This is a genomic window from Mesorhizobium qingshengii (assembly GCF_027563465.1).
GTDB lineage: Bacteria > Pseudomonadota > Alphaproteobacteria > Rhizobiales > Rhizobiaceae > Mesorhizobium > Mesorhizobium qingshengii_A.
In genome coordinates this window covers 1-56678 of the sequence record NZ_JAPFQA010000015.1, presented here as the reverse complement: position 1 = coordinate 56678, position 56678 = coordinate 1, and the positions used below count along the sequence as shown (strand labels likewise).

Below are 56678 nucleotides of genomic sequence, written 5' to 3'. Positions count from 1 at the left end.
TGCCGCCACCGGGCCGTAATGCTTGTGCAGGCCGCTGATTTCGAGAAAGCTCATCGTCCGGCCATCCGTTTCGACTGGACATAGAGCAGCCAGGTCAGGGGCAGCGACATCGCCACCATGATGAAGGCGTAAGGCGCCGCCGAGGCATAATCAATCTCGCCGCTGTAGGACCAGAACGCCATCGCCAGCGTGCGGGTGCCGTTCGGCGCCAGCATCTGGGTCGCGGTCAGTTCGTTCATGATGCCGAGCGCCACCAGCGCCATGCCGGCCGCGGCACCTGGCGCCGAAAGGCGGATTGTCGTCGACCACAGCGCATTGAGCGGCGGCCGGCCAAGGCTGGACGCCGCGCGTTCGAGTTCGACCGGTGCCTGGGCGATCGACGCCCGCAGGCTGACCAGGGCACGCGGCAGGAACATCAGGGCATAGGCAATCAGGATGGTGAACAGAGTCTGGTAGAGCGGCAGCGCGATGCGCACGGTGATGGTGACCAGCGCCAGCGCGATGACTGCCCCGGGCAGCGAACCGACAATGTAGTTGCAACCCTCCAGCAGGCGCTGCAGCGGTCCCGGCGCGCGGATCGAGATCCAGGCCATCGGCATGGCGGCAACGGTGGCCAGCAACGCGCCGGCAAGCGCCAGCAACAGCGTCTGGCCGAGCGCCAGGCCAATCTCGTCGAAGCGCCAGACATCCGCGCCGCCGGCGACAAGCCAGCGGCCGATGGTGACGAACGGCACGCCAAGCGCCAGCAGCGTGGTGGCGAGGAGCAACAACAGGCCGGGGATGGTGGCGCGACCCAGACGCGCGCGCTGCTGATAGCGCGCGGCGCCGGAGCCGACGCGAGCATAGCGCTCTTCGCCGCGCACGAGCACTTCGATGCCGAGCAGCACGAAGCAGCAGCTCACCAGCACGCCGGCCAGCATGTTGGCCGCCGGTCCGTTGAAGGTCGACTGGAACTGGTCGACGATCGCCGTGGTGAAGGTATCGAAGCGGATGAAGACATAGAGGCCGTACTCGGCCAGCAGATGCAGTGCGACCAGCAGCGAGCCGCCGCAGATGGCGAGGCGCAGTTGCGGCAGCACGACGCGCAGGAAGACACGCCAGGGGCCAAGGCCGAGTGCCGCGGCGGCGTCCTCCAGGCCAGGATCGAGACGGCGCAATGCAGCCGACACCGTCAGATAGAGGAACGGGAAATAGGCGATGACGGAAACAAGCACGCCAGCCCAAAGACCGTGCAGCCGAGGCACCATGGTGATCCACGCATAGCTGTGCACGAAAGCGGGGATGGCCAGCGGCGCCACGCACAGCCAGGCCCAGAGCCGGGCGCCAGGCAGGTCGCTGCGTTCGGTCAGCCAGGCCAACGCAACCGACAGCACGATGGCGATCGGCACGGCCAGCAACACCAGCAGGCCGGTGTTGACCAGAAGCTCGCCGACGCGCGGCCGAAAGACCAGCGCCGAGACGGTTTCCCAGCCGGTCTGCACCGCGATCCAGATAATGAAGGCAAGCGGCAGCAGCGACAGCAGCGAAACCAAGATGGCGGCGAGCACTATCCATGGCGCCGTGCGCCGCAGCGTTCTTTGGCCTGTGTCCGAACCCAGGCCCGAGCGCGCGAGATCGACCGCGGACTGCATCAGTTCAGGCGCCGCGCCGCTGCCGCCTGGTGGCAGCAATTGAAGGACCGCGATGGCGGTCGGGAACACAGCGTGTCGTCATGGACGAATGCCATCTCGAAAAACAAAGCACTCCCGCGGAAAGTGAATTCCCCGCGGGAGCGCGGTCGGTAGTCCTTTTAGGACGAACGGCAACTAAAGCAAGCCGGCTGCGGTCATCAGGTCGGTGACCTTCTTCGAGTTCAATGTCGTTGCATCGACCTTCGGCGCCTGCAGATCGGCCAGCGGCACCAGCTTCGGATTGGACTCAGCCCCCTTGCTGACCGCGTATTCGAAGGAATTGCCGGTCTTCAGGATCTCCTGGCCACCCTTGCCCGTAACCCATTTCAGGAAGGCCTGGGCTTCCTTCGGATGCTTGCTCGAGGCCAGCACACCGCCGCCGGAAATCGAGACAAAGGCACCCGGGTCCTGGTTCTTGAAGTAGTGCAGCCCGACATTCTTGCTGTTCTCGCCGGTCTTGGCCTGATCGCCGAAGTAGTAATAATGGTAGATCACGCCGCCTTCGATCTCGCCGGCATTGACCGCCTTCATCACCGTGCTGTTGCCCTTGTAGGGGGTGAAATTCGTTTTCATCGCCTTCAGCCAGTCCGCCGTGGCGGCCTCGCCCTTGAGCTGAAGAAGAGCGCTGACGATGGCCTGGAAATCGGCACCCGATGGCGAGGCGGCCCAGCGGCCTTTCCAGCTTGGGTCGGCGAGATCGAGCAGCGACTTGGGCAACTTATCGGCGTTGAGCTTGGTCTTGTTGTAGGCGAAGACGGTGCTGCGCGCCGCGATGCCGACCCATTTGCCGCTAGCCGGCTGATAGTCCTGCGGAACCTGCGCCAGCGTGTCCGTGTCGACGGGTGCGAACAGGCCGGCACTCTCGACCAGTGCCATGGCAGGCGAGTTTTCCGTCAGGAACACATCGGCCGGCGAGGATGAGCCTTCGGCGACGATCTGGTTGGAGAAATCACTGTCGCCGCCATTGCGCACGGTGACCTTGATACCGGTTTCCTTGGTGAAGCCTTCGGCCCACGCCTTGGTCAGGTTTTCGTGCTGGGCGTTGTAGACAATGATGCCGGCGTCCTCCGCCATCGCCGGGCCGGCGATCAGGCTGATTGCAAGCGCTGCCGCGCCGGCAAGAGTGAAAAGAGCGTATCTCATGGCGTCGTCCTCGGTCTCGTTGGTCTTGATCTCGCAGGCTGCACCTATCGATACCTGACAGCGATAGTCAAGATTGATGATCTGCTTCAATCGGTCGCTGAGGCACAAAGGCCGATGCGAGATGGACAATTCCGCGTGATGCCCAACCGGCGGATTGCCGCGTGGCGTGTTCGCGAGGCTGTTGACGATGAAGGCGAAGCGGTTTGCGGTCGCGGCTACAGACCCCGCAAACTTTCGTGATTTGTCCGCAGTTTGCCTTGGACATTATTTCGCCGGGCACGTAACAAATCAGCGCCGAGGCGCGAAAATCGGGGGAGTAACTCTTGTGAGCGGCAAGGACGAGGCCGAGCTTTCCCGGCTGATGCGAGCCGCGATCGCGGGAGACGAAAGGGCCTATGCCGACTTTCTGCGCCGGATCGCCGCGCTGGTCCGCGGTTTTGTCAGGCGCAAGATCGTACAGGGCGGGGTCGATCCCGAGGATGTCGTGCAGGAAACCTTGCTGGCCATTCATGTGAAACGGCATACCTGGCGCCAGGATGCACCGGTGTTGCCGTGGATCTATGCGATCGCCCGCTTCAAGCTGATCGATGCCTTCCGGCGGCGCGGACGACGTATCGAGATCGATGTCGACGATATCGCCGAGACTTTCGCCGAGCCAGAAACGGAGACTGTCAGCGAGCGCGACATAAACCGGGCCCTGGACGGGCTGTCGCCGGCACAGCGTTCGGTGGTTTCGGCCGTATCGGTGGAAGGGCGGTCAATCGGCGAGACGGCGGCGAAATTCGGCATCAGCGAAACGGCGGTGCGGGTGTCGCTGCACCGGGGACTTGCCGCGATAGCCAAGCGATTTGGACAGGGGCGGTTCGGGCGGGAATGACATGAGGACGGACGATCTCATCAAGGCGCTGGACGCCGATGCCCGCAGCAAGGCGATGCCGCTGAGTTCGGCCTGGTGGCTGGCTGCCGGCGCGGCCGCCGTCGTCGCGGCAGTCGTTTTCCTGCTGACGATCGGCCCGCGCCCGGACTTCATGGCGGCGATGCACACGATGCGCTTCCTCTCGAAGTTCGTTTTCACCATCGTGCTTGCCGTCAGCGCCTTCGCGCTGATCCGTGCCTTGTCGACGCCCGGCGCGGCCACCGGCCGGGCGATGGCCTGGATGATGGCCGCTCCGCTGCTGGTCGCGGCGGCGGTGGTTCTGGAGCTTTTCGCTGTGCCGGAAGCCGACTGGGGAACGCGCCTTGTCGGCTCCAACATGATGATCTGCATGGTCTTCATTCCGCTAATCGGCATTGGCCCGCTTGCCATCTTCCTGTGGATGCTGCGCTACGGCGCGCCGACACGGCCGGTGCTTGCCGGGGCAGTCGCTGGCCTGCTCGCCGGCGGACTGGCGGCGACCTTCTACGCCGCGCACTGCTTTGACGATTCGCCGCTTTTCGTCGCCACCTGGTACACTATCGCCATCGCGGTGCTGGCACTGCTTGGCGCGCTCGGCGGACGGTTTTTCGTGCGCTGGTAGTGCCGCCGCGATCACGCTCCGTGCACACCGATCCTTAATCATGCCGGCAATGTTCGCCGCTAGCGATGGCGCCGGCATGCTGTACGCAACCTTTCCTTAAAACCAGTCCATCAGGGTCAGCGTGAAAACATCCGTTTGCGCACGGGGGTGGCACGTATCGCGATGTGGCGAGGATTGACCGGCCGACGATCTTTTGGGCACGCAGGGTCGGCGCTGCTCGTGGCCGGCCTCTGTGCCGCGGTTGCCCCGATGGTGTTGTCGCGACTGGATCCCGGTGCTGACGCGCTGAAACTCTGCCTGTGGATATCGGCAGCGGTGGCGGCGGGCGCCCTCTTGCTCGCCGCCCTGTTCGCCCACCGGATCACGAAGGACCGACGGCAGATCGCGCAGAGCGAAGAGCGCTTCCGCCGCGCCATGAAGGATTCGGCGATCGGTATCGCCGTTATCGGCCTCGACGGGCGCATTCTCGAGGCCAATCCGGCCTTCGCCGCCATGCTTGGCTACAGCCGCGAGGAGATCGAGGCGCTGACCTTTTTCCAGATCACGCATCCCGACGATCTGCAGATCGGGCGGGAAACGATGGACGGTCTGAAGGCGGGCACCGTCGACGCCTTCCAATTCGAGAAGCGTTACCTGCGGAAGGACGGCACGCCCGTCTGGGCCCATCTAGCCGGCTCCGTCATTCGCGACGAGAAAAGCGGCCGTCCGCTCTATCTCGTCTCGCAGATCGAGAACATCGACGCACGCAAGCAGGCCGAGGCGCGCATCGCCGAAGCGGAAACGCGCTGGAATTTCGCTCTCGCCGGCGCCGGCCAAGGCGTGTGGGACCTCGACATGCGCATGGGCGGCACGACCTATTCCTCGACCTGGGTCAGGATGCTCGGTTATGCGGATGGCGAGCTCGATGGCGATCCCGCCCATTGGCTGACGATGGTCCATCCCGACGATCGCGAGATCGTCGCCGAGGCCGATCATGCCCATCTCGACGGCAAGACGCCATTCTTCGAAGCCGAATTCAGGATGCGCCACAAGGACGGGCGCTGGATGTGGATCCTCGACCGTGGCAAGGTCATCGAGCGTGACGCCGAGGGGAAGCTGATCAGGGCCATTGGCAGCCTGACCGACATCACCCGGCGCAAGGAGGCTGAAGAGCGCCTTGCTGTGTCGGCGACAATGCTCGCCGACGAGAAGGAGCGACTGAGAGTTACGCTCCAGTCGATCGGTGATGCCGTTATCTGTACCGACGCCGCGAACCGCGTCACCTTCATGAATCCGGTCGCCGAAAAGCTGACCGGAGTTTCCGGCAGCGAGGCCCTCGGCAAGATGCTCGGCCACGTCTACTGGGCGGTGGACGAGGAGACGGGTCACAGGATCGGCGTAACCCGGCCGGCGATCGGCAGCCAGGCCTCTTCCGACCAGAACAGCCGCGCCGTCCTCATCCGGCGCGACGACACGCGATGCAGCATCCGTCAGGTCGTGTCGCCGATCATGAACGAGCGGAACGAGTTCTGCGGACTGGTCATTGTCTTCCAGGATTTCACCGATGCGCGCGCGCTGCAGCGACAGCTTGCCTATGCCGCCGCGCATGACGCGTTGACCGGCCTTGCCAATCGCTCGAGCTTCATCCGCACGATGGAGGAACTGGTCGATCAGGTGCGCAAGGACGGCACGACAGTGCCGGCCGGAGGCAGCGCACATCAGTTCATGTTCATCGACCTCGATCACTTCAAACTGGTCAACGACACCGGCGGCCACGTGGCGGGGGATGCCTTGCTCAAGCGGGTTGCCGAGGCTATCCGTGGCGTCCTTGGCCCCGAAGACATCGTCGCGCGTCTGGGCGGCGATGAATTCGCGGTCATCCTGAAATCGGGTTCGGCTGCCCGCGCCAAGATTGTGGCGCGATCCATCATCGATGCGATAGCCGGTCTGGATTTCACCTGGGATGGCCATCCCCACCTGATCGGCGCCAGCATCGGATTGGCTGCGATCGGCGCCAATTGTGGCGAGGTCGACGAGATCATAGCGAGCGCCGACGCCGCCTGCTATGCGGCCAAGGCGGCCGGCCGTGGCTGTGTTTCCGTGGCGCCGGACGGGGTCGACAACAAGACAGAACCGTCCGAGCCGCTGGCTGCCGCGTCCTGATCAGGGTCAATCGGCTGCCTGTTCGCCGACGCGGACCTGACTAGCGTGTCGGAACGGGATGTTCGCCGCGATAGTCGTAGAAACCACGCCCGGTCTTGCGGCCGAGCCAGCCGGCCTCGACATATTTGACCAGCAGCGGGCAGGGGCGGTATTTCGAATCCGACAGGCCGTCATGCAGCACCTGCATGATCGACAGGCAGGTGTCGAGGCCGATGAAATCGGCAAGCTGCAGTGGCCCCATCGGATGGTTGGCGCCGAGCCGCATGGCAGTGTCGATGGCATCGACGGAGCCGACGCCCTCGTAGAGCGTGTAGATCGCCTCGTTGATCATCGGCAGCAGGATGCGGTTGACGATGAAGGCCGGAAAATCCTCCGAAACCGTGATCGTCTTGTCGAGCTGCTTCACATAGGTCTTTGCCGCCTCGAAGGTCTGGTCCTCGGTGGCAATGCCGCGCACCAGTTCCACCAGCTTCATCAGCGGCACCGGATTCATGAAATGGATGCCGATGAAACGCTCCGGTCGGTCGGTCTGCGCGGCGAGCCGCGTGATCGAGATCGACGAGGTGTTCGTCGCCAGGATGGCTTCGGGATTGAGCAAGGGACAGAGCTGCGCGTAAATCTTGCGCTTGACCGTCTCGTCTTCGGTCGCCGCCTCGATCACGAGATCGGCGCCGGCAAGATCGGCCATGGCCGGTGCCGCCGAAATGCGCGCCATCGCGTCGTTGCGCACCTTCTCGTCGAGTTTGCCGGACCCCACCTGACGGGCCATGTTGCCGCTGATGGTGGCGATGCCCTTCTCGATGCGGTCGGGCGATATATCGTAGATCAGCACCTTGTAGCCCGAAAGCGCGGAGACATGGGCGATGCCGCCGCCCATCTGGCCTGCGCCGATGATGCCGATCGTCTCGATCTTGCTCATTACACCGATCCCGTCAAAAGGCCTTTGCAGCCTGCTTTTTGTGCGGTGCAAACTAAAAGGGCGGGGCGACTTCGTCTACCCCACCCCTCACAATTTAATACGCTTTGGCAGAAAGCGTCAAAGCGCCTTTTGCAGTTCCGGCAGGATGACGAAGAGGTCGCCGACAAGGCCGTAGTCGGCAACCTGGAAGATCGGTGCCTCCTCGTCCTTGTTGATGGCGACGATGACCTTGGAATCCTTCATGCCGGCAAGGTGCTGGATGGCGCCCGAGATGCCGACCGCGATGTAGAGATCGGGGGCGACGACCTTGCCGGTCTGGCCGACCTGCCAGTCGTTCGGCGCGTAGCCGGCATCGACCGCGGCGCGCGATGCGCCAACGGCGGCACCGAGCTTGTCGGCGACCGGCAGGATGACCTCCTGGAACTTCTCCGAGGAGCCGAGCGCGCGGCCGCCGGAGATGATGATCTTGGCCGAGGTCAGTTCCGGACGGTCGGTGTCAGACAGCTTGTTCTCGACGAAGGTCGACAGGCCGGGATTGGCCGCCGCCTTGATCGTCTCGACCGCCGCCGAGCCACCCTCGGGGGCCGCCTGGAAGGAGGCCGTGCGGACGGTGATGACCTTCTTGGCGTCGGTCGACTGCACCGTCTGGATGGCATTGCCGGCATAGATCGGCCGCTTGAACGTGTCGGGAGACACGACTTCGATGATCTCGGATACCTGCGCGACGTCGAGGAGCGCGGCCACGCGTGGCGCGACATTCTTGCCCGACGAGGTCGCCGGCGCGATGATGGTGTCGTAGGCGCCGGCCAACGACACCACGAGCGCGGCCATCGGTTCGGCCAGACGCTCGGTGAGTTCGTCGGCGTCCGCGAGCAGCACCTTGCTTACGCCCTTGAGCTTGGCGGCAGCGTCCGCTGCCGGCTTGGCGCCCTTGCCGGCAACCAGCACATGCACGTCCGAGCCGATCTGCAGGGCCGCTGAAAGCGCCTTTGCAGTCTGATCGGACAGGGTGGCGTTGTCGTGTTCCGCGATGAGGAGAATTGTCATTTGTCTGTTCCTTCCGATCTCAGAGCACGCCGGCTTCGTTCTTGAGCTTGTCGACCAGTTCGGCGACGCTCTTGACCTTGACGCCCGCCTTGCGGCCACCCGGCTCCTCGGTCTTGATGACCTTCAGCCGCGGCTTGACGTCGGCGCCGTAGTCGGCCGGGGTCTTTTCGTCGAGCTGCTTCTTCTTGGCCTTCATGATGTTGGGCAGCGAGGCATAGCGCGGCTGGTTGAGGCGAAGGTCGGCGGTGACGATCGCCGGCATCCTCAGTTCCACCGTCTGCAGGCCGCCGTCGACTTCGCGCGTCACCTTGGCCTTGTCGCCTTCGAGCACGATCTTGGAGGCGAAGGTGCCCTGCGCCCAGCCGAGCAGCGCGGCCAGCATCTGGCCGGTCTGGTTGGAATCATCGTCGATCGCCTGCTTGCCGAGGATGACGAGGCCGGGCTGTTCAGCGTCGACGACGCCTTTCAGCACCTTGGCGACGCCGAGCGGCTCGGTCTGCTCGTCGGTCTTGACCAGGATGGCGCGGTCCGCGCCCATGGCGAGCGCGGTACGCAGGGTCTCCTGCGCCTGCTGCGGACCAATCGAAACGACGATGATCTCTTCAGCCTTGCCGGCTTCCTTCAGCCGGATCGCTTCTTCGACCGCGATCTCGTCGAACGGGTTCATCGCCATCTTGACGTTGGCGAGTTCCACCGCCGAACCGTCAGCCTTCACGCGAACCTTCACATTCGCATCCACAACCCGCTTCACGGGCACAAGGATCTTCATTTGCCTGTCACCTCTCTAGAGATATTTGGGCGCGCTATAACAGCCTGCGCCCTGTCTGAGTTGTCGAAAGCCGACATTCCGGATGGAAATTCTGGTCTTTGACCGCCTTGGGCTCGGACGGAGACGTTTCCGTAGTTGCGGCAACCCTGCACGTCAATACGCTGCAAGCCGCTCAAATCGGTTCAGTCGGGACCGGAAGTGTTTCCTCGCCCCCAGCGCGGCGTCGTGGCGGGCGGCTCGGGCGTCACCGGGGCGGAAACCGGAGGCTGTTCGGGACGGGTAACGGCGACATCCTCGTCAGCGGGCGCAAACAGCGGCACGCCGCGGCTGCGCAGCACAAGCACCAGTATGGCTCCGGCGATGATGCCGCCGATATGGCAGGCCCAGGAAATCTGGTCCTCGCCGCCGGCGACGAACATCACCACCTGGAAAAGCACCCACAGGACGAGCGGGATGAAGGCTGGAATGCGCAGCGGGATGCGGGCAAAGGCCAACACCCACACCTTCACGCGCGGATAAAGGATCAGATAGGCGACGACCACGCCGGCAATGGCACCCGACGCACCGATCAGCGGCACCTGCGAGTCCCATCCGACGAGCCCCTGGAAGGCTGCTCCGGCGATGGCGCACAAGAGGTAGAAGATGAGGTAGCGGACATGGCCGAGCGCGTCCTCGACATTGTCGCCGAACACCCACAGGAACAGCATGTTGCCGCCCAGGTGGAAAATGTCGGCATGCAGGAAGGAATAGGTGAGATAGCTCAGGCTTTCGGGGATGATGACAAAGCGAGGGTCGAGCTCGGCGGTGTCATGAACGACCGAAGGGATGAAGCCGAGGCCGAGCACCGCGGCATTGGTGAAGTTCTCGCCGCCGAGCGACGTGATGAGATAGACCACGGCGTTGACCACGATCAGGCCGATCGTCACATATTGCAGCCGGATATGCCGCAGCCTGTTGGTGTCGTAAAGCGGGATGAACATCGATCCCCGGCTCCCTCCCGCTTTTCGGACAGCTCAGCGGTTCTTGCCGGGAACCCATAGCACGTCGGCATTTCCGTTGTCATTGACCGCCCGGGCGGCGACAAACAGGAAATCCGAGACACGGTTGATGTATCTCAGCGCGTCGCGGTTGACGTGCTCGCGCGGGTCCTGAGCCAGGGCCACCATCAGCCGTTCGGCCCGCCGCGCCACGGTGCGGGCCAGATGCAGGGCGGCGGCCGCCGGCGTGCCGCCGTTCAGCACGAAGGATCTGAGTGGCTGAAGGTCCTTGTTGAGCAGGTCGATGTCCTTTTCGATCCGGCCGGTCTGCGCGGCGATGATGCGCAGCGGTTCATAGCCGAGCGGCTTGCCATCGTCGGGCACGGCGAGATCGGCGCCGAGATCGAAGAGATCGTTCTGGATACGGGAAAGCATGGCGTCGATCGCCTGATAGGTCTGCGCGGTGTGGACGCGGGCCATGCCGATGCAGGCATTGGCCTCGTCGACCGTGCCATAGGCGTCCACCCGCAGATCGGATTTCAGCCGACGTTCGCCGGTTCCGAGACCCGTGGTGCCATCGTCGCCGGTGCGGGTGTAAATCTTGTTGAGCTTGACCACGTCGCCTCCCGAACGGCCGATATCCTCACTTGCGGGTGAAATACACCGCCAGCAGAATCAGCGCCAGCGCCACGGCCTGCAGGAGAACGCGCGCCTGCATCAGCTTGTTCGAGGTGACGCCGGAACCGCCACGCATCATGTTGATGAGACCGCGAACGAGCACGATCACCACGGCGACCATGACCAGAATGGCGAGGATATTGAAGGTGGTGGCCATTGTTGCGTTCCCAGTTCCCTTGCGCTCAGGCGCGTTTGGCGAGCAGGCGATAGAGCATCGACGCTGGCAGGATGCGCTTGAGCATGACGCCGATTCTGGCTGGCACCGTTACCACATAGTGCGGACGCGGGCGCCGCGACAGAAGTGCATGGCGCAGGGCCTTGTGAACCACTTCCGGCCCAGGTTTCAGCCGCGACTGGCTGCCGCCCGCCCTCAGCCGTTCCAGTTGCGCCTGGTAGTCCGCGCGATGCACGGAATTCTCGTGGTCGATGTTCTTCAAGAACCACACCAGGCCGTTGCTGGCGATCTTCGACGTCACCGGCCCCGGCTCGATCAGCGAGACATGGACGCCGCTGCCGGCCAGTTCCTGGCGCTGGCAAAGCATCAAGGCCTCCAGCGCGTGTTTTGACGCCGAATAGGCGCCGCGAAAGCGCACCGGCGTCAGGCCGAGGATCGACGAACAATGGACGATACGGCCATGACCCTGTCGGCGCATCACCGGCACCAGGCGGCGGGTCAGGTCATGCCAGCCGAAGAAATTCGCCTCGAATTGCTCCTTGAGCGCCGCAACGGCCAAGTCCTCGACGGCGCCGGGCTGAGCGTAGGCGCCATTGTTGAACAGGGCGTCGAGCTTGCCGCCCGTGCGGTCAAGCACCGCCGTCACCAGCGCCTCAATGGATGCGGCTTCGCCATAGTCGAGATAGAAGGCCTCGATGCCGTCAGCCTCGAGCGCGGCGATATCCTCATGCTTGCGCGCCGTCGCGAACACCCGCCAGCCTTCGGTCTTCAACGCACGCGCGCAGTGGGCGCCTATTCCCGAGGATGCGCCGGTGACGATGATCGAGCGCAATTCCTGCACCGGATTGCTGGTGGTTTCGCCAAGGGTTGCCATTTGCCGCAATCCCTTCCCATATTCCCGGCGTGGAGACAATTGGAGGGATGCGGTTCTCAATGCGGAAGATCGTAGCCCTCAAGCGCGTTCTCTATGACGCGCTCGGCCATTTCAACACCGATGACGGCTGGGCGATGGCCAGCCATCTGGCGATCACCTCGCTGATGGCGCTGTTCCCGTTCCTGATCTTTGCCACGACCCTCGCCAGCTTCCTTGGCGCGCAGGCGTTCTCCGACACGGCGGTGCACCTGGTCTTCGACACCTGGCCCGAACAGATCGCCAAGCCGATCGCGCGTGAAGTGCTCAATGTGCTGACAGTCAGGCGCACCGACCTCTTGACCTATGGCGTGCTGCTGGCCGCTTACTTTGCCTCGAATGGCATCGAGGCGTTGCGCACCTCGCTCAACCGCGCCTATCGCGTTTCGGAAACCCGTGGCATCATCTACCGCCGGGTGCAGAGCATCATCTTCGTGCTGATCGCGACGGCCGGTTTCCTGGCGATCAGCGTGCTTCTGGTGTTCGCGCCGCTGCTGGCGCGGCTCGCCGAAGCCCATATAGAAGGGATCAAGCCCTATATGGGCACGATCACGCTCTGGCGTTACGTCATCGCCTCGGTGGTCATTGTCGGCGGGCTGTTTGCCGTGCATTTCTGGCTCCCGGCGGGCAAGCGCCGCCTCGTGTCGATCGTACCGGGCATCATCTTCACGTTGTCGGCATGGCTTGTCGGCTCGACCGTTTTCGCTACCTACCTCGATCATTTCTCGTCCTATGTGACGACCTATGCCGGGCTTGCCTCGATCATGATCGCGGTGGTTTTCCTCTATATGATCTCGGCGATCTTCATCCTTGGCGGCGAGCTCAATGCTGCGATCAGCCGCTATCTGGAGGCGCGCGCCCGAGTCGGCTGACTCTGTGCCTTGGTCTGTCGAGCCGTTGCCAGGCCAACGCCGAAGGTCGTGATCGCCATGCCGACAATCTGCAGCGCATTGAGCTGCTCGTCGAACAGCGCCCAGGCGATGATGGCCGTCACCGCCGGCACCAGGTAGAACAGCGAGGCGACTTTCGACATCTCGCCGTCGCGGATCATCACCATCAGCAGGAAGATGGCGCCGAGCGACAGCACCAGCACCAGCCAGGCCATGGCGAAGATCAATTCGCCGTTGATGACCACGGTGCGTGTCTCAAAAGCGAGCGAGGCCAGTATCATCAGCGAGGCACCGCCGACATACTGCCACATGGTCGCGGCGACGAGGTCGCCGCCGGAGGCGAACCGCTTCTGCCAGATGGTTCCGGCGCTCATGCCGAGCACGGAGACCAGCGAGGCGGTCAGCGTGGCTGCCGTCACGCCGCCACCGAGTGCCCCGAGCTTTGGCCACAGCACGATGACGATGCCGATGAGGCCGATGCCAAGGCCGGCCCAGTGGCGCGGCAAGATCGCCTCGCCAAGGAACTTGCCGGCAAGAACGGCCGTGATCAGCGGCTGCAGGCCGACGATCAGGGCCGAGAACCCGGCCGGCATGCCCCTGTGGATGGCCCAGAAGACGGCGCCGAGATAGACGCCATGCATGAGGATGCCGGCGCCGGCGGCATGCAGCGCTTCCTCGCGCGTGGCTCGCTTCGAGCCCAGCAAGGGCATCAGGACAGCCAGCAGGATGGCAGCTATGACGAAACGCGCGGCGAGGAAGGTGAACGGCTCCGCCCATGGCATGGCGTAGCGCGCGCCGATGAAGCCGGTTGCCCACAGGACAACGAAGGTGGCGGGGATGAACCGCTTGATGCTGTGCATTTTCCGGAAACCGCCGCGCTGGTGAGAATTGACCGTGGCGATGCTCTAATGCGGTTCAACCCGGCGCGCAAAACGAAACGATTGATCCATGGATCACCGGAATTCAACGGGCGGCGAATTCGAGGCGTGGTTTGTTCGAACCGAGCAGGAGCTAAAGTCCGACCATCCGCCTGACATCCTCCGGGGTCGCGCCGGCATCGCGCAAGGCGGCAAGGCCCGTGTCCTTCAGGCTCTTTGACAGCTTTCGTCCGTCCGGCCCGAGGATGAGACGATGATGGAAATAGGCCGGCCGCGGCAGTTCCAGGATTTCCTGAAGCAGGCGCTGCACGCCGGTGGCGGAAAACAGATCCTGTCCGCGCACGACATGGCTGACGCCTTGCAGCGCATCGTCCATGACGACCGCGAGGTGGTAGCTGGTCGGGATATCGCGGCGCGCCACGATCACGTCGCCCCAGTCCTGCGGACAGGCTTCGACGAAGCGCGTGGCGGAAAGCGTCTCATCGACGAATTCGGCCCATGCGAGGTCCTTGCCGGCACGCGCCATGGCTGTGCCGACATCCAGCCGCCAGGCGAAGGGCGCGTTCTCGGCGATCCGTCGCTTGCGTTCCTTCACCGGCAGCGCCTTGTCGGCCGGGGGATAGAGCGGCACGCCGTCGGGATCGCGCGGCCAGTCGCGCCCGCGGTGTTCGCTATCGGTGATGAAGGCGCGGATCTCGCCACGGCTCATGAAGGCGGGGTAGACGAGTTCCTCGCGGATCAGCCGGTCAAGCATCGTCCCGTACTCGGCGAAATGCTCGGACTGGCGGCGCACCGGCTCCTCCCAGCCAAGCCCCAGCCATTTCAGATCGGCAAGCATGCCCGCCTCGAATTGCGGCGTGCAGCGCGTCGTGTCGATGTCCTCGATGCGCAGCAGCAGCCGGCCGCTGGCGGCGCGCGCCAAATTCTGGTTGAGCAGCGCCGAATAGGCGTGGCCGAGATGGAGTTCGCCGTTCGGGCTGGGCGCGAAGCGGAATGTCAGCAGTGTCATCTGTCCGGCGGCATTCATGTTTTGCGGCGCTTCGCCAATTGCTACCTTGTAGAGGATCAAGGAACAAGAAAGCATGCAGCGCATCGCCACGCTCGACGACATTGCACGGGGCCTCGACGCGCTTTGCGTGATCGATCCACGGCTGGAAAAGGTGCGCGGCATGGCAGGTGAAGTGCCGCTGCGGCTCTCCGAGCCAGGGTTCAGGAGCCTCGCCTCGATCGTCGTCTCGCAGCAAGTGTCCCGGGCGAGCGCCGATGCCATCTTCGGCCGGCTGACCAGGCTCGTCGATCCCTTGACGCCGCAGGCGATCCTTGCCGCCGGCGAGGACATGTTTCGCGAGGCCGGCCTGTCGCGGCCGAAGCAGCGTGGTCTGGTCGCCATTGCCCAGGCCGTGGTCGGCGGCCTCGACCTCCACCACCTCTGTTCGCTCGACGCCCAGGAGGCGATCACGACGATGACGGCGGTGCCCGGCATCGGCCCGTGGACAGCGGAAGTGTATCTTCTGTTCGCCGCCGGCCACCCCGACATCTTCCCCGCGCGCGACGTCGCCTTGCAGAGCGCGGTCGGTCACGCGCTCGGCATCGACCCGCGTCCGCCGGAGAAAACGCTGATCGCGTTGGCCGAATCATGGAGCCCGTGGCGAGGTGTCGCATCGCGGCTTTTCTGGTCTTATTATCGCGAAACCAGGGGGAGGGATGCCGCGCCCCCGGCCTGAATCCGCGAAAAAGCATAAAAATCATGCGGTTTTGGCGCTTCGGCGACACGACAATCCGCTTCACATCCCTGTCATGTCGGGCTTACAGTATCCGCGCCGTTCGGTACTAGAACGAAGGAGGTCAACACGTGACGGTTGCCGTATCTCCGGATGGGCTTCCAGCGCTGGTGCTGAATGCGGATTACCGTCCGCTCAGCTACTACCCCTTGTCGCTCTGGTCGTGGCAGGACGCCATCAAGGCGGTGTTCCTCGACAGGGTGAATATCGTCGCCGAATACGAGCACGCCGTATCCTCGCCGACCTTCTCGATGAAGCTGCCGAGCGTCGTCAGCCTGAAGGCCTATGTGAAGCCGTCCAGGCATCCGGCCTTCACCCGCTTCAATGTCTTCCTGCGCGACCGGTTCCAGTGCCAATATTGCGGCACGCCGGAGGATCTGACCTTCGATCACGTCATCCCCCGCCATCGTGGCGGCGCGACGACATGGGAAAATGTCGTCGCCGCCTGTTCGCCCTGCAATCTCAGGAAGGGCGGCATGATGCCGGCGCACGCCAAGATGTGGCCGCTGCAGAAGCCTTATCAGCCGACGGTGCACGACCTGCACAACAACGGCCGCCTGTTCCCGCCGAACCATCTGCATGAGAGCTGGATGGATTATCTCTACTGGGATGTCGAACTCGAACCCTGAGATCGTCCGAGAATTCGGGAGGCTGGCCGTCTGGAGCGATTGTCTGCGCTTCCGATGCTCACGGACCAAATGTCCGCTCCGCTTCGGTTCTCGACAATCACTCCATACGACTCAGCCTGCCGAATTCTTGAACGATCTCGGGTCGGCTCAGTTCTGGTGAGTTAGTCGCGGGTGAGGGCGCCGCGGAAGGCGATCGCGGCGAGGACAAGGCTGGCGATGGCGTTCCAGCCGGCCAGCGACAGGCCCAGGATGCGCAGCGCCGCCTTGTCGCAGGAGGGCGGAACGAATTTGTCGAGCGCGTCGAGCACGCCCTTGCCGCCGGTGTCCACCGGGCCGGCGCCCGCGGTGCAATCGGTCGGGCCCGCCCACCACGCCCATTCGACGCCGGAGTGGTAGACGCCGAGATAGAGGCCGTAGAGCATCAGCAGGCCGCCGATGGCCAGCAAGCCGCGCGTCACCCATGCGGGTGCATGCAGCATTGACGCAAGCACCGCCAGCACCATCAAGGGCACGCCGACGTAGTAGGGCGTGCGCTGTTGGAGGCAGAGGTGGCAGGGGATGTAGCCGCCGAGATACTGGAAGCCCAGCGCCGAGCCGACCGTGGCGGCCATGGCGACTGCGAGAAACAAGGCGGTCCGCGTCCGCTGGCGTCCGGTGTCGGCATTCATGGTCGCTGTCATGGGTCTTTCGTCCGTTGCGTTCGCCGCCCGCTCAGTCTCGTTTTATCCATGTCGCCCAAAACCGCCGGGCACTCTCGGGCGACATGGTCTAGAGGGCGTATTTGACCAGGATATAAAGCAAAATCAGGGCACCCGCCGCGGCCCCCGCGATCAGGCCAAGGCGCCTTTCGATGAACTCGCGGATCGGCTCGCCGTAACGGCGCAACAGCCAGGCCAGCAGCAGGAACCGGGCGCCGCGCGCCACGATCGCCAGCACGATAAACAGCGCCAGATTGACGCCGATGACGCCGGACAGGATGGTCACCACCTTGATCGGCGGCAAATGGGCAGCGCCCGACGTGATCAGCATCAGGATGATGAAGCCGACGCCGATGCCCGATGAGGTGCGCAACTGCTCGAACTCGTCATACTTGCCGTAGAATTCGAGAATCGGCCTCGCCACCGCGTCATAGGCGTAATGGCCGATGAACCAGCCGGCGATGCCACCCAGAACCGACGCGACGGTGGCGATTAGCGCGTAGCGGTAGGCGCGATCCGGCCGCGACAGCGCCATCGGCACATAGAGCACGTCGGCCGGCACCAGAAACACCGAGCTTTCGACGAAAGCGATGAGGGCCAGCCACCATTCGGCGGATTTCCTGGCCGCCAGCGACAAGGTCCACTCGTAAAGTCCGCGAAGCATCGGCACTCCTAATGCGTGTCGCCCAAAAGTGCGCAGCGGTTTCGGGACAAGACAAGGAACCCAAAGCACGCCATCCGTCCTTTCAGACACGCCGCGCCTTGATGCGCCGCCTGTCTAGAAAGATTTTCCGCGTCGCACAATGGCAGCACCATCACGAAATCGAAAGGCGCAGTTTGGTCGCATCCGGGGCACCTGAGAATTGGCCAGTTGACGAACAGGCCTCCGACCGTATAGTCCGCGCCCATCCAGGCCGCCCGGCCTGAGCCCCTATGGCGGAATTGGTAGACGCGCTCGACTCAAAATCGAGTTCCGCAAGGAGTGCTGGTTCGATCCCGGCTAGGGGCACCATTTCATTTTATCGAGCAGTCGGCGCTCACCGCATGTTCCCCGTATGCCCCTGCGAGTATCGGCCGGGCTGCGGCCAGACCGTCAGGCCGTGAGGCTCGACGCCAACCCGGATTTTCGTCACGGCGCCCGAGGCCGTGTCGATCATGTAGACCTCGCTGTCAAAGCGGCCGGACAGCCACAATTGCTTGCCGTCGGCGCTGACATTTCCCATGTCGGGGCTGCCACCGCCAGGTATGGGCCATTGCGCGACGACCGAGCGGGTGGCGAAGTCGATGACGGTCACACTGCCCGGTCCCTTCGCACGGCCTTGCTCCATCTTGTGCGAGCCGCGGTTCGAAACGTAGAGCCTTGTCCCGTCACGGCTCACGACGAAGCCGTGCGTTCCGATACCGGTGGCGATGAAGCCGATCTCTGAAAAGCTGTCTCCGTCGATCAGGAACACGCCGTCGTTCATCATGTCGGCGACATAGAAGACCTTGCCGTCGCGGGAAAGCCGGATGTCTTGCGGCATGCCCATCTTCGACAGAGCGAGGTGGCCGAGCACCTTCTGGTTTTTCAGGTCCACCTTCAAGAGGCCGCCAGCGCCATATTCGCATGTGAAGATGGCATAGGCATTGTCGGCGGAAAAATCGGCGTGATTGATGCCAGGACAGGTCGGCGTGGGGATCACCGATTTCAGCGCCATTGTTTGCGGATCGCGCAGATCGAGCCGCTCATAGGCTTCATCCACAATGATGGCCGAACTTCCGTCCGGCATGAAATACATGTTGTAGGGGTCGTCGACTGGAATTTCGTGACCCGGTTTGCCGGTTCTGGGGTCGATGGGCGTCACGCTGCCCTTGCTGGTTCCGCTGGCGTTGTTGGCGACCCACAGGGTTCGCAAATCCCAGGAGGGAACGACGTGCTGCGGCTTGAGCCCAACAGTGAACCTGTCCACTTCCTTCAGGGTTGCGGTATCGATGACCGATACGCTGTTGGACGACCGGTTTGGAACATAAACGCGTGGCAACGCGCCCATGGTCGCCGGGCTCAAATGGTCGGCCGTTGTCTGGTTGTAGATATTGACGGGACTGCGCGACGTCGGCGGATCGCTGCAATCCTCCGGGCACGAGCCAGCTGGCGCTGATGTCGACGACAGCGCGAGCGACAACACGAGCGGTGCGAAGAAGCTCGTGAACCACCAATATGCCTTGATCATCTGGGTTGCTGCTTTGCGGTGAATTCGCGGATCGCTTCGGTCGTTCCATTGACGATCAGGTCCACGCCGAGCTGGCCAAACTCGGCCGACGATCGTGCCGGATCGCCGCCATAGACGCCGTCGCCGGCATTGAGCTTCGGGGCGGCCGCAAGGCGATCCTTGCGCACCATGGAAGGATCGATGGCGAGCATGAGCGATGTGTCGGCCAATCCGGCGTGCGTTCCAATCTCGGGCTGCGTCGCACCGGCCGACAAGAGCTTGTCGACATAGGCGCCCTGGCTGATCTGGTAGTATTGGAGCGCCGCGAAAACCCGCACCGGGGTCTTGCGCCATTCGGCATTCAGGCGATCGGCCACAAGGCGCTCGTCGGCCTGATAACTGCCGTGGTCGCCGATCAGCACGATGGTCTTGAAGCCGTGCAGCTTGAAGCTGCGGGCCGCGGATTCGAGCAACTGCTCGAACGTCTTGTCGCTGATGGTGATCGTTCCGGGAAACCGCATATGGGCGGCCGGCGGATCGATGGTCCCTTCCGGAACATAGGAGATCACGGGAGCGACCAAGGCGTTGCCCAGTTGGCCGGCTATCTTTTCCGCCAGGAACCTGACCCGCACATTGTGCTTGCCCAACGCCATGGCGGGACCATTCTGTTCGGTGCCGCCTATCGGGACAATGATCGTCGTCGTGCCGGCGCCGATCAGATCGCGCAGTTCGGTCCAGGTCTGGTCTTCAAGGAAGACAGACGCATTGGCGGCGCTCGCCGCCGACAGAAGACCTGACAGAGCCCAAACGGCGACGACAGTGCCCGCGAGAATGAAACCGTGCCGCCCGATCATTCCAGCCTCGAGATCATGCGTCGCATAGGATCGCACATGCCCATCCGCCGATTTGCGGAATTGTGTGAATAGCGGGTCTCGGCAAGGGTCCTGCCCGTCCAGCCGCGGAAGTTCGAGATCATGGTCTACCGCCGCCTCAACAGGCTTTTCATCCGGTTGCGCAGCAGGCGGGCCATGTTGCGGGTCTCGCGGTAGAGATGCAGTTGCGAGGCGGCCTGGCGGGTGAGCCGGTCGGCATCGGGTGTCAGTCCGATCACCAGCGTGCCCATTGGCTTGCGCTCGGTCCACAGCCGGCTCATCACCGGATGGTCGGGTACGGCGCAGGAATCGGTCATCATGATGTTGGGGTCGTCGAGATGCTGCTTCGTCACCTCGATCATCAGCAGCGTTCCCGGCGAATAGGCCGACAGCGTCTCGTCATAGGCGGTCTTCCAGGTGTAGGCGACGCCGGCTTCGACGAAGACGATCAGGCAAGCGATGGTGCGGCCGTCGAGCGTCAGCGAATGGATGCGGCACATGTCCTGCTCGGCCAGCCGGTGCACGGCTTCGCGGGCAAAGGCGGCGCGGTAGCGGTCGATCGCCATGGCGGTGCGTTCGCGGCCTTTCCAGCCGGCCGCTTCCAGGGTCAGGAAGCTTTCGATCGCATGGCGGATTTCTTCGGGCCCGCGCGCCACGATATGGTCCAGCCTGCCGAGGTCGCCAAGGCGCCGCTTGAGGCGGCGGAACTCGCGATAATGGTGCGAGCGCAGCGAGGCCTTCAGATAGTCGTCTCCGTCGAGCTCGCTCTCCAACACGGGGCGCTCGGTCTGGCCGGTGGTGACCAGCATCAGGCCGCGCGTCTCGGCCACGGTGGCAAGCAGGCTCGCCACCTGGCCATCGAGCCGGATGTCGGGCAGGACAAACACTTTCGGCAGCTTGAGGTGCGGGCGCGACAGCATCGCGAAGAAATCCTCGACGACGCCGACCGGGTCGTCGCGGTCGACCAATGGCGTGCCGAGCGGACCGAACGGGCTCGACCATGTGCGCATGACCGGGACACCGAGCGGCACCACCGGCCGCTCAACCGAGAACGGCACCAGCAGGCGCAGCCGGTTGCGGTATTCGTCGCCGTCGCGGATGACCGCCAGCCGCACCTCGCGATCCTCCAGCCGGGGCATGGCGGGCGCCAGGAAGCGCGGATTGAAGAAAACGTTCGGCTCGATCGTGCGGGCGCACAGATAGTCCAGTTCCTCGACCAGGTCGAAGCCGGCCGATGCCGGGTAGATGGCCAGTTTGCGCTCGGGCCGGTTGTTGGCGAGGATTTCGATATGGGCGGGATCGGCGTCGCGGGTCAGCCCGGCAAGGCCGGACACCATCGCGCCGGCCGTGCCGCCGCTGGTTTCCTCAAGCAACGGGACGGCGGCCATCACGCGGCTCCTTTCGCGGGCACGAAGATGAGCATGACGATGCCGAGCTGGCGCCAGACCGTGAAGGATAGCGCGCTGGCCTCGAAGATCATGGCAAAGGCGGTGGCCATCGCCGCGCCCCACAGGCCGAAAAGCGGGATCAGCACCACGTTGAGAGCGATGTTGAAGGCCAGCGTCATGGCATAGACGGCGGCGCAGATGTTCTGGTTGCCGCTCATCGTCAGCAGGCTTTCACAAGGGCCGACGGCGGCCCGCGCGACGACGCCGAAGACGAGCAGGAACAGCAGCGGATAGCCGCTGGTGAATTCGGGGCCGAATAGCACCAGCATCGGCTCGCCCAGCGCCAGCACAAGCGTCGCCATCAGGAGCGACGGCCAGAACGTCCACGACACCGTCTCGCGGGCGAAGGCGGCAAGTTTCTCCGGCTCGCCATGGGTGAACTGCGCATAGCGCTGGGCAACGCCGGCCTTGACGGCGAAATAGACGAAATGCACCAGCGCCAGCGTCTTGACCGTGGCGAAATAGATGGCGACGTCGTTGGGATCCATATAGGCGCCGACCATCAGCACGTCGGCATTGGTGAGCAGGAAGAAGAAGCTCTCGACCAGGAAGATCGGCAGCGAGACGACGAACCATTCGGCGAAATGCACCTTCATCGGCCCAGCCGGAATCCGCTTTTCCAGGCGATTGGTGACGCCGATGAGTTGACCGAGCGTGGTGATGTAGGTGGCGGCGATCGAGGCGAATATCGCCGTCCTGGCATCGGGGGCGTAACCCGCCAGCAGCATCAGCGCCATGAACAGCAGGATCAGCACCGGCCGCACCAGATAGGTCGGCGACAGGGCGAACAACGCCCAACTGTTCGCCCTGGCCTGGCCCTGCAACAGATCCGAGAGCGCGATCATCGGCAGGCAAATGACGCCGAGGATGAACGGCACCACGTAGTAGTTTTCGATCCACGGCGAAGCCAGCCAGACGCCGAGCGCGCCGAGCCCGGCGATGAACGTGGAGGCGATCAGCACGAACAGGCGGCTGGCCAGCACGATGCCGCGCAGTTCGTCCATCAAGCCGCGTTCGCGGTATTCGGGGATGAAACGGATGACCGAGGTATGGAAGCCGAGGCAGGCGAGGTTGCCGACGATGACCATCGTCACCCAGACGAGGACGAAGATGCCGTACTCGAACGAGCCTATCCAGCGCGCCATCAACACCTGGCTGACGAAGGCGATGACGGCGCTGATGATGCGGATGGAGAAGGCGATGACCGACATGCGGCCGGCCTCGCCGCGCTCGTCGGCGGTGAACAGCACGGCGTCGATGCGGTCAAGCAACGGCCCGATGCGCAGCGCCAAACGCTGCGGCAGGAACCGCCCGGCTGTCGTGGCCGCGGAAAAGCGCACCCCGATTACTCTCCGTTTTCCGCCTCTTTTTCAGGCCTTGGTGTAGCGGAGACACCTTAAGAAAACGTGGGCGGGAGCTCGCTTCTCCCCGTCACTATACGAGGAGAAGGTGCCGGCAGGCGGATAACGGGCGGCACGGATTTGCGCTGTGCCGGTCCAGCCGCGCCTGTGCACGGCTTTGGGGGCGCGATGGTGGGGACGGGCCGACAAGGCGCTGTTGTCACAACCGGGATATTGCCGGCGGAGGCTGTGCGCGACGGGGCTCCGGCCATCGACTTGTCGACGGTGATGGAAGGCGGCGCGCATGAAGATGTTCGAGTGACCGTCGACGAGGCGGCATTCGTGGGGTTTTAGCGACGCCGATTTCGAAACTCAGCGCTGCCCCTTATCCGGCCCTGCGGGCCACCTTCTCCCCGTATAGTGACGGGGAGAAGGGAAGAAGCGCCCTACGCGAACGCCCCGTGGCAATGCTTGTATTTCTTGCCGGAGCCGCACGGGCAGGCTTCGTTGCGGCCGATCTTGCCCCAGGTCGCAGGATTGTTCGGGTCGCGGTCCTCGGGAGCAACGATGGCGGTCGCCTCCGGACGGACCAGAAGGGCGGTCTCGCCGCCTTCGAAATCATTCTCGCCGGTGGTGCCGTCGATATGGGTGCCGAACATGTCGGGCGCCTCCGGTGGCGGCGCCTCGGCGGCCTGGCGGACCAGCTCGACGCGCATCAGCTGCGCGGTGACGGCCTGCCGCAGATTGCCCAGCATCGCCTGGAACAGCTCGAACGCCTCGCCCTTGTATTCCTGCAGCGGATCACGCTGGGCGTAGCCGCGGAAGCCGACGACCGAACGCAGATGGTCGAGATTGACGATGTGCTCGCGCCACAGATGATCGAGTGTCTGCAGCACCACCGAACGCTCGACATAGGTCATCACCTCGGGGCCGAAACGATCGGCGCGCTCCTTGGCGGCGGCGTCGGCGGCCTGGGTGATGCGCTCGCGGATGTCGTCCTCGGCGATGCCCTCTTCCTTGGCCCATTCGTCGACGGGCAGGTCGAGGTTGAGGAATTCGGCGACCTCGGCCTTCAGGCCCGCGACATCCCATTGCTCGGCATAGGCGTTTTCGGGAATGGCCTTGGCGACGATCTCGTCGATGACCCCTTCGCGCATCTCGGCGATGATCTCGGGCAGGCCCTCGCCGTCCATCAGCTCGATGCGCTGCTCGAACACCACCTTGCGCTGGTCGTTGGAGACGTCGTCATACTTCAACAGGTTCTTGCGGATGTCGAAGTTGCGCGCCTCGACCTTCTTCTGCGCCTTTTCCAGCGCCTTGTTGATCCAAGGATGGATGATCGCCTCGTCTTCCTTGAGGCCGAGCTTCTGCAGCATGCCGTCCATGCGCTCGGAGCCGAAGATGCGCATCAAATCATCCTGGAGCGACAGGAAGAACTTCGAGCGGCCGGGGTCGCCCTGGCGGCCGGAACGGCCGCGCAGCTGGTTGTCGATGCGGCGCGATTCGTGGCGCTCGGTGGCGAGCACATAGAGGCCACCGGCGGCCAGCGCCTTTTCCTTCAGCCTGGCGATATCGTCCCGGATCGCCTTTTCCATGGCTTCGCGCTCGGGCCCCTCGGGCATGTCGCCCAGCTCGTCGGCGATGCGCATCTCGGCATTGCCGCCGAGCTGGATGTCGGTGCCGCGGCCGGCCATGTTGGTGGCGATGGTGATGGCGCCCGGCTTGCCGGCCTGGGCGACGATTGCCGCCTCGCGCTCGTGGTGGCGGGCGTTCAGCACCTCGAAATCCTTGAAGCCTTCCTTGCGCAGGCGCTCGGCCAGCTGCTCGGACTTCTCGATCGAGGTGGTGCCGACCAGCGTCGGCTGGCCCTTGGCGCTGGCTTCGCGGATCTCCTTGACGATCGCCTTGTATTTTTCCTCGACCGTCCGGTAGACCTCGTCGTCCTCGTCCTTGCGGATGACCGGCAGGTTGGTCGGGATCTCGGTGACGTCGAGATTGTAGATGTTGCCGAATTCCTCGGCCTCGGTCAGCGCCGTGCCGGTCATGCCGGCGAGCTTCTTGTAGAGGCGGAAATAGTTCTGGAAGGTGACGGAGGCCAGCGTCTGGTTCTCCGGCTGGATCGTCACGTGCTCCTTGGCCTCGAGCGCCTGGTGCAGGCCTTCCGAATAGCGGCGGCCGGGCATCATGCGGCCGGTGAACTCGTCGATGATGACGATCTCGTCGTTGCGGACGATGTAGTCCTTGTCCTTCTGGAACAGCCGGTGCGCCTTCAGCGCATTGTTGACATGGTGGACGATGGCGACGTTCTCGACGTCATACAGCGACTCGCCCTTCAGCAGGCCGGCGGCGCGCAGCAGGTTCTCCAGCTTCTCAGTGCCTTCCTCGGTGAAGATCGAGGTCTTCTGCTTTTCGTCGATCTCGTAGTCCTGCGGCTGCAGCTGGATGATGAAGGTGTCGATGGTGTTGTACATTTCCGAGCGGTCCTCGAGCGGACCGGAAATGATCAGCGGCGTGCGCGCCTCGTCCACCAGGATGGAATCGACCTCGTCGACGATCGCGTAATTGTGGCCGCGCTGCACCATCTGGGCGCGCTCGTACTTCATGTTGTCGCGCAGATAGTCGAAGCCGAGTTCGTTGTTGGTGGCGTAGGTGACGTCGGCGGCGTAGGCGACGCGACGTTCCTCGTCCGACAGGCCATGGACGATGACGCCGACCGAGAGGCCGAGGAACTTGTAGACGCGGCCCATCCATTCGGAGTCGCGGGTGGCGAGATAGTCGTTGACGGTGACGACGTGGACGCCGTTGCCGGCGAGCGCGTTGAGATAGACCGGCAGCGTCGCGACCAGGGTCTTGCCCTCGCCGGTGCGCATCTCGGCAATGCCGCCATTGTGCAGCACCATGCCGCCGATCAGCTGGACATCGAAGGGACGCATGCCGAGCACGCGGCGGGCCGCCTCGCGGGCGGTGGCAAAGGCAGGCACCAGCAGGTCGTCGAGCGTGGCGCCATTGGCGATGTCCTGGCGGAATTTCGCGGTGCGGCCGACCAACTCCTCGTCGGAGAGCGCCCGCATCTCGTTTTCCATGGCATTGATCGCCTCGACGCGGGGCCGGGTCGATTTGACCCGACGGTCATTGGAGGAACCGAAAACCTTACGGGCGAGACCGCCGAGACTGACCATCCAATGGTCCTTTCGATAGAATTCTCAATCTTGAGACGGGCGCCGGCCGGCCCCATCAATTCCACGTGACGCACCGCCTGAATACGGGCAAACACAAAAAGCGCCCGGAAAACGGTTCTGGACGCAAAGTCGTTGGACAGATAAGAGGGGGCTCAACTGATGTCAACGCCGCGCTGGCCCTGCCGGTCGCGCCAAATTCCGCCACAATCTGGCTGATCTGGAAGCCACCCCGCTTTTTACAATCCCTTACCGGAGTCATCTACATGTCCTTGTTGTTCCGCCGCGCGTCGCTCGCCAGCCTTGGCTTGGCATTCGGCCTGTCGGCTCTTTCGCTGTCGCCGCTGATGGCGCAGGAAACCGCTCCCGCCCCGGCTGGTGCGGCAGCACCTGCCGCGGCACCCGTCGATCCGAACGCCGTCGTCGCTACGATCAACGGCCAGCCCTTGACCGAGGCCGACCTCGTGCTCGCCGAAGGCGAGCTTTCGCAGCAGTTCGCGCAGCTGCCGGCCGAGCAGCGCCGCGCCGCCGCGCTTTCGGCGGCCATCGAAATCCGCGTCATGGCCGCCCAGGCAGTCACCACCGGCCTCGACAAGGATCCCGACTTCCAGCGCCGCATGGCGTTCCTGCAGCAGCGCGCGCTGCATGGCGAGATGGTCGAGAAGGGCGTCGTCGACAAGGTCACCGACGCCGAGGTTCGCGCCCGCTACGACCAGGAAATCGCCAACACGCCGCCGGTCAACGAAGTGCACGCCCGTCACATCCTCGTGAAGACGAAGGAAGAGGCCGAGGCCATCATCAAGCAGCTCGACGGTGGCGCCGACTTCCAGAAGCTCGCCAACGAACACACCAGCGACCCGAGCGGAAAGACCAGCGGCGGCGATCTCGGCTGGTTCGGACCTGGCCAGATGGTGCCGGAGTTCGACAAGGCTGCCTTCGCGCTCGAGGTCGGCAAGTACACCGAGCAGCCGGTGCAGTCGCAGTTCGGCTGGCATGTCATCAAGCTGGAGGACAAGCGCGCCAAGCAGCCGCCGGCCTTCGACGAGGTCAAGGACCAGGCCAAGCAGGCGGTCATCCGCGACAAGTATTTCGCGCTGGTCAAGTCGCTGCGCGGCGCCGCCAAGGTCGAGATTCCGGACGCGAACCTCAAGAAGGCGGTCGATACGCTGGAAAGCGCCAAGTAAGCCTGGAAGAATTTTGAAAGAGGGGCGCGGCAGCCAAGGGTTGCCGCGCCCTTTTTTGTCGACCCTGTGCGGCTGGTTCTTACCTGCAGGGTGCTGCTATGCCTCGCATCACATAAGCCACCGCCTTGCGGATGGTGGCTTCGTCCTCGTCGAGCCGATTGGTCAGGAGATGCTTCCAGGCGTAGGAGGCGATCAGATCGGCGACCAGCGCCGAATCGACATCGGGCGGGATTTCGCCCCTTGCCTTGGCACGCTCAACTATCTGGCCGGTATGTGACCGTCGGCCCAGCGCATAGTCGGCAAGGGCCAAGGCTGCGGCATCATCCGACTGCGCCTCGGCGACCAGCGATCTGAACACGCTGCCCGACGATGTCTCGCGCCAGTGCTGGAACAGGTTTTTCAGGAAGCCGACGAGATCCTCCTCAAGCCCTCCGGTATCGGGGACGTCGACACGCTTGCCCCGCTGGTAGACTTCGAGCAGCAATGCCGCCTTGCTCGGCCACCAGCGATAGATCGTGGGTTTTCCCGCGCGCGCCCGCCGCGCCACCGCCTCGATCGAGAACCCGGCGTAGCCGGCCTCGACCAGCACCGCTTCGGCTGCTTCGAGTATGGCGCCGGCGCTGTCGGGATTGCGCCGTGCGCCGATTGATTTGCGCGCCGGGTCAGCGTCTTCGGCCATGCCTGTCGTCCTCGCCAACAATTTCGCCGGCAATCATAGGTGAGCTGGCGATGAAACGAAACGGCCCGTTTTCAGGGGATGGTTCCGGAAGCAGGTGATCAGCAATGTGGACCAGCAGGCATATGTCGCCGACGGTGGCGCGCCGCCATCGGCGTTTAATTCATGGCTTCCGATGTCTCCGACACGATGCGCCAGCCGTCGTCCGCCTTGACCAGCCCAAGCGTGACGCGCGCCTTGCCGGTCAGCCGGGCCGCCGACTTGTCCTTCGGCACATAGTCGTAGCGCATCGCGAAGACGGCCTCGGTGCGATCCTCGCCATGCGGGGTGACCTCCAGGCTGCCGGGCTCGAGGCCGAACGACCAGGAGGCCCATTGCGCGAACCAGTCGGTCTTGACCTTGGCGATGGCATCGGCGTCGTAGCGCGTGCCGAAAATGGTGGCCGACGGTGCATAGAGCCGCTTGACGGTTTCAGCCATCGCCCTCGTATCGGGCGCCAGGTAGTCCTGGCGCAGGAATTTTTCGATCGATCCCTTGTCGTCGCCGACGGACCGTTCGAGCGCCGCCACCTGCGGGGCCGGCGCCGGTGCGGCCGCCGGCCTGGGTGGCAGCGCCGGCTCGCCGCTCGGCACAAACTCGAAGCGTTCGAGCAGCGAGCCCTGCTCCCACGGGCGCTGGGCCTCGCGCGTTTGCGAGACCACGTCGCGGCGCACCTCGATCATCATGTCGTTGATGCTCTGGCCGGGTTCGGCGATGTGCCGCAGCAGGGCGGCGGCGAAGGGCGAGTTGCGTCCGCTTCCGTCCATGGCGACGGCGCCTGGCGCGGTCGAGAAGGCAATGAAAGAGCCGCGTGTCGAATCGAACTGCGCGAGCCCGGCCAGCGCCGTCGCCGAGCGGGTGGTGGCGTTGCGGCTCAGGCCGCGGGCAAACGGATTGTTGCGGCAGGCATCGAGGAACACCAAGCTGACCTTGGTCTGCTGTTCCATGATGTCGAGGACCTCGTCGATCGGCACGGCCTCGAGCTGCAGCTTCACCGGCATGTCGAGCCTGGCGTCGACCGGCACGATGTAATTGCGCCCTTCGACCTGCAGGCCATGGCCGGCATAGTAGAAAAGCCCGACGCCCGCGCCTTGGAGCGCATCGGAAAACTCACCGATGCTGCGTTCGAGTTCGCGCTTGCCGAGATCGTTGCCTTCGATGACCTCGAAGCCGATGGAGCGCAGCTTGTCGGCGATGTCGAGCGCATCGTTGACCGGATTGGCCAGCGTACCGGCTTCGGCGTAAGTGCCGTTGCCGATGACGAGCGCCACGCGCCGCTGCGGCTCAGCGTCGGCGCTCAGCAGCAAAAGTCCCAGAAACGCCCAAGCGAGGATCGCAAGCCTGCCCATGGGGCAGGATCATAATGCCATGGGCCCCGGCAACGCCAACAGATTTGAAATGCAAGCTTAATCCCGGCGGGCTCTGCCCTGGCGGCAGCGACGAAAACGCCCTTGCGCCCGCGCGGCGTATCGGGCAAACCGGCCTTCCCTTGCGATTTTTGCCGCCCGAGGTCCCATGTCCACGACGATTTCGCCGCTCGCGCCGAAGAAATACCCCAAGATGCCGGCCATCGAGGGGGTGCGCATTGCCACCGCCGAGGCGGGGATAAAGTACAAGAACCGCACCGACCTCTTGACCATGGTCTTCGACGCGGGCACGGCGGTCGCCGGTGTTTTCACGAAATCGAAATGCCCTTCGGCACCGGTCGATTTCTGCCGGCAGAATCTCGGGGCCGGCACAGCGCGGGTGCTGGTCGTCAATTCCGGCAACGCCAATGCCTTCACCGGCAAGAAGGGTCGCGAGTCCACAGCAGTGACGGGCGAGGCGGCGGCGAAGGCAGCGGGCTGCAAGGCCAGTGAGGTTTTCCTGGCATCGACCGGCGTCATCGGCGAGCCGCTCGACACCACCAAGTTCAGCCATCTGCTGGCTGGACTGGTCAGCAACGGCAAGCCTGACCTGTGGACCGAAGCGGCAAAGGCCATCATGACCACGGATACCTATCCGAAAGTGGCGACCGCGACCGTCAAGCTCGGCGACACCGATGTCACCATCAACGGCATCGCCAAGGGCGCCGGCATGATCGCGCCCGACATGGCGACGATGCTGTCCTTCATCGCCACCGACGCACCGATCGCGGCCCCCGTGCTGCAGGATCTCTTGTCGCGCGGCACCGCCAAGACCTTCAACGCGGTCACCGTCGACAGCGACACCTCAACCAGCGACACGCTGCTGATCTTCGCCACCGGCAAGGCCGCCGGTCGCGGCGCGCCCGCGATCTCCGATCCGAAGGATGCGCGCCTCGGCGCGTTCCGCCGGGCGCTCGGCAAGGTGCTGAAATCGCTGGCGCTGCAAGTGGTGCGCGACGGCGAGGGCGCCCGCAAGCAGGTCGAAGTCACCGTCACCGGGGCGAAATCGGCAAGATCGGCCAAGCGCATCGCGCTGTCGATCGCCAATTCGCCGCTGGTCAAGACGGCGGTCGCCGGCGAGGACGCCAATTGGGGCCGCGTCGTCATGGCCGTCGGCAAGGCCGGCGAGCCCGCCGACCGCGACCGGCTGTCGATCTGGTTCGGCGACAACAGGCTGGCGCACGAGGGCGAGCGCGACCCGGGCTATTCCGAGCAAGCGACGTCGGCTTACATGAAGCGCGACGATATCCGCATCCGCGCCGATATCGGCATTGGCCGCGGCAAGGCGACGGTGTGGACCTGCGATCTCACCAAGGAATACGTCGCCATCAATGGCGATTATCGGAGCTGATGGTTTTGGCTTCCAAGCATCCGGCAAGCATGCTCGCGATCGTACGCCGCTATGAGGCGGCCGGCTTTCGCGCCTGGCCGGCAGCCGCCGTCCATTATGACGGCACCTGGGTGGTGCGGCTGACCGCCGGCCATCCGGCCAAGCGGCTGAACTCGGTCAATCCGCTCGATCCGGGCGACATCCAGCACATTGCCGATCGCATCGGCCGCGCCAGCCGCCGTTTCGATGCCTATGGCAGGCCGCTGACGTTCCGCATGTCGCCGCTGTCCGGCCCCGATCTTGCCAGCCATCTCGACAAGGAGGGCTGGAGCCGATTCGACGAATCGCTGGTCATGCGGCTGCCGCTGGCCGATGCCCAGCTCGATGCCGCCATGGACCAGATCCCGCTGAAGGACATCAGCCGCTTCATCGGTGCGTCGCTCGAGGTCAGCGGTTCGGACGTGTCGCTGCGGCCTGGCCTGTCGGAGATCATCGGCGCCATCCAGCCCGAGGCCGGGCTGTTCGCGCTCGAGGATGGGGCCGAACCGCTGGCGACGCTGATCTGCGTGCACGACGGCGATCTCGCCGGCCTGTTCGAGGTCGCCACCGACAAGTCGGCGCGCAACAAGGGCCATGGCCGCAACCTGATCCTGTCGGCGCTGAAATGGGCGCGGCTGCGTGGCGCGCGCGAAGCCTGGCTGCAGGTCGAAGCCGGCAATGCGCCGGCGCTGGCGCTGTACCGCTCGCTCGGCTTCGACGAAGTCTATCGCTATCACTATCGCCGGCCGCCGGGCGCATGAGTGGCGTGACGATCGCCGGCAAGCGCCTGCTCCTGGTCGCCGCTTGCGCGCTGGTCGATGCCGATGGCCGCGTGCTGTTGGCGCAGCGGCCCGAGGGCAAGCAACTCGCCGGCCTGTGGGAATTCCCCGGCGGCAAGGTCGAGCCCGGCGAGACGCCCGAACAATGCATCATCCGCGAACTGCATGAGGAAATCGGCATCGAAACCGACATTCCCTGCCTGGCGCCGCTCACCTTCGCCAGTCATTCCTACGACGATTTCCATCTGCTGATGCCGCTGTTCGTCTGCCGCCGCTTCCGCGGCATCGCCCAGCCAAGGGAAGGGCAGGCGTTGAAATGGGTTCGGCCAAAGCAGATGCGCGACTATCCGATGCCGCCGGCCGACGCGCCGTTGATCCCGTTCCTCATCGATCTTCTTTGAGGGCGCCCTACCGCCCGGCTGCCGGTCGAGGCGTCGTGTCAGCCAGCGTTAATGGAAGATTTATCTCGTCATGAAAAATTGAAGCAAGGCCGTGTCGCGGCCGCGCCACCGATTCGCTGGGGAGCGATAGCATGAGCCTAGACAGGGATTGGGACTCGATCCGGCCCGACCGCGGCTTTCGTGCCGCAGACGCTGGCATGGGCTTATTGCGCATCACGCTGCTGTTCGGTTCGGCCGCGGTGGCGCTGGCGCTGATCGCGACCCCGTTCCTCGAGAGCCAGACGCGCTCGCTGGCTGCCCGCAATGATTTTCCTGGCGGGCTCGACATGACGGCCACCGGTTCGGTCAGCCATCGCGACACCTACACAGTGCGCCGCAGCGTGCTGCAGCCGCAGCCCGATTCGGTCTGCATCATCCGCTCCGATGGCAAGAGCAGCGGCGACTGCTGACGTGGTTAGGCATTTTCGAAACGGCGACGGTTTCACCGCCTGTTAAGCCTTTGCCGTTAACCTTTCTTAACAGATCGAGGGTAGTGTCCTGGCAAGAGGGATCGAGGTCATGAAAACAGTGCTGCAACGTTTTCTGAAGGACGAGAACGGCGCCACGGTCGTCGAATATGCCCTGATCGTCGCGGTGCTGTCGTTGACCATCATCGGCGGCATCGGGCAGGTCTTCAACTCGATCACATGGCTGTTCAGCGACAACACCAGCAGGCTTTCGAACGCCTTCGCCCCCTGACGCGTCCGCGCCTGCGGACGGTTTATTGCCCTTAGCGGCCTTCCAGTATCTGCTTCAGCGAGACCTTGGCCGAACCCGGTTTGAGCGGTTTCTGCTGCGAGGCGTCGGGCGCCCAGCCGGACATCCAGACGATCGAGAAACTTGCCCTCACGCGACCGTCGGGGTCGGAAAACCGTTCGGCGTAGATTTCAGCCGCCCTGGCGAACAGCCTGCGAGCGCCGGGCCGCCGGCTGCGATCGGCGAGCGCGCTGGTTTCGCCCATGGCGCGCAGGTCCGCCATCAGGCTGAACAGGCTGGCATAGCGCACCGTCACCGTCTCGACGTCGGCGACCGGCAGCGCGAGACCGGCGCGCTGCAGGACCGCGCCGGCATCGCGCACGTCGGTGAACGGGGTGACGCGCGGACTGGCGCCTCCATGGAGCTCGGTCTCGGCCGCGAGCAGGCTTTCGCGCAATTCACCGAGCGTGCCGGCACCCGCGAAGGCGCCGAGAAAAAGCCCGTCCGGCCGCAGCGCGCGGCGGATCTGGATCAGCATGCCGGGGATGTCGTTCATCGCTTGCAGAGACAGAAGGGAAACCGCCAGGTCGAGGCTTTCCGGCTCGAACGGCACGGTTTCCAGCGGCGCGATCAAGCCGGCAGCGCCATTCAGGAAGGCGGCGTCCGTCTCGACGCGGACAATGTCCGCTACCTTGCCGCTTTCGCCAAGCACGTTGGCCGCCGCCGCCGTCTGGCAAAACAGCACCGCCGCCTTGCCGAACTTGCGCTCGACGGCCCCCAGCCGATCGGCAAGATCCTCAGCGGCACGGTTCATCAGGAAGTCCGCGCCGTTAACCGGATCGGCGAGCGCGCGCCGCTTGTGCGCCAGCCAGAGAGAGGTGTCCATTATAGGCTGCAATGGGCGGATCCTTGTTTGTCCAGGCTCTGATATAGTTGATATAGTGGCGCCGAGGACCAACCACGTGGCCGATCGGATGCCCAAGATCAAGCCCATCGCGATCAGCAACTTCGCCCGATCGGCGCTCGCATGGCCGGCGCGCATCCTGTTTCCGCCGGTCTGTGCCGGCTGCCGCCGGCATGTCTCGCAGCCCGGCGTGCTGTGCGGCTCCTGCTGGCCGAAGCTGCGGCTCCTGGAACGGCCATGGTGCCCGGTGATGGGCACGCCGTTCACCCACAATATGGGCGAGGGCTTTCTGTCGGCCGAGGCGATTGCCGATCCGCCACCCTTCGAGCGGGCGCGAGCCGCGGTGGCGTATTCCGGCGTCGCCCGCCAGATGGTGCAAGGGCTGAAATATCAGGACCGCACGGATCTCGCGCCATGGATGGCGCGCTGGATGGTGCGCGCAGGCGCGGATCTCATCGCCGAGGCGGATGTGGTGGTGCCGGTGCCGCTGCACTGGCGGCGCTTCTTCCGGCGGCGGTTCAACCAGTCGGCGGAACTGGCAAGGGCGGTCTCCGTGCTCAGCGATCTGCCCTTCGCCCCCTCGGCGGTGCGGCGCGTGAAGCTCACCCGCCAGCAGGTCGGCTTGGAGCGAAAGGAACGCGAGGAGAATGTGCGAGCCGCCTTTCGGGTGCCTGCCGAGGCGGAAATCGAGATTGCCGGCCGCAGGGTGCTTCTGATCGACGATGTCTACACCACGGGCGCCACCGTCCGTGCCGCCACCAAGGCACTTAAAAAGGGTGGCGCCGGCGCTGTCGACGTGCTGACCTTCGCACGTGTGTTGCCGGGGGACTTCCGGGCGGACGAGTCCGCGACTATATAAGTCGGCAACGAACAATGGAAATTCGTCATGGTCGACGTCACGATCTACACCCGCATGATGTGCGGCTATTGCACGGCAGCCAAGCGGCTGCTCGAGCGCAAGGGCGTCGCTTATACCGAGCACGACGCTTCCTTCTCGCCGGAGCTGCGCCAGGAGATGATTTCCCGCGCTCATGGCCGCTCGACCTTTCCGCAGATATTCATCGGCGACACGCATGTCGGCGGCTGCGACGACCTCCACGAGCTGGAGGCCGAGGGCCAGCTGGACAGACTGCTCGCCAACGGCGCCACGATTTGAGGAATATGACGATGGGTGTTTTCAAGGCTGCTGCGATCCAGATGCGTTCAGGCGAGAGCCCCGAGCGCAACGCGATCGATCTCGAACGGCTGGTGCGCGAAGCGGCGGCTCAAGGTGCGGCCTACATCCAGACGCCGGAGATGACCGGGGCGCTGATCCGCGACAGGCAAGCGCGCGCCGCCTCCTTCACCTCCGAGGACAAGGACATCATTGTGTCAACCGCGCGCGGACTGGCGAGCGAGCTCGGCGTCTTCCTGCATATCGGCTCGACCGCCATCCTGCGCGCCGACGGCAAGCTCGCCAACCGGGCGCTGCTGTTTGGCCCGGACGGCGCCACGCTCGCCACCTATGACAAGATCCACATGTTCGACGTCGATCTCGACAATGGCGAGTCGTGGCGCGAATCCGCCGCCTATGAGCCGGGGACGGAGGCCGTGGTGACCGGGATCGCAGGCGCGAAACTGGGTTTCGCGGTCTGCTACGACCTGCGCTTCCCGCAATTGTTCCGCGCCGAGGCGCTGGCCGGCGCCGATTTGCTCTCCGTGCCCGCCGCCTTCACCCGTCAGACGGGCGAGGCGCACTGGCATGTGCTGCTCAGGGCGCGCGCCATCGAAAACGGCGCCTATGTCGTCGCCGCCGCGCAAGGTGGCCTGCATGAGGACGGCCGCGAGACCTATGGCCATTCGCTGATCGTCGATCCGTGGGGCCGCATCATCGCCGAAGCCGCGCATGACGAGCCTGCGGTGATCGTCGCCGAGATCGACCCGGCGCAGTCGCTTGCGGCGCGCAGGAAGATCCCCAACTTGAAAAATGCGCGGGATTTCGCCGTCAATGCCGGTTCGTCCGAGGCTCCACGACTCAGGGGTGCGGCATCTTGATACGCTTCGCCCTGATCTGCGAGCATGAGCACCAGTTCGAAGGCTGGTTTCGCAGCAACGACGATTTCGACACCCAGAAGAAACGTGGCTTCGTCGATTGCCCGACCTGCGGCTCGCACAAGGTGCAGAAAGCGCTGATGGCGCCGGCCGTCTCCACGGCGCGCAAGCAGGAGACGATAGCGCTCGCCATGGGCGAAGCGCAGAAGCAGGCCCTGGCGCAGCTCAAGGCGATGGCCGAGAAGGTGCGCGAGAACGCCGACTATGTCGGCGACAAGTTTGCCGAGGAAGCGCGCAAGATCCATTTCGGTGAAAGCGATGCGCGCGGCATCTATGGCGAGGCGACGCTGGAGGAGGCCAAGAGCCTGGCCGAGGATGGTGTCGAGTTCATGCCGATCCCGGTGTTTCCGGACGACCGCAACTGACCGGTCAGGTCACGCTTCCGATCAATTTCTCCAGCAGACGAGAAAGCGTTTCCCGTTCGGCCTGAGTCAGGCCGGACAGGACCTGATGCTCGTTGGCCACATGGGCGGCAACAGCCTCGTCGATCAGGGCAAGACCCTTTTCGGTCAGCCGCACGACAATGCCGCGCCGATCGTTGGGGTGCGGGCCGCGCAGGATCAATCCGGACGTTTCGAGCCGGTCGAGCCGGTTGGTCATGGCGCCCGACGTCACCATCGTCGCTTCGTAAAGAGCGGTTGGCGTCAGCGCGTAGGGTGATCCGGAGCGACGCAGCGTCGCCAGCACATCGAATTCCCCGGACTGCAATCCATAACGCGCAAACAGCGGCGCGAGGCGTTCGCGGGCGATCAGGGACGCGGCCTCGTTCAGCCGTCCAAGCACGGCCATCGGCGAGACATCCAGATCAGGCCGCTCCCGTTTCCATTGCTCGATCGCTCTTGCTGCCCTGTCCAAACTGTCTCACCATCATATATCTTGACGCTAAGATTCTTTCTATTATCTTACCGCAAGATGCAATGCTGGCCAAGGGCCGTGCACGACGGGGCTCGATCATGAAATTTCTCTGGGATTCGGCGCTCGGCCTGCTGGTCGTCACCGGCGGCCTGCTCGGCCTGACGCTGCCGTTCGGCAAGCTCGCCACGGCTGCCGGCGTTCCGGCCATGGTCTGGGCTTTCGTCATCTCGCTCGGCGCCGGCGGCGTGCTGCTGTGCTCTTTGCTGCTGCGCGGCCAGCGCATCCAGCTCACCGCGCACAAATTGCGCTACTTCTTCGTCACCGCGGCTGTGTCCGATGCCGTCCCCAATCTCATGATGTTCTCGGCCATATCGCATCTTGGCGCCGGCTACACCGGCATCATGTTCACGCTGTCGCCGGTGATCACGCTGGTGTTCTCGATCCTGCTGCGTGTCCGGCGCCCTAACATGCTGGGCATCGTCGGCATCGCCGTCGGCTTTATCGGCGCCGTCATGGTGGCGGTGACTCGCGGCGAGGCCGGTCAGCCGGCCGAGCTGTACTGGGTGGCGATGGGCCTGCTCATTCCGGTCAGCCTTGCCGCCGGCAACATCTACCGCACGGTCGACTGGCCGGAAGGCACCGGCCCGATCGAGCTTGCCGTCGGCAGCCATCTGGCATCGGCAGCGCTGCTGCTGGCCGGTATTCTCGCCTTGCTGGGCGTGGGGGCCTTCGCTCCGTCTGGCGGGGTGCCGCTGGTGGTCGTCGCGCAGGTCGCGTCGGCATCGGCGATGTTCGCCTTCTTCTTCCGGCTGCAAGCGGTCGGCGGCCCGGTCTACCTCAGCCAGATCGGTTATGTGGCCGCAGCCGTCGGCTTGTTTGCCGGCACCATCTTCCTCGGCGAGCATTATCAGTTGCTGACCTGGGCGGGCGCGGTCATCGTCACTGGCGGCGTGTTCATCACCACCATGGCGCAAAGTCAGAAGGCATAGGACATCCGATGCCTGCATGGATACAGGGTCAGACCGATCCCTTTTCCGCCAGCACCATGTAGTTGACGTCCATGTCCTTCGACCGCGTCCACCGGTCGGCAAGCGGGTTGTAGGTGACGCCGGTGCGGTCAATGATGGTCAGGCCGGCCCCGCCGAGCGCCTTTTCGAGCTCTTCCGGGCGCACCAGCTTGCCGAATTGATGTGTGCCGCGCGGCAGCCAGCGCAGCACATATTCGGCGCCAATGATGGCAAGGCCCAGCGCCTTCAGCGTGCGGTTGATGGTGGCCACGAACATGATGCCGCCGGGCTGAACCATCTCGCCGCACTTGGCGACGAACAGATCGATGTCGGCGACATGCTCGACCACTTCCATGTTGAGGATGACGTCGAATTTCTCGCCGGCGTCGGCCAGGTCCTCGGCCGTGGTGGCGCGATAGTCGATGCTCACATTGCCCTCGGCCGCGTGCAGCTTCGCCACTTCGATGTTTGTTTCGGAGGCATCCGCTCCCACCACCTCGGCGCCAAGCCGCGCCATCGGCTCGCACAAAAGGCCGCCGCCGCAGCCGATATCGAGGATGCGCAGGCCCTCGAAGGGCCGTGCCGCGCGTGGATCACGGCCGAAGCGCGTCGCTACCTGGTCGCGGATATAGGAGAGCCGGACCGGGTTGAACTTGTGCAGCGGACGGAACTTGCCGTTCGGGTTCCACCATTCGGCGGCAAGGGCGGAAAAGCGTTCCACTTCTCCGGCATCGATCGTCGATCGTCGGGGCTCTGGCATCGGTTGGTCTCCTCAAGCGCTAGGAAGTCGGGCGTGAGGCCGCGAATGTCAAGGCGGCAATTTTGAATGCTGACAAGTGCCAGACCTTAAGTGCTGGCGTCGAGCACTTCGCGCAGCTTGGCCCCGAGTTGCTCGATGGTGAAGGGCTTGGCCAGGAAGTGCACGTCATGGTCGAGCACGCCATTGTGGACCACGGCGTTCCTGGTGAAGCCGGTGGTGAAGATCACCTTCAGCTGCGGCATGCGCTCGATCGCCGCTTCCGCGAGCTTGCGGCCGTTCATCACCGGCATGACGATGTCGGTGAACAGGAGCGCGACAGCGGGGTTTTCCGCCAGCATCTGCAACGCTTCCTGGCCGCTCGCCGTATGGATGACGGTGTAGCCGAGTTCACGCATGGCATCCGTGGTGGAAGCACGCACCCGGGCGTCGTCCTCGACGACGAGGATCGTTTCGGTGACAGGAGCGGCAAGATTGTCGCCTCGCGCCACGGGCCCGGCGGCTTCCTCCGGGCCGAAGAATCGCGGCAGGTAGATCTTGATCGTCGTGCCTTCGCCGGGCTCGGAATAGATCTTGACGTGGCCACCCGACTGTTTGACGAAGCCGAACACCTGGCTCAATCCCAAGCCGGTGCCCTTGTTGACCGGCTTGGTGGTGAAAAACGGCTCGAAGGCCTTGGCCATGACTTCCTGCGACATGCCTGTGCCGGTGTCGCTGACCGCGATCATTACATACTGGCCGGCTGTGACCTCCGCATTGGTGGCGGCGTAGTCATCGTCGAGGTGGCTGTTGGCGGTCTCGATGGTCAGCTTGCCGTCGTCGCCCATGGCGTCGCGCGCGTTGACCGCGAGGTTGAGAATGGCGTTCTCGATCTGGCTCGGGTCGGCGTGGGTCTTCCACAAGCCTCCCGCCAGCACGGTTTCGATGCGGATGGTTTCGCCGAGCGCCCGCCGAAGCAGATCGGACATTCCGGTTACCAGGCGGTTGGTGTCGACGATCTGCGGCGCCAGAGGCTGCTGGCGCGAGAAGGCAAGCAGCCGGGCTGTCAGGTTGGCGGCCCGGGTTGCCGCGTCGGTTGCGGCTTCGATGAATTTCGCGATGTCGTTCTCACCACGCGCCAGCTTGCGCTGGGCAAGGTTCATGGCGCTGATGATCACCGCCAGCATGTTGTTGAAGTCATGGGCGATGCCGCCTGTCAGTTGGCCGACGGCCTCCATCTTCTGCATCTGGCGAATCTGGGATTCAGCCTTTTCGCGCGTTCGGATTTCATTGCCGAGCGCGATGTTCTTGTGCATCAGCTCCTCCTGGGCAACGGCCACCTCGCGGAAGCGGCACCGGGATTCGCGGATGGTGTAGGCGCCAAGCAGGAAGATCGCCAACAGGGCCGCCAGCGAGCCGATGCGCAGCCAGGCCTCGACCTGGTCGGTATGCTCGTCGCGGGCGGCGATGGTGGCGGCGCCGATACGCCGGATCGCGTCCATGCTGGCCCGGATCTCGTCCATGGCGGCCTTGCCCTGGCCGGCGCGCACCAGCTCCAGCGCCTTCGTTGCATTGCCCTGGTCGTACAGGGCAATCGTCTCTGCCAGTTCCGCCTGCTTTTGCGAAAGCGCCTCTTTGATATGGCTGACCTGCAGGGTGCGTTCATCGTCGGGAGCAGTCATGCCGTCGATGCGGGCAAGTTGCCCCGGGATAGGCTCGACGGCCTGCCGATACGGCTCGAGATAGGATTTCTCGCCGGTCAGCAGGTAACCGCGCTGACCGATTTCCGCATCCTGCGCCAGCGAAAGCAGTCCGGAAAGCGCGTCCTGGTACTCGATTGCCTGGCGGGCTGCAACGCGATTGGCCCTCTGGCTCTCGACGAGCACGGCCCGGGCGCCGACGATCAGCGCCAGCACCGCGAAGCCGATGACGAGCGGCAGTGATTGCCGTCGCATGGCACGCCGAAGACGAGCAATCATCTGTTATGCCGAACCAAAAGGAACTCCCCACAGGCAGCATTTGGTAAGGGGCGCCGCAGCGGAACGCAATATGCCGCCGTCTTGAAGTCGGCAATCCGCCGCCAGCCTTGCGAAACCTTCATCATTTGGCTAAGGAGGCCGCGCATTCAGCGGCCGGCGTCAGCCGGGCGTTCTCTTCCGCTTTCGGCTTCGAGCCGGCTTCAGTCAAAGGCATTTCGCTTCCATGGCGCGCATCGTGATGAAATTCGGCGGGACCTCCGTCGCCGACATCGCCCGCATCCGCAATGTGGCGCGGCACGTCAAACGCGAGGTCGATGCCGGCCATGAGGTGGCGGTCGTCGTTTCGGCGATGGCCGGCAAGACCAATGAACTGGTTGGCTGGACGCGTGAGGCCTCGCCGATGCATGACGCACGCGAATATGACGCGGTCGTCGCTTCCGGCGAGCAGGTCACGGCCGGCCTCCTGGCGATCACCTTGCAGAATATGGGCGTGCATGCGCGTTCCTGGCAGGGCTGGCAGATCCCGATCAAGACCGACAACGCACACGGCGCGGCGCGCATCCTCGACATTGACGGCGCGTTCCTGATCAAGCGTTTCGGCGAGGGCCAGGTGGCGGTGATCGCCGGATTCCAGGGCATCGGCCCGGACAATCGCATCTCCACGCTTGGCCGCGGCGGCTCCGACACCAGCGCCGTGGCCATCGCCGCGGCGGTCAAGGCCGATCGTTGCGACATCTACACCGACGTCGACGGGGTCTACACCACCGATCCGCGCATCGAGCCCAAGGCGCGGCGGCTGGCCAAGATTTCCTTCGAGGAAATGCTTGAAATGGCTTCGCTCGGCGCCAAGGTTCTGCAGGTGCGTTCGGTCGAGCTTGCCATGGTGCACAGGGTGCGTACCTTCGTGCGGTCGTCCTTCGACGATCCCGATGCGCCCGGAATGGGGGATTTGCTCAATCCGCCCGGAACGCTCATTTGCGACGAGGAAGAGATCGTGGAACAGCAGGTCGTCACCGGAATTGCCTATGCCAAGGACGAAGCGCAGATTTCGCTGCGCCGTGTCGGCGACCGGCCGGGCGTCGCCGCCGGTATCTTCGGGCCGCTGGCCGAGGCAAACATCAATGTCGACATGATCGTCCAGAACATTTCCGAGGACGGCAAGTACACCGACATGACCTTTACCGTTCCTTCGGGGGATGTCGACAAGGCGCTTGCCGTGCTCGAACGCCTGAAGGCCTCCATCGGTTATGACGTCGTGCAATCGGAAGCCGGCATGTCCAAGGTCTCGGTCATCGGCATCGGCATGCGCAGCCATGCCGGCGTCGCCGCGACCGCTTTCAAGGCGCTGGCCGACAAGTCGATCAACATCCGCGCCATCACGACGTCCGAGATCAAGATTTCGATCCTTATCGACGGTCCGTACACTGAACTCGCGGTTCGTACTTTGCATTCGGTCTACGGTCTGGATAAGCAGTAGCAAGACTGAATCAGTTGTTGCGTGAGCGCCGGCCGCAGCCGAAACTGCGGCGGGCAAAATGCCCATTGGAGAAGAAGCCGCGATGCGTGATCAGGCCAGTGGCCCGCGCGTTTTGCTGAAACGGCTCCGCGAGCTCATGCAAGAGCCGCTGGAGCCGCAGGAGCGGCTTGACCGCATTGTGCGCGACATCGCCTCCAACATGGTCGCCGAAGTGTGCTCGCTCTACGTGCTGCGCGCCGACTCGGTGCTCGAACTCTACGCCACCGAGGGTCTGAACCCGAACGCCGTCCACCTGGCGCAGTTGCGGCTGGGGCAAGGTCTGGTCGGCACGATCGCTGCAAGCGCGCGGCCGCTCAACCTCTCCAGCGCGCAGGAACACCCGGCCTTCGCCTACCTGCCGGAGACCGGGGAAGAGATCTACAATTCCTTTCTTGGCGTGCCTGTGCTGCGGGCAGGGCGCACGCTCGGCGTGCTGGTCGTGCAGAACAAGACCATGCGCCACTACCGCGACGACGAGGTCGAGGCGCTGGAAACCACGGCGATGGTCATTGCCGAGATGATCGCCACCGGCGATCTGGCGCGGTTGACCCGGCCCGGGCTCGAACTCGATTTGCGCCGCCCGGTCAGCTTCACCGGCCTGTCGTTTAATGAAGGCGTCGGGCTTGGTCACGTCGTGCTGCATGAGCCGCGCATCGTCGTCACCAATCTGTTCAACGAGGACAGCGAGGAAGAGGTTCGGCGGCTCGAAAGCTCGCTCGGCTCGCTCCGGCTCTCCATCGACGACATGCTGGAACGCCGCGACGTCGCCTTCGAAGGCGAGCATCGCCAGGTGCTCGAAGCCTATCGCATGTTCGCCAACGATCGCGGCTGGGTGCGCCGGCTGGAAGAGGCGATCCGCAACGGCCTGACGGCCGAAGCCGCCGTGGAAAAAGTGCAGAGCGACATGCGCGCCCGCATGCTGCACATGACCGACCCCTACCTGCGCGAGCGGATGAGCGATTTCGACGACCTCGCCAACCGCCTGCTGCGCCAGTTGATGGGGCGCGGGCCGGAGGATGTCGCCGCCTCGCTGCCGAAGGACGCCATCATTGTCGCCCGCTCGATGGGGGCCGCCGAACTGCTCGACTATCCCAGGGAGAAGATGCGCGGACTGGTGCTCGAGGATGGTGCCGCCACCAGCCACGTCGTCATCGTCGCGCGCGCCATGGGCATCCCCGTCGCCGGCCAGATGAAGGGCGCCGTTTCCATGGCGGAAAATGGCGACGCCATCATCGTCGACGGCGAAGAGGGTGTGATTCATCTGCGGCCGCAACCCGATCTGGAGGCCGCCTATGCCGAAAAGGTGCGTTTCCGCGCCCGCCGGCAAGAGGTTTACCGCGAGCTGCGCAAAAAGCCGTCGATGACCAAGGACGGGGTCCAGGTCGACCTTCTGATGAATGCAGGGCTTGCCGTCGACCTGCCGCAGCTTGCCGAGGCCGGCGCGGCCGGCATTGGCCTGTTCCGCACGGAACTGCAGTTCATGGTCGCTTCGACGTTTCCCCGCGCCGAGGCCCAGGAGCGGCTCTATCGCGACGTGCTCGACGCGGCGCGCGGCAAGCCGGTCACCTTCCGCACCATCGATATCGGCGGTGACAAGGTGCTGCCCTATTTCAAGGGAGCGATCCAGGAAGAGAACCCGGCGCTCGGCTGGCGCGCGATTCGTCTCACCCTCGACCGGCCGGGGCTGCTGCGCACCCAGATCCGTGCCTTGCTCAAAGCCAGTGGCGGGCGTGAGCTCAAGCTGATGCTGCCGATGGTGACCGAGCTTGGCGAGATTGCCCAGGCGCGCGAGATCATCGACCGCGAGGTGCGGCACCTGTCGCGTTTTGCCCACCACCTGCCGACCAGCCTCAAGCTGGGCGCCATGCTGGAAGTGCCGTCGCTTCTGTTCCAGCTCGATGAATTGATGAAGGCGGTCGACTTCGTTTCGGTCGGTTCGAACGACCTCTTCCAGTTCGTCATGGCCGTCGACCGGGGCAACACACAATTGGCCAACCGCTTCGATACGCTGTCGGCGCCGTTCCTGCGCGTCCTGAAGCAGATCGCCGATGCCGGCGTCCGAAACCACACGCCGGTGACGCTGTGCGGCGAACTCGCCGGCAAGCCGATCTCGGCGATGGCGCTGATCGGTCTCGGTTTTCGCTCGATCTCGATGTCGCCGGCCTCGATCGGCCCCGTCAAGGCGATGCTGACGGAATTGCCGCTGGAGGAGTTGAAGGCGTTCTTCGACGACAATCTGATGGCGCCGGCGCAAGGGCTGCCGATGCGGGCGCTGCTGCAGGCCTTCGCCGACGACCGCTCGATCCCGTTGTAGCGCCCTGATCATGGTCAACCTGCCCCGCGATCGTATGGATCAAGTCGTCAAGCGTTTCGAGATGCTCGAAGCGCAGATGTCGGCCGGGCCGGCGCCGGATGCCTATGTGCGGATGGCGTCGGAATATGCCGAAATCCAGGACATGGTGGCAAAGGTCAGGGCTCTGCGCGCGGCCGAGCATGAGCAGGCCGACCTTGAAGCAATGCTTGCCGACAAGGGCACCGATGCCGAGATGCGAGCCCTGGCGGAGGCCGACCTGCCGGAGGTCGAGGAACGCATCGAGGCGCTGCAGAAGGACATCCAGATCCTGCTGCTGCCCAAGGATGCCGCCGACGACAAGAACGCCATTCTCGAAATCCGCGCCGGCACCGGCGGCGACGAGGCGGCACTCTTCGCCGGCGACCTGTTTCGCATGTATGAGCGCTACGCCGCCGCGCGCGGCTGGCGGTTCGAGACGGTGTCGGCCAGCGACGGCGATGCCGGCGGCTTCAAGGAAATCATCGCCACGGTGTCGGGCAGGGGCGTCTTTGCCCACCTGAAGTTCGAATCCGGCGTGCATCGCGTGCAGCGTGTGCCGGCGACCGAGGCGAGCGGCCGTATCCATACGTCGGCGGCGACAGTGGCCGTGCTGCCGGAAGCGGAAGAAGTCGACATCGACATAAGGGCCGAAGACATCCGCATCGACACGATGCGCGCCTCGGGCTCCGGCGGCCAGCACGTCAACACCACCGATTCGGCCGTCCGCATCACCCATTTGCCGACCGGCATCATGGTGGTGCAGGCGGAAAAATCGCAGCACCAGAACCGCGCGAAGGCCATGCAGATCCTGCGGGCACGACTCTATGACCTGGAGCGTAGCAAGGTTGACGATGAGCGCTCGGAATCGCGCAAGTCGCAGGTCGGCTCGGGCGACCGCTCGGAGCGCATCCGCACCTATAATTTCCCGCAAGGGCGCGTCACCGACCACCGCATAAACCTGACGCTCTACAAACTCGACCGGGTGATGATGGGTGAACTCGACGAGATCATCGACGCGCTGATCGCCGATCATCAGTCGAAGCTGCTTGCCGACATCGGCATCGATGGCTGACAAACTGCCTGAGGCGCTGGGGCCGCTGCTGCGGGAAGCGCGGGCCCGGCTTGCCGCGGCCGCTGTCGATGATCCGGCGCTCGATGCGCGGCTGATCGTCGAACATTTTTCCGGCACGAGCCGCACGCAGGCGATTGCCGATCCGGAACGCAAGGTCGAGGGGAGCGCCATCGCGGCAATCGAAGCCGCCTTGCGGCGACGCGCCGGCGGCGAGCCGGTGCACCGCATCCTGGGCTATCGTGAATTCTATGGTTTGCGCCTGTCGCTGTCGCCGCAAACGCTGGAACCGCGGCCGGATACGGAAACGCTGGTCGAAGCGGTGCTGCCCTTCGTCGAGGCGATTGCGGCGCGGGAGGGCGAATGCCGCATCCTTGATCTCGGCACCGGCACCGGCGCCATTGCGCTGGCGCTGCTCAGCGCCGCGCCGGCCGCGATCGCCACAGGCGTCGACATTGCCGCTGGCGCGCTGGCGACGGCGACCCGCAATGCCAGGCAACTCGGGCTTGGCGGCCGGTTCACGGCGCTCCAGTCCGACTGGTTCGAAAAAGTTTCCGGCCGTTACCATGTAATTGCCGCAAACCCTCCCTATATACCGTCACAAGACATTGGAAATCTGCAGGACGAAGTCCGCGATTTCGACCCGCGCCTAGCCCTTGATGGTGGCGTGGACGGGTTGGCCCCGTACAGAACAATAGCCGCCGAGGCGGCAAGGTTTCTGGAAGCCGAAGGCAGAATCGCGGTCGAGATCGGCCACACGCAGCGCAACGAGGTCAGCGAGATATTCCACGCAGCCGGCTATGCGGCCGCTGGGGTATTTGGCGATCTCGGCGGAAACGACAGGGTTCTTGTCTTTCAACGGGGAAAGCCTTGACGCAGTGCGAAAAAAGCGCTTGGCAATACCGGGGAATGCGGCTAGGGTCGCCTCAACCGGATGAGACGAAGCAGGCAGTGCTCTTAGCGATTCGGTTTCCTTGGAAATAGCTGCCTTCTTGCGCAAACGACGCCCAAGCTTCGTGCGGGAATCGTCCGGCAAGTGATGTAACCGGAACAGGATGGCACGTGGCGCCAACGCAATCGATGCGGGCGAACGCCGGTGAAGAAACGAAGCGGCTGGCTGCATGAGCGCCTCCGTTCGTGAAGAGTTTTTCGAAAATTTCAAAATGAAGAGAGTCGAATGAGGCCACAACAGCAGAACAGGCGCATGCGCGGTCGCAACAATAGTGGCGGCGGCGGTGGCAACAACAATAACAACAACAACCGCAAGGGGCCAAATCCCCTGACGCGCAACTACGAGAGCAACGGCCCGGACGTGAAGATTCGCGGATCGGCTCAGCAGATCGCCGAAAAATATGCCACCCTTGCCCGTGACGCGCAAAGCTCCGGCGACCGGGTCATGGCGGAAAATTATCTCCAGCACGCCGAACACTACAATCGCATCATCGCGGCCGCGCAGGCGCAGATGCCGATCCAGAACGTCCAGCAGAATCGCGACGACTTCGACGATGACGGCGATGAGGATCGTGACGAGTTCGACAATGCCGGCAATAGCGGGAACGCCAATTCCGAGACACAGGTGCCGGCAGTCAGCCATGGCGCCGGTCCGCAGCCGGTCATCGAAGGCATGCCGGCCGAGGTCGCGCTGAACCGCGAAAGCGGCCGCGACACGCGTGACAACAATGGCGGACGCAACAATGGCGGCCGCGACAACAATGGCGGGCGCCATCGCGATCGTCGCCCCAATGGCGGTTATGGCCAGGGGGGCCAGCGCGACTATGGTTCGTCCGTCGAGCAAGGCGGTCAGCAGCAGCGCAATGAGGCTCCGATCCAGGCAGAGGCCGGCTCGCCAACTGAAGCCATTGTGTCCGAACCCGTTGCGGCCGAGGTGACTCCGCTGTTCGAGCACCTGTCACCGGCAGGTCTTGCCGCCCAGGCCGAGCTCAATGAGGCGGCTGCCGAAAGCGCCGCTGCCCGTCGCCCGAGGCGTCCGCGCCGTCCGCGCGTCAATGCCGACCAGGTTGACGGTGGTGGCGACAATGCCGGCGCCGGCGAGGTGGCTGTGGCCCCCGTCGACGGCGGCAACGCTGAACCGGTGATCGTCGACATCGACAACTGATCGAGCGGCTGTTCAAGACATCGAACGGCGGGGAGAAATCCCCGCCGTTTTTGTTTTGTGCAGCGGCGGAATATTATGCGTTGACCAATATCAAAGCGTCTTGAGACAGCATGGCCTATGCACCATATCTCGGCTGAACAGGATCCGGCTCGAATGGGCGGGTCCGTCACCGCAATCTGATCCGGTGCCGCAAAGCGGGCCGGTGATGGAAGGAGACAGATATGAACCTTGAGAAATATTCCGAGCGCGTGCGCGGTTTCATCCAGTCCGCGCAGACCATGGCGCTCTCGCGCAACCACCAGCAATTCACCCCCGAACACATACTGAAAGTTCTCGTCGATGATGACGAGGGCTTGGCCGCGTCGCTGATCGAGCGCGCCGGCGGCAGCGTCCGCGACGTCAAGCTTGGCGTCGAGGCGGCACTCGAGGCGATGCCCAGGGTCGAAGGGGGCAATGGCCAGCTCTATCTGGCGCAGCCGCTGGCCAAGGTGTTTTCGACGGCGGAGGAACTGGCAAAGAAGGCCGGCGACAGCTTTGTCACGGTCGAGCGGCTGCTGCAGGCGCTCGCCATGGAGAAATCGGCCAAGACAGCCGAGATCCTGTCCAAGGCCGGCGTCACCGCGCAGGCGCTGAACCAGGTCATCAACGACCTCCGCAAGGGCCGCACCGCCGATTCGGCGAGCGCCGAGCAGGGCTATGACGCGTTGAAGAAATATGCGCGTGACCTGACCGCGGATGCCCGTGCCGGCAAGCTCGATCCGGTCATTGGCCGTGACGACGAGATCCGCCGCACCATCCAGGTGCTGTCGCGCCGCACCAAGAACAATCCGGTGCTGATCGGCGAGCCGGGCGTCGGCAAGACGGCGATCGCCGAAGGCCTGGCGCTGCGCATCGTCAACGGCGACGTGCCGGAATCGCTGAAGGACAAGCAGCTGATGGCGCTCGACATGGGCGCGCTGATCGCCGGCGCCAAATATCGCGGCGAGTTCGAGGAGCGGTTGAAGGCCGTGCTTTCGGAAGTCACCTCTGCCGCTGGCGGGATCATCCTGTTCATAGACGAGATGCACACGCTGGTCGGCGCCGGCAAGGCGGATGGCGCCATGGATGCGTCGAACCTCCTGAAGCCGGCGCTGGCGCGCGGTGAGCTGCATTGCGTCGGCGCGACCACGCTGGACGAGTACCGCAAGCATGTCGAGAAGGATCCGGCCCTTGCCCGCCGTTTCCAGCCCGTGTTCGTCGAAGAGCCGACGGTGGAAGACACGGTCTCGATCCTGCGCGGCCTGAAGGAGAAATATGAGCAGCACCACAAGGTGCGTATCTCCGATTCGGCGCTGGTGGCGGCGGCGACGTTGTCCAACCGCTACATTGCCGACCGCTTCCTGCCGGACAAGGCGATCGACCTGGTCGACGAAGCCGCCTCGCGGCTGCGCATGCAGGTCGATTCCAAGCCCGAGGCGCTGGACGAAATCGATCGCCGCATCATGCAGCTCAAGATCGAGCGCGAGGCGCTGAAGGTCGAGACGGATGACGCGTCGAAGGACCGGCTCGCCCGCCTGGAAAAGGAACTCGTCGGCCTCGAGGAAGAATCGACCGAGATCACCGCGAAGTGGCAGGCGGAGAAGCAGAAGCTCGGACTGGCGGCTGATCTCAAGAAGCAGCTCGACGAGGCGCGCAACGACCTCGCCATTGCCCAGCGCAAGGGTGAATTCCAGCGCGCCGGCGAGCTTGCCTATGGCAAGATCCCGGAGCTGGAAAAGAAGCTCAAGGACGCCGAAGCCCAGGACGGCAAGGTCGGCATGGTCGAAGAGGTGGTCACCCCCGACCACGTCGCCCATATCGTCTCGCGCTGGACCGGTATTCCGGTCGACAAGATGTTGCAGGGCGAGCGCGACAAGCTGTTGCGCATGGAAGACGAGATCGGCAAGCGCGTCGTCGGCCAGGGCGAGGCGGTGCAAGCCGTCTCGAAAGCCGTGCGCCGGGCGCGTGCCGGCCTGCAGGATCCGAACCGGCCGATCGGCTCGTTCATGTTCCTCGGACCGACGGGCGTCGGCAAGACCGAGCTGACCAAGGCCTTGGCCAGCTTCCTGTTCGACGACGAGAGCGCCATGGTGCGCATCGACATGTCGGAGTTCATGGAGAAGCACTCGGTCTCGCGGTTGATCGGCGCGCCTCCCGGCTATGTCGGTTACGAGGAAGGCGGCGCGCTGACCGAGGCCGTGCGGCGCCGGCCCTATCAGGTCGTGCTGTTCGACGAGATCGAGAAGGCGCATCCGGACGTGTTCAACGTGCTGCTGCAAGTGCTCGATGACGGTCGCCTGACCGACGGGCAGGGCCGTACCGTCGATTTCCGCAACACGCTGATCATCATGACGTCGAATCTCGGCGCTGAATATCTGGTCAGTCTTGGCGAGGACCAGGATGTCGACCAGGTTCGCGACGAGGTGATGAACGTCGTCAAGGCTTCGTTCCGGCCGGAGTTCCTCAACCGCGTCGACGAGGTGATCCTGTTCCACAGGCTGCGCCGGCAGGATATGGGCCGCATCGTCGAGATCCAGCTCAAGCGGCTGGAAAGCCTGCTTGTCGACCGCAAGATCACGCTCGGCCTCGACCAGGAGGCGATCGACTGGCTGGCGGCCAAGGGTTACGACCCGGCCTACGGCGCGCGGCCATTGAAGCGGGTGATGCAGAAGGAACTGCAGGATCCGCTGGCGGAGAAGATCCTGCTTGGCGACATCCTCGATGGCTCGACCGTCAAGGTGACGGCCGGCTCCGACCGGCTGAACTTCCGCTCCAAGCCGACGATAGTCGCGGCCGAGGCGGCTGCCTGATACAACGCCGCGCGTCCATCCAGGACGCGCGGCGTTTTCATATGAATGACGAGGGCAGGGATGACGCTGGACGACTACAACAGCTTCTGCGCCTCGCTGCCTTCGACGAACCATGTCGTCCAATGGGGCGGCGCCCATGTCTGGAAGGTCGGGGCCAAGGTCTTTGCGATCGGCGGCTGGGATCAAGGACAGCAGCTCTTCGTCACCTTCAAATGCTCCGACATTGCCTATGATGTGCTCAAGGAGCTACCGGAACTGCGGCCGGCGCCCTATCTTGCCTCGCGCGGCATGACATGGATCCAGCGTCGGACAAGCCAGAGCGTGGATGATGCTGCGCTGAAGGACTATCTGCGCGAGAGCCATCGCCTGGTTGTCCTCAAGCTGACGAAGCAGGCGCGCAAGGAACTGGGGCTTGCCGCGCGCTAGCCGACATTCATCGAGGCGCCGGAAAACCGCCATCTTCATGCCCGGTTCATGTTGGAACCATATGCTGGGTAACTGGTTTGTTGGCGAAGGGTTCGCCTCACAGGGACACTGCCGGGCGGCGGCAATTACGGACCGGAGAGTTTGGCCACCATGTTGCGGACGATCTTCACCCTCTCGGCGCTCGCCGCCGGGATACTTTCTTCAAGTGCAATGGCCGCGCCGACCGACGATACCTCGCCACGGGCTGTTCGCACTGCTGCCGCCGGCGGCATCCTTGTCGCCCAGGACGGCAATCTGGACATCTATTACGACGCCAGGGGAAACCGCGTCATTGTCGATGCCGATACCGGCAAGGTGATCGCCATCCAGCCGCCGCAGACCCGGCTCGACCGTCGCGCGCTGCGCCGTGAGACAAGGCTGCGCGAGCTTGGTCGCGTCCCCGCCGAAGACGACCGCTACTATCTCGACGATCCGGAAGATATGGCGCGGTTCCGCCGCAAGCAGTTGCAAGAGGAAGGCCGGGTCATCGCGCCGCCGGCCGACGAATACGATCCCAATAGTGACAATTCCGTGGAAGCCTACCCGCCGGCGCCTCAGGACGACGGCAACTACGACAACAATTATCCCGAGGCACCGCAGCCGGCAGAGCCGCGCACCGTCAAGCGTCAGCCGCTCAACGAGGCATCGATAGAACCTGTCCAGCCGAGAGCGCCCGCCGAACAGGCCGTGCCTGCCGATCAGGCGGCACTGCCACCAAAGGCTGGCGACAAGACCACTGTCGGGCCGTCGCTTTCGCTCGGAGCGCGCCAGGATGTCGCCGCGCTTCAGGTGCTGCTCGACCGGGGCGGCGCTTCGCCTGGCGTCATCGATGGGCGATTCGGTTCGAATGTCGACAAGGCGCTCGCCGCCTACAACGAAATCACTGGCAGCAATCTGCGATCGACCGATGCGGTCGGAATCCAGGGAGCACTTGCACAATCCGGCGGCGATGCCTTCGCCAACTATACCATCACACCGGAAGATGCGGCCGGCCCCTATGTCGCCTCGATCCCGGAAGACTACAGTCAGAAGGCACAGCTCGACCGCATGGGCTACACTTCGGTGACCGAAGCACTCGCCGAGCGCTTCCACATGGACGAGAACTATCTCAAGGCGCTCAACCCGGACGCCAACTTCAATCGTCCTGGCACGATCATCAAGGTCGCCAATTTCGGCAGGCTGGTCTCGACACCGGTCGCGCGCATCGTCGCCGACAAGGGCAAGAAAGAGGTTTTCGCCTATGATGCGGGGGGCAAGCTGGTCGCGGCCTATCCCGCGACCATCGGTTCGTCGGATACGCCGTCACCGTCCGGCACGCACACGGTGTCGCGCGTCGCGCTCGATCCGAACTACACCTACAACCCCAACATCAATTTCAAGCAGGGCCAGAACGACAAGATTCTGACCATTCCGCCGGGTCCCAACGGCCCGGTCGGATCGGTCTGGATCGCGCTCGACAAGCCGACCTACGGCATCCACGGCACACCGGACCCGTCGAAGATCGGCAAGACCGAAAGCCATGGCTGCGTGCGCCTGACCAATTGGGATGCGCGAGAACTCGCCAAGCTCGTCTCGCCGGGTGTCACCGTTGAGTTTATCGGCGGACCCTCAGCCGATGATCTTGCGCAGCAGTGAATTCCGAAGTGCGGCGGCATAGACCAACTGCACGACCAGGATGAAGCCGACGCTGAGCAAGGGACTGATAAGTGAGAGTGCGGCGCCGATTGCCCACAGGAATTGCGCCTTGACGATGCGCAGGTAGACCGTGCGTCGCGTTTCCGCGTCGACACCCTCCGCCAGAAAGCCGTTTTTCTCCGCATAGCGCCAACTGGCGAACAGGGTGACGCCGAGCATCAGCAGGTTGAGCCAATAGACGAGCACCGCGGTTCTGAATTCGAGGAAGTCCGCCAACAAGTCGGTTGAGAACGGCAGCAAGGCGATGAAAGCGAGAAAGCAGAGGTTCAGCGTGGCGAGCCGTCTGTCGGATTTCGCGATCAGCCCATGCTGTGCCTGCTGGCCGAACCAGAAAATGGTCAGCGTCAGGAAGCTCAAGGCATAGGTCAGGAAGCGTGGCGCAAGTGCCGCGATCGCGGCAAGCAGATCGCGTTCCGAATGGATCGTCTCATGCGCCGGCACCCTGAACTCGAGCACGATCAGTGTGAGTGCGATGGCGAACACCCCGTCGGTGATGCCGACGACGCGGCCGCGTCCCTCCGCCGATGCCTCGAGTGGACGCTTCATCGATTGCTCTCCAGCTGCGGCTCCCGGGAAAACTTACCATGACCGCCGCCGTTTGCACCCGGATAGGTGCCAACCCGGCAAGACGGCCGGTCCGAGAGTGAGACTGGTTTCAATGACTGCAAGCCGCTGGCCGGTTGTTGCCGGCGCGCCGGAGGTCTAAGCAAGGTTCCATGCATTCACCAAGTGAAGCCGCCGCGGTCCCGCTGGCCAGCCCGGTCACGAACGGTACGTTCTGTCCGCAATCGCAGCGGCGATTCGTGTTGATCGCGGCGATCCTGGCCTCGGCGCTTGGCTTCATCGACGGTTCGATCCTGGCCATCGCCATGCCGGCGATCCGTGTCGACCTCGGCGCCAGCCTTGCCGAGGCGCAATGGATTTCCAATGCCTATGCGTTGACGCTCTCGGCGCTGATCCTTGCCGGCGGCGCCGCCGGCGATCGATTCGGGTTGCGCCGCGCCTTTGTGGCAGGCATCGCGTTGTTCATTGTTGCCTCGCTTGCCTGTGCCTTGGCGCCGAATGCGGCTGTGCTGATCGCGTTTCGCGCCATCCAGGGCATTGGTGCCGCGATCATGGTGCCGGGCAGCCTCGCCATCATCGCCAAGGCCTACCCGAAGAAAGAACGCGGCCGCGCGATAGGCATCTGGGCGGCGGCTTCGGCGCTGACCACGGCACTTGGCCCGGTGCTCGGCGGCCTTGTGCTCTCGGCTTTCGGCGACGGCATCTGGCGGGCGATCTTCGCCATCAACCTGCCGCTCGGCCTCATCTCGATCTATCTTCTCCTGGCCAAAATCCCGGCCGACGCACCGACGGCGAAACGCAGTCTGGATCTCGGCGGTGGCGGGCTCGCGACATCGGCTTTCGGCGCGCTCGCTTACGGGCTGACCTCGATGAGTGCCAGCGGCGAGGGTCATATGTCGGGGCCGAGCATTGCCGCCGGCGCCGTATTGCTGGCTGTCTTCATCTTCTTCGAGCTTCGGCAGCGCGAGCCGATGATCGATCTGTCTCTGTTTCGCATCGGCGCCTTCGCCGGAGCCAATGTCGCAACGTTCTTCCTCTATTTCGCGCTGTCAGCCAATCTTTTCTATCTGCCGATGCTGCTGATCGCCGGCTGGGGATTGAGCACGGCCGAGGTCGGCTTCATCTTCCTGCCCTTGTCGGCATCGATCGCGCTCCTGTCGGGACCGGTCGGCCAGCTGTCGGATCGGATCGGGCCGCGTTTTCCGATTGCCTGCGGCAGCCTTGTCGTGGCTCTCGCCTTCGCCGGACTTGCGTTGCTCACCCATGCCGGCATCCACAATTTCTGGGCGGGAACATTTCCGCTGATGGCGCTGATGGGGCTCGGCATGGCGTTGGTGGTGTCGCCGCTGTCGACCGCGATCATGACGGCGGTGGAAGACAGGGATACGGGTGCTGCATCCGGTATAAACAATGCCGTTTCGCGCATCGGCGGCCTGATCGCGGTGGCGGCGATGGGGTCGCTTGCCGCCTGGGTCTACGCGAATGCACTGGATGGGAATGCGTTGTCCGGCGTCCCTGGCTTCGGCGAGCCGGCACCGGCCGGACTGGCGCCGGCACTCGATGCGGCAAGGCTCGCCGCCAGCGATGCTGCCTTTTCCGCTGTCTCCTCGGTGACAGCGCTGCTTTGCCTGCTTTCGGCTGTCATCGCGTGGACGACCATTTCCGGCGAGCGGCTGCCATGGTTGCGGCGTGCGGAAGATCCGCAAGGCTGAACTTCAACGAATCAGCCGTCGATCCTGGCGCTCGCGACTTTCAGCGAATCGCTGTCTTCCTGCTTCAGCAGGTCGTCGATGCGCTCGCGCTCGCGCTTGAAGGCGACGAGGTCATCGCCTTTCAGCACCTTGCCGACCGGCAGCCGGACGCGCATCGAATCGACCTTGGTGCCGTTGACGATCAGCTCGTAGTGGAGGTGCGGACCGGTGGAGAGACCGGTCTGGCCGAGATAGCCGATGACCTGGCCCTGGCGGACATGAACGCCGGGTTCGATGCCTTTGGCAAAAGCGCTCTGGTGATTGTAGGATGTCTCGTAGCCGTTGGCATGGCGCAGGATGATCTGCTTGCCATAGCCGCCGGCCCAGCCCGCCTTCTCAACGACGCCGTTGCCGGCGGCGATGATCGGCGATCCGATGGGGGCGGCCCAATCGGTGCCTGTGTGCATGCGGACATAGCCGAGGATTGGATGCTTGCGGGCACCAAATCCGGAGGTAAACCTGCCGTTGGGCAGCGGGTTGCGCAGCAGGAACTGCTCGGCGCTCGAGCCGTCCTCGTCGAAATAGTCGGTGCCGCCGTCCTGCATCTGGAAGCGATAGAAGTTGCGCGTCGTGCCGCCGAATGTCGCCGAGACGTAAAGAAGTTCGGAATTGTCCGAGGTCTGGTCGTCGCCATCGGGCTGCGAGAACAGCACTTCGAGGCGGTCGGAGGGGTTGAGGCGGGACTGAAAGTCGACGTCTGATGCCAGCAGCTTGATCAGCCGCTGTGTCATCTTCTTCGACATGCCGTAGGAATAGGCGGTGCGGTAGATCCCGTCATAGATGTTGGGCAGGTTGCCGCGCACCACCACCGGTGCCGACGAATCATCGAACGCCGTCAGCAATTCGGGGTTCGGATCCGGTTCCTGCGCCGGAACATACTGACCGCGATCGTCGAGCGCGATGGTGACGATGTGCTGGGTCCTGTCGTAGACGCTGGTGCGGACGACCTTGGCGGCATCGCCATGCACCTCGAGACCGACACGAAGTACGGTACCGGCCTTGAGCGCCGTCGCGTTGAGCAGCTTGGCGATCGCCTCCGCCATGCCGGTGGCGTCGTCCCCCGTATAGCCCGAATCAGCAAAGGCTTCGGTGATGTCGAGATCCTTGGTGAAGGGGATGATTTCCTCGGCGAAAGCCGGCGCCTGGTCGTCGGCGGCGGCGCGCGGCGCCACCGAGACGTTTTCCGGCACGATCTTGACGTCGTAGGACCCGGCCATGCTCTCGGCAAAGGCTTCGCCAAATCGCTGCGGATCGACATAATGGAGCGAAGCAACCTGGACGGCGCCGTCGCTGAGGTCGGTGCCGGCTTCACGCACCACCTTTTCCACCTCATCGGCGGACAGGTCGTTTTTTTCGTCGAAGGAAGCCGTCTCGATCGGAAAGTCGACCGTCTTCAGGCTCATCTCGCTTTCGACCTTGGCGCCGTAGATCTGGCCGGACGCGGCGGAGGCTGCCGCCGGCTGCGCCGCACCGTCGTCGCTGTCGTCGCCGAACACCTGCATGGGGTCGAAAGGCGGGTAGGCGCGGTTGGTGGTGTGCCCGGCGGCGAGCGCCATCTTGATCTGCACGAAAGGCATGGTGTGGATGACGTCACGGTCGCCGACCTTGGTGACCATCGACACTTCCATGCGGCGGCGGTCCTTGGCCTTGGCGATCTGACGCGGCGCCACCAGCCTTGTCGTCTTGGCTACCTCGCCGGAATCGCCATTGCTGGCCAGGCCGATCAGTTCGGCAATTTCGGGCGGGGTCGCCAGTTGCTGGCGCCCGTCGAGGGCGGCGAACAGCGCCACGCCCATCAGCACGCTCGAGGTCACGCCGGTGAGAAAGGTTCCCGACAGCCAGCGTGCGGAAACCTCACGCCGATCGGGCGGGCCGCTGCGGCCATCCGCGATAAGCGGCGGCTCGTTGCCGAGTTCGGCTATGACATCTTCCGTGTCTGGCATCCAGAAGGGCTGCTTCTTCCCCGGGCGGAACGGCTTGTCGCTTTTGTTGTGGCCATGACATTTGCCTGTCACGGCAGGTGAAGTCAACGAAGCCCCAGGCCCCGGTGGATTTCCCCTCGCGCACTTCTCTTATAGAGCGCTCCACGAAGAGAGGCGATGCACCCCGTCTGCAGAGCGTATCGCGCACTTCCATATAAGGCTCTTAAAGAAGGCACTGCGCGGTTGGCGCCGCACCCTCTTTTGTTGGCCTTGGTGTCGAACGGCAATGCGGCGGCAATAGGGCTCCTTCATGGCCGCCCACCTGCGTTGTCCGCGTTCCGTTGGGGCAGTCGGCTACCAACAAAGTGAGCCCGAAATTTCTGTCGCAAAAAGTTCAAAAACTTCGAATGA

53 protein-coding genes and 1 tRNA gene (1 of these 54 running past the window's edge) are annotated in these 56678 nt (G+C 64.2%); 27 read left to right on the top strand and 27 right to left on the bottom strand.

Translation table 11 applies throughout. The features are described from left to right. From OOJ09_RS25225 to OOJ09_RS25215, 3 genes are all read right to left on the bottom strand, one after another. Positions 1–54, bottom strand: the 5' end (the start) of a protein-coding gene (locus OOJ09_RS25225) for an ABC transporter ATP-binding protein (RefSeq protein WP_269907790.1). Its footprint begins 1029 nt before the window's first position; only the first 54 of its 1083 coding nucleotides appear in the window; it begins with the start codon at positions 52–54; its stop codon lies beyond the left edge, outside the window. Next, positions 51–1631 (bottom strand): ABC transporter permease, encoded by a 1581-nt coding sequence (locus tag OOJ09_RS25220; protein WP_269907858.1) that lies wholly within the window; start codon positions 1629–1631, stop codon positions 51–53. The genes OOJ09_RS25225 and OOJ09_RS25220 overlap by 4 nt, the downstream gene beginning before the upstream one ends. Before the next feature lie 174 nt (positions 1632–1805). Next, on the bottom strand, positions 1806–2813 hold the full coding sequence (locus tag OOJ09_RS25215; RefSeq protein WP_269907789.1) for an iron ABC transporter substrate-binding protein: 1008 nt from the start codon (positions 2811–2813) through the stop codon (positions 1806–1808). A 325-nt stretch (positions 2814–3138) separates the two neighbouring features. On the opposite strand from OOJ09_RS25215, the gene OOJ09_RS25210 reads away from it, so the two are divergent. The 3 genes from OOJ09_RS25210 (at position 3139) to OOJ09_RS25200 (ending at position 6472) form a co-directional block, all read left to right on the top strand. Continuing rightward, a complete protein-coding gene (locus OOJ09_RS25210) occupies positions 3139–3690 on the top strand; it encodes a sigma-70 family RNA polymerase sigma factor (RefSeq protein ID WP_269907857.1) in 552 nt (183 codons plus the stop codon). 1 nt (position 3691) lies between these two features. Further along, the gene (locus OOJ09_RS25205; protein ID WP_269907788.1) at positions 3692–4330 is read left to right on the top strand and encodes an NrsF family protein; all 639 of its coding nucleotides are present in this window, start codon (positions 3692–3694) and stop codon (positions 4328–4330) included. Between the two features lie 219 nt (positions 4331–4549). After that, positions 4550–6472 carry a PAS domain S-box protein gene (locus tag OOJ09_RS25200; RefSeq protein ID WP_269907787.1) on the top strand — a complete coding sequence of 641 codons (1923 nt, stop codon included), beginning with the start codon at positions 4550–4552 and terminating at the stop codon, positions 6470–6472. Positions 6473–6512: 40 nt separating this feature from the next. Here OOJ09_RS25200 and OOJ09_RS25195 read toward each other — a convergent pair whose 3' ends face one another. The 7 genes from OOJ09_RS25195 to OOJ09_RS25165 all read right to left on the bottom strand — a co-directional run bounded on the left by OOJ09_RS25195 (position 6513) and on the right by OOJ09_RS25165 (position 11911). Further along, positions 6513–7391 carry a 3-hydroxybutyryl-CoA dehydrogenase gene (locus OOJ09_RS25195; protein ID WP_091585341.1) on the bottom strand — a complete coding sequence of 293 codons (879 nt, stop codon included), beginning with the start codon at positions 7389–7391 and terminating at the stop codon, positions 6513–6515. Positions 7392–7508: 117 nt separating this feature from the next. After that, positions 7509–8438: an electron transfer flavoprotein subunit alpha/FixB family protein gene (locus OOJ09_RS25190; RefSeq protein ID WP_269907786.1), complete on the bottom strand. Its 930-nt coding sequence runs from the start codon at positions 8436–8438 to the stop codon at positions 7509–7511. A 19-nt stretch (positions 8439–8457) separates the two neighbouring features. After that, entirely contained in the window at positions 8458–9207 is a 750-nt protein-coding gene (locus OOJ09_RS25185) for an electron transfer flavoprotein subunit beta/FixA family protein (protein ID WP_269907785.1), read from the bottom strand. A 182-nt stretch (positions 9208–9389) separates the two neighbouring features. Then, positions 9390–10187, bottom strand: a complete 798-nt coding sequence (locus OOJ09_RS25180) for a rhomboid family intramembrane serine protease (RefSeq protein WP_269907784.1) — start codon at positions 10185–10187, stop codon at positions 9390–9392. Between the two features lie 33 nt (positions 10188–10220). Continuing rightward, positions 10221–10802: a cob(I)yrinic acid a,c-diamide adenosyltransferase gene (locus tag OOJ09_RS25175; protein WP_269907783.1), complete on the bottom strand. Its 582-nt coding sequence runs from the start codon at positions 10800–10802 to the stop codon at positions 10221–10223. Positions 10803–10827: 25 nt separating this feature from the next. Next, positions 10828–11019, bottom strand: coding sequence for a twin transmembrane helix small protein (locus OOJ09_RS25170; protein WP_269907782.1), 192 nt, complete (start codon positions 11017–11019; stop codon positions 10828–10830). Between the two features lie 25 nt (positions 11020–11044). Next, the gene (locus OOJ09_RS25165) at positions 11045–11911 is read right to left on the bottom strand and encodes an SDR family oxidoreductase (protein WP_269907781.1); all 867 of its coding nucleotides are present in this window, start codon (positions 11909–11911) and stop codon (positions 11045–11047) included. Positions 11912–11970: 59 nt separating this feature from the next. On the opposite strand from OOJ09_RS25165, the gene OOJ09_RS25160 reads away from it, so the two are divergent. Continuing rightward, complete coding sequence (locus OOJ09_RS25160; protein WP_269907780.1) at positions 11971–12819, top strand: YihY/virulence factor BrkB family protein; 849 nt, start codon at positions 11971–11973, stop codon at positions 12817–12819. Here the strand turns inward: OOJ09_RS25160 and OOJ09_RS25155 are convergent. Both OOJ09_RS25155 and gluQRS read right to left on the bottom strand, forming a co-directional pair. After that, positions 12789–13697: a DMT family transporter gene (locus tag OOJ09_RS25155; protein WP_269907779.1), complete on the bottom strand. Its 909-nt coding sequence runs from the start codon at positions 13695–13697 to the stop codon at positions 12789–12791. The two genes, OOJ09_RS25160 and OOJ09_RS25155, sit on opposite strands and share 31 nt — an antisense overlap. Before the next feature lie 151 nt (positions 13698–13848). Further along, complete coding sequence (gluQRS, locus tag OOJ09_RS25150) at positions 13849–14724, bottom strand: tRNA glutamyl-Q(34) synthetase GluQRS (RefSeq protein WP_269907856.1); 876 nt, start codon at positions 14722–14724, stop codon at positions 13849–13851. A gap of 73 nt (positions 14725–14797) precedes the next feature. On the opposite strand from gluQRS, the gene OOJ09_RS25145 reads away from it, so the two are divergent. After that, positions 14798–15439 (top strand): DNA-3-methyladenine glycosylase family protein, encoded by a 642-nt coding sequence (locus tag OOJ09_RS25145; RefSeq protein ID WP_269907778.1) that lies wholly within the window; start codon positions 14798–14800, stop codon positions 15437–15439. A 128-nt stretch (positions 15440–15567) separates the two neighbouring features. Then, the gene (locus OOJ09_RS25140) at positions 15568–16125 is read left to right on the top strand and encodes an HNH endonuclease (RefSeq protein WP_008874122.1); all 558 of its coding nucleotides are present in this window, start codon (positions 15568–15570) and stop codon (positions 16123–16125) included. 161 nt (positions 16126–16286) lie between these two features. Here OOJ09_RS25140 and OOJ09_RS25135 read toward each other — a convergent pair whose 3' ends face one another. Next, positions 16287–16805 (bottom strand): disulfide bond formation protein B, encoded by a 519-nt coding sequence (locus OOJ09_RS25135; RefSeq protein WP_269907777.1) that lies wholly within the window; start codon positions 16803–16805, stop codon positions 16287–16289. An 88-nt stretch (positions 16806–16893) separates the two neighbouring features. Further along, positions 16894–17487 carry a YqaA family protein gene (locus tag OOJ09_RS25130; protein WP_269907776.1) on the bottom strand — a complete coding sequence of 198 codons (594 nt, stop codon included), beginning with the start codon at positions 17485–17487 and terminating at the stop codon, positions 16894–16896. 263 nt (positions 17488–17750) lie between these two features. Between OOJ09_RS25130 and OOJ09_RS25125 the strand changes: the two genes are divergently transcribed. Continuing rightward, positions 17751–17835: transfer RNA gene (locus OOJ09_RS25125), tRNA-Leu, on the top strand. A gap of 25 nt (positions 17836–17860) precedes the next feature. On the opposite strand, the gene OOJ09_RS25120 is transcribed toward OOJ09_RS25125, so the two are convergent. The 5 genes from OOJ09_RS25120 to secA form a co-directional block, all read right to left on the bottom strand. Beyond that, the gene (locus OOJ09_RS25120) at positions 17861–19033 is read right to left on the bottom strand and encodes a YncE family protein (protein WP_269907775.1); all 1173 of its coding nucleotides are present in this window, start codon (positions 19031–19033) and stop codon (positions 17861–17863) included. Then, complete coding sequence (locus tag OOJ09_RS25115; RefSeq protein WP_269907774.1) at positions 19030–19902, bottom strand: creatininase family protein; 873 nt, start codon at positions 19900–19902, stop codon at positions 19030–19032. The genes OOJ09_RS25120 and OOJ09_RS25115 overlap by 4 nt, the downstream gene beginning before the upstream one ends. A gap of 89 nt (positions 19903–19991) precedes the next feature. Further along, the gene (locus OOJ09_RS25110) at positions 19992–21272 is read right to left on the bottom strand and encodes a GNAT family N-acetyltransferase (protein ID WP_269907773.1); all 1281 of its coding nucleotides are present in this window, start codon (positions 21270–21272) and stop codon (positions 19992–19994) included. Then, positions 21272–22672 carry a lipopolysaccharide biosynthesis protein gene (locus OOJ09_RS25105; protein WP_269907772.1) on the bottom strand — a complete coding sequence of 467 codons (1401 nt, stop codon included), beginning with the start codon at positions 22670–22672 and terminating at the stop codon, positions 21272–21274. Before OOJ09_RS25105 ends, OOJ09_RS25110 begins: the two co-directional genes overlap by 1 nt. A gap of 446 nt (positions 22673–23118) precedes the next feature. Then, positions 23119–25851: a preprotein translocase subunit SecA gene (secA, locus tag OOJ09_RS25100; protein WP_269907771.1), complete on the bottom strand. Its 2733-nt coding sequence runs from the start codon at positions 25849–25851 to the stop codon at positions 23119–23121. A gap of 263 nt (positions 25852–26114) precedes the next feature. Here secA and OOJ09_RS25095 point away from each other — a divergent pair, with 263 nt between their 5' ends. After that, on the top strand, positions 26115–27032 hold the full coding sequence (locus tag OOJ09_RS25095; protein WP_269907770.1) for a peptidylprolyl isomerase: 918 nt from the start codon (positions 26115–26117) through the stop codon (positions 27030–27032). A gap of 79 nt (positions 27033–27111) precedes the next feature. Here the strand turns inward: OOJ09_RS25095 and OOJ09_RS25090 are convergent, their stop codons facing one another. Together OOJ09_RS25090 and OOJ09_RS25085 are read right to left on the bottom strand one after the other, a co-directional pair. Next, positions 27112–27711 carry a TetR/AcrR family transcriptional regulator gene (locus OOJ09_RS25090; protein WP_269907769.1) on the bottom strand — a complete coding sequence of 200 codons (600 nt, stop codon included), beginning with the start codon at positions 27709–27711 and terminating at the stop codon, positions 27112–27114. A 155-nt stretch (positions 27712–27866) separates the two neighbouring features. Beyond that, on the bottom strand, positions 27867–29096 hold the full coding sequence (locus tag OOJ09_RS25085; RefSeq protein WP_269907768.1) for a caspase family protein: 1230 nt from the start codon (positions 29094–29096) through the stop codon (positions 27867–27869). A 166-nt stretch (positions 29097–29262) separates the two neighbouring features. Between OOJ09_RS25085 and argJ the strand changes: the two genes are divergently transcribed. The 5 genes from argJ to OOJ09_RS25060 all read left to right on the top strand — a co-directional run bounded on the left by argJ (position 29263) and on the right by OOJ09_RS25060 (position 32440). After that, positions 29263–30504 (top strand): bifunctional glutamate N-acetyltransferase/amino-acid acetyltransferase ArgJ, encoded by a 1242-nt coding sequence (argJ, locus tag OOJ09_RS25080; RefSeq protein WP_256751732.1) that lies wholly within the window; start codon positions 29263–29265, stop codon positions 30502–30504. Between the two features lie 29 nt (positions 30505–30533). After that, positions 30534–31283 (top strand): GNAT family N-acetyltransferase, encoded by a 750-nt coding sequence (locus tag OOJ09_RS25075; protein WP_269907767.1) that lies wholly within the window; start codon positions 30534–30536, stop codon positions 31281–31283. After that, the gene (locus tag OOJ09_RS25070) at positions 31280–31702 is read left to right on the top strand and encodes a (deoxy)nucleoside triphosphate pyrophosphohydrolase (protein WP_269907766.1); all 423 of its coding nucleotides are present in this window, start codon (positions 31280–31282) and stop codon (positions 31700–31702) included. The genes OOJ09_RS25075 and OOJ09_RS25070 overlap by 4 nt, the downstream gene beginning before the upstream one ends. A 131-nt stretch (positions 31703–31833) precedes the next feature. Further along, positions 31834–32151 (top strand): hypothetical protein, encoded by a 318-nt coding sequence (locus tag OOJ09_RS25065; RefSeq protein WP_269907765.1) that lies wholly within the window; start codon positions 31834–31836, stop codon positions 32149–32151. Positions 32152–32260: 109 nt separating this feature from the next. Then, positions 32261–32440 (top strand): Flp family type IVb pilin, encoded by a 180-nt coding sequence (locus OOJ09_RS25060; RefSeq protein ID WP_091585376.1) that lies wholly within the window; start codon positions 32261–32263, stop codon positions 32438–32440. Between the two features lie 31 nt (positions 32441–32471). Here the strand turns inward: OOJ09_RS25060 and OOJ09_RS25055 are convergent, their stop codons facing one another. Further along, positions 32472–33335, bottom strand: a complete 864-nt coding sequence (locus OOJ09_RS25055) for a methyltransferase domain-containing protein (protein ID WP_269907764.1) — start codon at positions 33333–33335, stop codon at positions 32472–32474. Positions 33336–33399: 64 nt separating this feature from the next. Between OOJ09_RS25055 and OOJ09_RS25050 the strand changes: the two genes are divergently transcribed. The 4 genes from OOJ09_RS25050 to OOJ09_RS25035 are packed head-to-tail and all read left to right on the top strand — an operon-like array spanning position 33400 to position 35797. Next, the gene (locus OOJ09_RS25050; protein WP_269907763.1) at positions 33400–34200 is read left to right on the top strand and encodes a ComF family protein; all 801 of its coding nucleotides are present in this window, start codon (positions 33400–33402) and stop codon (positions 34198–34200) included. Positions 34201–34227: 27 nt separating this feature from the next. Next, positions 34228–34497 carry a glutaredoxin 3 gene (gene grxC / locus OOJ09_RS25045; protein WP_269907762.1) on the top strand — a complete coding sequence of 90 codons (270 nt, stop codon included), beginning with the start codon at positions 34228–34230 and terminating at the stop codon, positions 34495–34497. Between the two features lie 11 nt (positions 34498–34508). Beyond that, a complete protein-coding gene (locus tag OOJ09_RS25040; RefSeq protein ID WP_269907761.1) occupies positions 34509–35375 on the top strand; it encodes a carbon-nitrogen hydrolase family protein in 867 nt (288 codons plus the stop codon). Continuing rightward, positions 35372–35797: a DUF1178 family protein gene (locus tag OOJ09_RS25035; protein ID WP_269907760.1), complete on the top strand. Its 426-nt coding sequence runs from the start codon at positions 35372–35374 to the stop codon at positions 35795–35797. Before OOJ09_RS25040 ends, OOJ09_RS25035 begins: the two co-directional genes overlap by 4 nt. A gap of 4 nt (positions 35798–35801) precedes the next feature. Here OOJ09_RS25035 and OOJ09_RS25030 read toward each other — a convergent pair whose 3' ends face one another. Then, on the bottom strand, positions 35802–36287 hold the full coding sequence (locus tag OOJ09_RS25030) for a MarR family winged helix-turn-helix transcriptional regulator (protein WP_269907759.1): 486 nt from the start codon (positions 36285–36287) through the stop codon (positions 35802–35804). Between the two features lie 98 nt (positions 36288–36385). Between OOJ09_RS25030 and OOJ09_RS25025 the strand changes: the two genes are divergently transcribed. Then, positions 36386–37276, top strand: a complete 891-nt coding sequence (locus tag OOJ09_RS25025) for a DMT family transporter (RefSeq protein ID WP_269907758.1) — start codon at positions 36386–36388, stop codon at positions 37274–37276. 28 nt (positions 37277–37304) lie between these two features. On the opposite strand, the gene ubiG is transcribed toward OOJ09_RS25025, so the two are convergent. Then, positions 37305–38054 (bottom strand): bifunctional 2-polyprenyl-6-hydroxyphenol methylase/3-demethylubiquinol 3-O-methyltransferase UbiG, encoded by a 750-nt coding sequence (ubiG, locus tag OOJ09_RS25020; RefSeq protein WP_269907757.1) that lies wholly within the window; start codon positions 38052–38054, stop codon positions 37305–37307. Between the two features lie 86 nt (positions 38055–38140). Beyond that, complete coding sequence (locus tag OOJ09_RS25015) at positions 38141–39985, bottom strand: CHASE3 domain-containing protein (RefSeq protein ID WP_269907855.1); 1845 nt, start codon at positions 39983–39985, stop codon at positions 38141–38143. A gap of 247 nt (positions 39986–40232) precedes the next feature. Between OOJ09_RS25015 and OOJ09_RS25010 the strand changes: the two genes are divergently transcribed. From OOJ09_RS25010 to OOJ09_RS24975, 8 genes are all read left to right on the top strand, one after another. Continuing rightward, a complete protein-coding gene (locus tag OOJ09_RS25010) occupies positions 40233–41486 on the top strand; it encodes an aspartate kinase (protein WP_256751723.1) in 1254 nt (417 codons plus the stop codon). An 82-nt stretch (positions 41487–41568) separates the two neighbouring features. Continuing rightward, a complete protein-coding gene (gene ptsP / locus OOJ09_RS25005; RefSeq protein ID WP_269907756.1) occupies positions 41569–43839 on the top strand; it encodes a phosphoenolpyruvate--protein phosphotransferase in 2271 nt (756 codons plus the stop codon). A 10-nt stretch (positions 43840–43849) separates the two neighbouring features. After that, positions 43850–44929, top strand: coding sequence for a peptide chain release factor 1 (prfA, locus tag OOJ09_RS25000; protein ID WP_269907755.1), 1080 nt, complete (start codon positions 43850–43852; stop codon positions 44927–44929). Further along, on the top strand, positions 44922–45800 hold the full coding sequence (gene prmC / locus OOJ09_RS24995) for a peptide chain release factor N(5)-glutamine methyltransferase (protein WP_269907754.1): 879 nt from the start codon (positions 44922–44924) through the stop codon (positions 45798–45800). Before prfA ends, prmC begins: the two co-directional genes overlap by 8 nt. A 303-nt stretch (positions 45801–46103) precedes the next feature. Beyond that, on the top strand, positions 46104–47042 hold the full coding sequence (locus OOJ09_RS24990; protein ID WP_269907753.1) for a DUF4167 domain-containing protein: 939 nt from the start codon (positions 46104–46106) through the stop codon (positions 47040–47042). Positions 47043–47263: 221 nt separating this feature from the next. Further along, positions 47264–49870: an ATP-dependent chaperone ClpB gene (clpB, locus tag OOJ09_RS24985; protein WP_269907752.1), complete on the top strand. Its 2607-nt coding sequence runs from the start codon at positions 47264–47266 to the stop codon at positions 49868–49870. Between the two features lie 60 nt (positions 49871–49930). Further along, entirely contained in the window at positions 49931–50296 is a 366-nt protein-coding gene (locus tag OOJ09_RS24980; protein WP_269907751.1) for an MmcQ/YjbR family DNA-binding protein, read from the top strand. A gap of 150 nt (positions 50297–50446) precedes the next feature. After that, positions 50447–51970, top strand: coding sequence for a L,D-transpeptidase family protein (locus OOJ09_RS24975; RefSeq protein WP_269907750.1), 1524 nt, complete (start codon positions 50447–50449; stop codon positions 51968–51970). Here the strand turns inward: OOJ09_RS24975 and OOJ09_RS24970 are convergent. Next, positions 51944–52576 carry a TMEM175 family protein gene (locus OOJ09_RS24970; RefSeq protein ID WP_269907749.1) on the bottom strand — a complete coding sequence of 211 codons (633 nt, stop codon included), beginning with the start codon at positions 52574–52576 and terminating at the stop codon, positions 51944–51946. The two genes, OOJ09_RS24975 and OOJ09_RS24970, sit on opposite strands and share 27 nt — an antisense overlap. Before the next feature lie 170 nt (positions 52577–52746). On the opposite strand from OOJ09_RS24970, the gene OOJ09_RS24965 reads away from it, so the two are divergent. After that, the gene (locus OOJ09_RS24965; protein ID WP_269907748.1) at positions 52747–54306 is read left to right on the top strand and encodes an MFS transporter; all 1560 of its coding nucleotides are present in this window, start codon (positions 52747–52749) and stop codon (positions 54304–54306) included. 11 nt (positions 54307–54317) lie between these two features. Here OOJ09_RS24965 and OOJ09_RS24960 read toward each other — a convergent pair whose 3' ends face one another. Continuing rightward, on the bottom strand, positions 54318–56288 hold the full coding sequence (locus OOJ09_RS24960; RefSeq protein WP_269907747.1) for a M23 family metallopeptidase: 1971 nt from the start codon (positions 56286–56288) through the stop codon (positions 54318–54320). Between the last annotated feature and the right edge of the window lie 390 nt (positions 56289–56678).

Bases quoted from the DNA above. Each gene is read 5' to 3' on its own strand.
- OOJ09_RS25220 (WP_269907858.1), bottom strand. From the start codon at position 1,631: ATGCAGTCCGCGGTCGATCTCGCGCGCTCGGGCCTGGGTTCGGACACA.
- OOJ09_RS25215 (WP_269907789.1), bottom strand. From the start codon at position 2,813: ATGAGATACGCTCTTTTCACTCTTGCCGGCGCGGCAGCGCTTGCAATC.
- OOJ09_RS25205 (WP_269907788.1), top strand. From the start codon at position 3,692: ATGAGGACGGACGATCTCATCAAGGCGCTGGACGCCGATGCCCGCAGC.
- OOJ09_RS25195 (WP_091585341.1), bottom strand. From the start codon at position 7,391: ATGAGCAAGATCGAGACGATCGGCATCATCGGCGCAGGCCAGATGGGC.
- OOJ09_RS25190 (WP_269907786.1), bottom strand. From the start codon at position 8,438: ATGACAATTCTCCTCATCGCGGAACACGACAACGCCACCCTGTCCGAT.
- OOJ09_RS25185 (WP_269907785.1), bottom strand. From the start codon at position 9,207: ATGAAGATCCTTGTGCCCGTGAAGCGGGTTGTGGATGCGAATGTGAAG.
- OOJ09_RS25180 (WP_269907784.1), bottom strand. From the start codon at position 10,187: ATGTTCATCCCGCTTTACGACACCAACAGGCTGCGGCATATCCGGCTG.
- OOJ09_RS25170 (WP_269907782.1), bottom strand. From the start codon at position 11,019: ATGGCCACCACCTTCAATATCCTCGCCATTCTGGTCATGGTCGCCGTG.
- OOJ09_RS25165 (WP_269907781.1), bottom strand. From the start codon at position 11,911: ATGGCAACCCTTGGCGAAACCACCAGCAATCCGGTGCAGGAATTGCGC.
- OOJ09_RS25160 (WP_269907780.1), top strand. From the start codon at position 11,971: ATGCGGAAGATCGTAGCCCTCAAGCGCGTTCTCTATGACGCGCTCGGC.
- OOJ09_RS25155 (WP_269907779.1), bottom strand. From the start codon at position 13,697: ATGCACAGCATCAAGCGGTTCATCCCCGCCACCTTCGTTGTCCTGTGG.
- gluQRS (WP_269907856.1), bottom strand. From the start codon at position 14,724: ATGACACTGCTGACATTCCGCTTCGCGCCCAGCCCGAACGGCGAACTC.
- OOJ09_RS25145 (WP_269907778.1), top strand. From the start codon at position 14,798: ATGCAGCGCATCGCCACGCTCGACGACATTGCACGGGGCCTCGACGCG.
- OOJ09_RS25135 (WP_269907777.1), bottom strand. From the start codon at position 16,805: ATGACAGCGACCATGAATGCCGACACCGGACGCCAGCGGACGCGGACC.
- OOJ09_RS25130 (WP_269907776.1), bottom strand. From the start codon at position 17,487: ATGCTTCGCGGACTTTACGAGTGGACCTTGTCGCTGGCGGCCAGGAAA.
- OOJ09_RS25120 (WP_269907775.1), bottom strand. From the start codon at position 19,033: ATGATCAAGGCATATTGGTGGTTCACGAGCTTCTTCGCACCGCTCGTG.
- OOJ09_RS25110 (WP_269907773.1), bottom strand. From the start codon at position 21,272: ATGGCCGCCGTCCCGTTGCTTGAGGAAACCAGCGGCGGCACGGCCGGC.
- secA (WP_269907771.1), bottom strand. From the start codon at position 25,851: ATGGTCAGTCTCGGCGGTCTCGCCCGTAAGGTTTTCGGTTCCTCCAAT.
- OOJ09_RS25095 (WP_269907770.1), top strand. From the start codon at position 26,115: ATGTCCTTGTTGTTCCGCCGCGCGTCGCTCGCCAGCCTTGGCTTGGCA.
- OOJ09_RS25090 (WP_269907769.1), bottom strand. From the start codon at position 27,711: ATGGCCGAAGACGCTGACCCGGCGCGCAAATCAATCGGCGCACGGCGC.
- OOJ09_RS25085 (WP_269907768.1), bottom strand. From the start codon at position 29,096: ATGGGCAGGCTTGCGATCCTCGCTTGGGCGTTTCTGGGACTTTTGCTG.
- argJ (WP_256751732.1), top strand. From the start codon at position 29,263: ATGTCCACGACGATTTCGCCGCTCGCGCCGAAGAAATACCCCAAGATG.
- OOJ09_RS25075 (WP_269907767.1), top strand. From the start codon at position 30,534: ATGCTCGCGATCGTACGCCGCTATGAGGCGGCCGGCTTTCGCGCCTGG.
- OOJ09_RS25070 (WP_269907766.1), top strand. From the start codon at position 31,280: ATGAGTGGCGTGACGATCGCCGGCAAGCGCCTGCTCCTGGTCGCCGCT.
- OOJ09_RS25065 (WP_269907765.1), top strand. From the start codon at position 31,834: ATGAGCCTAGACAGGGATTGGGACTCGATCCGGCCCGACCGCGGCTTT.
- OOJ09_RS25060 (WP_091585376.1), top strand. From the start codon at position 32,261: ATGAAAACAGTGCTGCAACGTTTTCTGAAGGACGAGAACGGCGCCACG.
- grxC (WP_269907762.1), top strand. From the start codon at position 34,228: ATGGTCGACGTCACGATCTACACCCGCATGATGTGCGGCTATTGCACG.
- OOJ09_RS25040 (WP_269907761.1), top strand. From the start codon at position 34,509: ATGGGTGTTTTCAAGGCTGCTGCGATCCAGATGCGTTCAGGCGAGAGC.
- OOJ09_RS25025 (WP_269907758.1), top strand. From the start codon at position 36,386: ATGAAATTTCTCTGGGATTCGGCGCTCGGCCTGCTGGTCGTCACCGGC.
- ubiG (WP_269907757.1), bottom strand. From the start codon at position 38,054: ATGCCAGAGCCCCGACGATCGACGATCGATGCCGGAGAAGTGGAACGC.
- OOJ09_RS25015 (WP_269907855.1), bottom strand. From the start codon at position 39,985: ATGCGACGGCAATCACTGCCGCTCGTCATCGGCTTCGCGGTGCTGGCG.
- OOJ09_RS25010 (WP_256751723.1), top strand. From the start codon at position 40,233: ATGGCGCGCATCGTGATGAAATTCGGCGGGACCTCCGTCGCCGACATC.
- ptsP (WP_269907756.1), top strand. From the start codon at position 41,569: ATGCGTGATCAGGCCAGTGGCCCGCGCGTTTTGCTGAAACGGCTCCGC.
- prfA (WP_269907755.1), top strand. From the start codon at position 43,850: ATGGTCAACCTGCCCCGCGATCGTATGGATCAAGTCGTCAAGCGTTTC.
- prmC (WP_269907754.1), top strand. From the start codon at position 44,922: ATGGCTGACAAACTGCCTGAGGCGCTGGGGCCGCTGCTGCGGGAAGCG.
- OOJ09_RS24990 (WP_269907753.1), top strand. From the start codon at position 46,104: ATGAGGCCACAACAGCAGAACAGGCGCATGCGCGGTCGCAACAATAGT.
- clpB (WP_269907752.1), top strand. From the start codon at position 47,264: ATGAACCTTGAGAAATATTCCGAGCGCGTGCGCGGTTTCATCCAGTCC.
- OOJ09_RS24980 (WP_269907751.1), top strand. From the start codon at position 49,931: ATGACGCTGGACGACTACAACAGCTTCTGCGCCTCGCTGCCTTCGACG.
- OOJ09_RS24975 (WP_269907750.1), top strand. From the start codon at position 50,447: ATGTTGCGGACGATCTTCACCCTCTCGGCGCTCGCCGCCGGGATACTT.
- OOJ09_RS24970 (WP_269907749.1), bottom strand. From the start codon at position 52,576: ATGAAGCGTCCACTCGAGGCATCGGCGGAGGGACGCGGCCGCGTCGTC.
- OOJ09_RS24965 (WP_269907748.1), top strand. From the start codon at position 52,747: ATGCATTCACCAAGTGAAGCCGCCGCGGTCCCGCTGGCCAGCCCGGTC.
- OOJ09_RS24960 (WP_269907747.1), bottom strand. From the start codon at position 56,288: ATGCCAGACACGGAAGATGTCATAGCCGAACTCGGCAACGAGCCGCCG.